Source organism: Paenibacillus sp. FSL P2-0173 (genome assembly GCF_038008045.1).
Lineage (GTDB): Bacteria > Bacillota > Bacilli > Paenibacillales > Paenibacillaceae > Paenibacillus > Paenibacillus polymyxa_B.
On sequence record NZ_JBBOYK010000007.1, the window covers coordinates 115,343 to 173,013 of the forward strand.

Genomic DNA, 57,671 nt, shown 5'->3' on the forward strand with positions numbered 1-57,671 from the left:
TGTATGTGTGAACCCGACGTGGGTAGCTTATGCAGCAGAACAGCTCGCAGGCACAGGAGTAGCTATCTGTACAGTTATCGGTTTCCCGCTGGGAGCGAGCACGTCCGCAACGAAAGCATTTGAAACGAAAGATGCTATTGCTAACGGTGCGACTGAAATCGATATGGTTATTAACATAGGCGCTTTGAAGGCACGTGATGTACAGCTCGTCGAGCAGGACATCCGTGCGGTCGTGGAGGCAGCTGCCGGTACACTGGTAAAAGTGATTATCGAAACATGCCTGCTAACAGACGAAGAGAAGGTACTGGCATGTGAGCTGTCCGTCAAAGCGGGAGCGAATTTTGTGAAAACCTCGACAGGCTTCTCAACAGGTGGAGCTACTGCGGAAGATGCGGCTTTGATGCGCAAAACGGTAGGACCTGAGATTGGTGTCAAGGCTTCAGGCGGTGTACGCAGCCTGGAAGACGTGCAAAAATTAGTAGAAGCTGGCGCAAGTCGGATCGGTGCAAGTTCCGGTGTGAAGATCATCGAGGGCGAGCAGTCTACATCTTCCTACTAAGTTTATTTTAAAGTCATGGAGGGATTCGCGATGAAGGATCAATTGATTCAGAAAGCGCTTGAGGCGCGTAAACAGGCATACGTTCCGTATTCGAATTTTCAGGTGGGTGCTGCGGTTCTCGGAAGCGATGGCACGATTTATCACGGATGTAATGTGGAAAATGCCTCCTACGGCTTATGCAATTGTGCAGAGCGGACAGCGATTTTCAAAATGGTATCCGAAGGCTGCCGTCAAATTGATTCGATTGCGATAGTAGCTGATACGGAAGGGCCTGTGTCTCCATGTGGGGCCTGTCGTCAGGTTATTTCCGAATTTGCTCATCAAGATACCAAAATTTATCTGACAAACCTTCATGGCAACACGGAAGAGTGGACGGTGGATCAATTACTGCCGGGTGCTTTTCGACCTGCGGATCTGGGGAAATAAAAAAAAGAATGCCTCTTTGGAGCGCATTCTTTTTACGGGGAATGTAAGCGCTTAATGTAATGAGGGGGAAATTAAATGAAATATGTAATCGCTCTGGTGGGACTGCTCGTTGTATTTGCACTTACTTACGTTGCCAGCAGTGACAAGCGTAAAATCAGGTATCGTCCGCTGATAGTTATGGTTGTTTTGCAAGCAGCGCTTGCTTTCGTATTGCTGAATACAGGAATTGGCGAATTTCTGGTCAAAGGCTTTGCAAAAGGTTTTAATAGTCTTTTGGCATATGCAACTGAAGGGATTAACTTTGTTTTTGGCGGAATTGCGAATGAAGGAGCAGCACCGTTCTTTATCGGTGTACTGCTGCCAATCGTGTTCATATCTGCGCTGATTGGTATATTGCAATATGTAAAAGTGTTACCTTTTATTATTAAATATATCGGGCTTGTCTTGAGCAAAGTAAACGGAATGGGTAAACTGGAATCCTACAACGCTGTAGCTTCGGCTATCTTGGGTCAATCCGAGGTGTTTATTTCCGTTAAGAAGCAAATTGGTCTGCTGCCAAAACATCGGTTGTATACACTGTGTGCGTCTGCGATGTCTACGGTGTCCATGTCGATTGTGGGAGCTTACATGCAAATGTTAAATCCCAAATATGTGGTCACAGCTTTGGTATTGAACCTATTCGGCGGCTTTATTATCGCTTCCATTATTAATCCGTACAAGATTGAGAAGGAAGACGATTTACTGGAGGTTCAGGAGGAAGAGAAGCAGTCCTTCTTCGAAATGCTCGGGGAATATATTATGGACGGTTTCAAGGTTGCTATTACGGTAGCTGCAATGCTGATCGGTTTTGTGGCGCTGATTGCCATGGTTAACGGGATTTTCTCTTGGTTGTTTGGAATCAGCTTTCAGGCGCTGCTTGGATATGTGTTTGCGCCTTTCGCTTTTGTCATGGGTATTCCGTGGAACGAAGCCGTTCAGGCGGGCAGCATTATGGCTACCAAACTCGTGTCCAACGAATTCGTGGCCATGCTTGATCTGACCAAGCAAACAGGCTTGTCGGAGCGCACGGTCGGGATCGTATCGGTATTCCTCGTATCCTTTGCTAACTTCTCATCCATCGGTATCATTTCCGGGGCTGTGAAGGGTTTGCATGAAAAACAAGGAAATGTGGTGGCCCGCTTTGGTCTGAAGCTGTTGTACGGGGCAACGCTGGTTAGCGTGCTGTCGGCAACGATTGCAGGGTTGTTTTTGTAAAAAAAACAGCGAGTTAGGAAAGGATTTTTATGATGTCTAAATTCAAACGAATTCACTTGGTGGTTATGGACTCGGTTGGTATCGGCGAAGCGCCGGATGCTGCCCAGTTTGATGATTACGATGTAGATACACTCGGTCATATTGCCCGCGAACGCGGTGGTCTAAAGATGCCGAATATGGGTAAGCTCGGTCTATCCAATATTCGTTCCATAGAAGGTGTGGAAGCGGCCGACAAGCCGCTTGCGTATTACACTAAGATGCAGGAAGCGTCCAATGGCAAGGATACGATGACGGGTCATTGGGAAATCATGGGCTTGAATATTGCTGTTCCTTTCCGTGTATTTCCTGATGGGTTCCCGGATGAGCTGATTCAGCGCATTGAGGAGCACACAGGCCGCAAAGTTATTGGCAATAAGCCGGCCAGCGGAACGGAAATCATGGATGAGCTGGGCGAAGAACACGTGAAAACTGGAGCGCTCATCATCTATACCTCGGCGGACTCTGTGCTGCAAATTGCGGCGCATGAGGAAGTTGTACCTTTGAAAGAGCTCTATGAGATTTGCGAGTTCTGCCGTAAAATCACGCTGGAAGATCCGTACATGCTGGGTCGCATTATTGCACGTCCGTTCGTAGGCGAGGCAGGGAACTTCTCTCGTACCTCCAATCGACATGATTATGCGCTCAAACCGTTTGGTCGCACCACCATGAACGAGCTGAAGGATGCAGGTCTAGATGTGATCGCCTTGGGTAAAATCTCCGACATTTATGACGGTGAGGGTGTGACGAAGGCGGTGCGTACGGTGTCCAATATGGACGGCATGGATAAGCTGGTGGCTACGCTCGATGAGGATTTCACCGGATTAAGTTTTCTGAATTTGGTGGACTTTGACGCTGTATACGGTCACCGTCGTGATCCGCAGGGATATGGTCAAGCCTTGGACGATTACGATGCGCGTCTGCCAGAGGTTTTTGCCAAAATGACCGATGACGATCTGCTAATCATCACTGCGGACCATGGGAATGACCCGACGTATCGGGGAACGGATCACACCCGCGAATATGTACCTTTGCTGGCATATTCCCCGCGTTTTACAGCTGGGGGCAAGGAGCTTGCAGTTCGTAAAACCTTTGCTGATATTGGAGCGACCGTGGCGGATAACTTTGGTGTGAAACTGCCTGAACATGGAACGAGCTTTTTGGCAGAGCTTCAGTAATCAAGGACCAGCAAGAGTACAAGCAAGATTACTAGTAACGATATAAATAACAATACAAGCATGGACAAATGGGACGGAGGAATAAAAAAACATGAGTGTACACATTGGAGCCAAACCCGGAGAAATTGCAGAAACGATTTTGCTGCCAGGAGACCCGTTACGGGCTAAGTTTATTGCTGAAACGTATCTGGAGGACGTGACCTGCTACAACGAGGTACGCGGAATGCTCGGATTCACGGGTACGTACCAAGGCAAACGCCTATCTGTACAGGGAACTGGGATGGGGCTGCCTTCCATCAGTATTTATGTCAACGAACTGATTAGCGAATATGGTGTGAAAAACCTGTTCCGCGTGGGTACATGCGGCGGAATGAAGGAGCATGTGCACGTTCGTGACGTCATTTTGGCACAGGCATCCTGTACGGATTCCGGCATGAACCGCCATATCTTTGGCGGCTACGATTACTCGCCGATTGCCAGCTTCAATCTATTGAAGGGCGCTTATGATCGCGGTGTTGCCAAAGGCTTGAACATGCATGTCGGCAATGTATTCAGCTCAGACAGCTTCTACCGTGATGACAAATCAGTGGTACAAAAGCTGATGGAATACGGCGTGCTGGGTGTAGAGATGGAAACTTCGGCTTTGTACACGCTGGCAGCCAAGTTTGGCGTAAACGCACTGACGATTCTGACGGTAAGCGATCATTTGCTGACGGGGGAAGAAACGACCGCAGAAGAACGGCAAACAACTTTTAAAGAAATGATGGAAGTTGCACTGGATACAGCAGTATCTCTGTAAACGATCATACGCACAGTGAGGAGAAATGACATATGAGAATGGTAGACTTGATTGAGAAAAAACGTGACGGAAAAGAACTGAGTACAGAGGAAATTAATTTTATTATCCAAGGCTACACTCAGGGTGAAATTCCTGATTATCAAGTCAGTGCATTGGCGATGTCCATTTTCTTCAAAGATATGACTGAACGCGAACGCGCTGATCTGACAATGGCGATGGTTCATTCGGGTGATACCATTGATCTGTCCGCGATTGAAGGTGTAAAGGTCGATAAGCATTCCACTGGCGGTGTGGGTGATACGACAACGCTGGTACTGGCTCCGCTCGTAGCGGCCTTGGACATTCCGGTAGCCAAAATGTCAGGCCGCGGCCTCGGACATACCGGAGGAACGATCGACAAGCTGGAAGCTATTGCAGGCTTCCACGTCGAAATCAGCAAGGACGAATTTGTGGATTTGGTGAATCGCAGCAAAATTGCGGTCATCGGGCAAAGCGGCAACCTGACACCTGCGGACAAAAAGCTGTATGCCTTGCGTGACGTTACAGCGACGGTCAACTCGATTCCGCTGATTGCCAGCTCGATTATGAGTAAGAAAATCGCTGCTGGCTCCGATGCCATCGTGCTTGATGTAAAAACAGGTGCAGGCGCATTTATGAAAACCGTAGATGATGCCAAAGCACTGGCACATGCCATGGTGAGCATCGGTAACAATGTGGGTCGAAAAACGATGGCAGTCATTTCCGATATGAGTCAACCGCTGGGTCTGGCCATCGGTAACTCGCTGGAAGTGAAAGAAGCGATTGATACGCTGCGTGGCGAAGGACCAAAAGATCTGGAAGAGCTGTGTATGGCTTTGGGCAGTCAGATGGTGTTTTTGGCAGGGAAAGCAGAATCCCTCGAAAACGCCGAAGAGAAGCTCAAAGAAGTCATTCGCAATGGCAAAGCACTGGAGAAATTCAAAGAGTTTATTGCAAATCAGGGCGGTGACGCTTCTGTAGTGGATCATCCTGAACGCTTGCCGCAAGCGCAATATCTTATTGAGGTGCCTGCGAAGCAGGACGGTGTGGTAGCTGAAATCGTGGCTGACGAAATCGGTACCGCAGCGATGTTGCTTGGAGCAGGACGTGCGACCAAAGAATCCGAGATTGATCTGGCTGTCGGCTTGATGCTGAACAAAAAGGTCGGGGATGCTGTTCAAAAAGGCGATTCACTGGTTACTATCCATGCGAACCGTGAAGATGTAGCCCAAGTGCTGGAGAAAATCTACGCCAACATCCGTATTGCGGATCACGCGGAAGCGCCAGTACTAATCTACGGAACAGTGACAGAGTAAGCGATAAGCCATATTTATAAAGTCGTGTTGAGTGTCTTTGATCAAGTTTGAAAAATATGACAGCCGGACTCATAATAGATATGAGTTCGGCTTTTTTTATTGTAAGGCCGAGGGTTGCACAGAGGGGGAGAGACATGTTCAGATTATACAGCGATGTCCGGGGAGCAGCCTATGAAAGACTGATTGATTATGCTATGGAACGGGCAGACACGTTTATGCTGGGCATACATAAATGGGCGACAGAGGATGAGAATGGAGTGATCGACCAGGATGTCCTGTTCAAGGAATTGTTACAGCAATTGAATCCTTTTATGCTGTCCACACACTCCTATGAGGAAATTAGGGGCATCCATTCCATTGCCTACACACAAGGAACATTTTACCGATACCAGTGTGCGCCCGAGGCAGGGGGATTATTAAAGCAGGCGGCGTCTAGTTTGTTTTCCTGGGTACATCCCCAATTACCTGAGGATTTGTGCTTCCAGAATGCGGAGGGAAGGGATTGGATCATTAACATAGCTCACGAACGAATAGGTGGACTAAACATGGCTACAGAAGAAGCGGATGAATTGGAGAAGCTTATCCCCGGTGTGTTTATTCACAAACCTGAATATCATCAGAATATAGATATTTTTCTGGACGATGCTATTCGGCATCAACCGGATCGAGTAGAGCTTATGCGGTTTGGCTTGAGGGAGATACCGGAACGGATTAGAGAATTGTATTCCCTGAAGCATCTGACTATTTTCGAGCAGGATATACGAACACTACCGCACGCTTTGTTCGAATTGGAATCGTTGGAGTCACTGACGATACAAGTAGCGGATTTGGAAGAGCTACCCGCTGACATTGCCAAGCTGACCCATCTCAAAAACCTGAGGATCAGCTGTGGATGCTATGATCGTCCGGCCCCAGATTTCAAAGTGATTCCCAAGGCGGAGCTGGCATTTCGGCATTTGCCTCCTGAAATCGGAGAGCTGCAACAACTGGAGTATCTGGATGTCCAGTATAGCGGAATCCGTACGTTGCCTCCTGAATTACAAAACCTGAAAAATCTGCGTTCCTTGGACATTGTGAATGGATTCATCGAATCGGCACCCGATTTTATATACAAAATGACCTGGCTGGATCGCTTCCTTATAGAAGATAAGCCGTTCCATCTGTGCAATCACGGTGACGACTGAAGGAAAGATAAGAAGAGGAGGAAATCAAATGGTGGAGAGGGGCGCAAGCTGTACATCAGTATCAAGAATACAGGTAAGCAACCCATACAATACAAGCTCAATAGTGCGAATGGATTAGACTTGCAAGGGTCAACGAGCGGGTTTTCCAGCCGAACGTTGCAGCCGGGAGAACGCCACGATCTGGTGTTTGTAAAGCCAGAGGGACAGGATGAAGCTGCAAATGACTCCTTGAAAGAGATGATTTTGAAAGTAAGTACGGACGATGGATCGCAAGGAAACGTTAAAACCTTCGCATATATTACACTGTAAGCTCCTTCCAGAAAGGGCACGACATGCGGTCATTAGTCTACTTATGTTACAATAGAACGGTTGAAGACTTAATGAACAGAATAGGTCAGAGCAGAAAGCAGAAAGGATGACCCGTTGTGCCCAAAAACCATGAATTCGGTAATCAAAAGATGTCACGGAGGCTGTCACTCACAGCCATTTTACTTACACTTACCTTTGTAGCACTTACTGGCTGTGGTCAGGATAAGAATGCTGAAACCATTGATACTGGAAGCAGTACAAGCGTAATCGAGAACGGAGCCGGTGGTAATCGTAGCGGTTCAGCCCAAAGTGACAAAGCAGCGAAAGAGAGCGAGAGTGCAGAAAACAGCGGTACTGATGCACAAAAATCAACTCCTTCAGCTCCATCTGCTTCATCGGATACATCTTCTTCTCCGGCAACCTCCAATCCATCGCAAAATCCATTTGAGGTAGCAGGTATTCAAGATCCTAAAGCGTTTTTGAACACGTTCAAAGCGCTGCAGAAGGCAGTTGCCGACAATGACAAGGAAAAAGTGGCCAATTATATTTTGTACCCTCTGCGTGTTAATGATAGTGAAAAGTCGCTAACGATTCCGAATAAGAAAGATTTTATGGCCAAGTATGATCAGATTTTTACGGACGCAATTCGCGAGGCGCTGGTGAATCAAAAGACAGATGATTTGTTTGTTAATTATCAGGGAGTCATGGTGGGATCGGGTGAACTGTGGTTGAGAAGAGCTACGGACAATCCGAAGCTTTTTGGAGTCTTTTCGATTAATCTTGAAACGGTTGCCAACTAAGTCGTACTTCGTGTGTAAATGACCTCTAAACGGTCGGAAACATATATAATGTTTCTGACTGCCCCCCCCCTAAAGAAAGAAAAGTCCAGATGATACATACCAAAAAAAGGTTTGACATCACTCCTAAACTCTCGTATTATATCCATATAACTCATTAAACAGGTAGGAATTAAAGAATTAATGTATGATCTCGCCATTTTGGCGGAGAACCTCTAGGAACAGCAGGCAGACACTGTCCACGTGACAGGTTTGACCTATCAGGGCTGCATCAGGGAATTCTCCGCTCTTTTTTTGATTATGTCTGTCAATAACAGGCGTAAATGAATACAAATTACATAGAATTCGGGGTGTCTTGATGAAGAGGCAATGGAAAAGTGGACTTATTCTCGGACTATCTTTGGTTTTAACGATTATGCTAAGCGCTTGCGGGGCAAGCAAGGGAGGGACGCAGGCGGATGGTAGCTCTGCTGCCGGTTCCAAGGACGTGGAGTTACTCAATGTTTCTTATGATCCGACCCGTGAGCTGTATGAGGCATATAATAAAGCATTTGCCGCCCATTGGGAGAAGGAGAAAGGGCAGAAGGTTACGATCAAGCAATCTCACGGAGGATCTGGCAAGCAAAGTCGTTCTGTGCAGGACGGACTGGACGCGGACGTGGTAACTCTGGCCCTGGGCTATGATATTGATGCGCTACAGGAAAAAGGACTCGTTAAAGAGGGGTGGCAAAGTAAATATGAGCATAACAGCGCCCCGTACACTTCAACCATCGTGTTACTGGTACGCAAAGGGAACCCGAAAGGGATTAAGGACTGGGACGATTTAATCCGTGGCGATGTGCAAGTTATTACACCGAATCCTAAAACTTCGGGTGGAGCACGTTGGAACTATCTTGCAGCCTGGGCCTATGCGCTCAAGAAGAACGATAACGATGAAGCCAAGGCCCAGCAGTTTGTACAGGAGCTGTATAAGCATGTGCCGGTACTGGATAGCGGAGCACGTGGAGCGACAACGACTTTCGTAGAGCGTGGAATTGGCGATGTACTGATCGCTTGGGAAAATGAAGCACTGCTCTCGGTGAAGGAGCTGGGTGCGGACAAATTCGATATCGTGTATCCGTCGATCAGTATTTTGGCGGAACCACCGGTAGCGGTAGTTGATAAGGTGGTAGATAAAAAAGGTACACGCGAGGTGGCGGACGCATACCTGAAATATTTGTACAGTGAAGAAGGGCAGACCATTGCTGCCGAAAATTATTATCGCCCAACACTGGAGAGCGTGACGGCAAAGTTCAAGGATCAATTTCCTAAATTGGAGCTCGTGACCTTGAAGGATGTATTCGGGACATGGAAGGAGACGCAGCAGAAGCATTTCAGCGACAAGGGCATTTTTGACCAGATTTATGTACCCGGCAGTTCATAAAATAGGTGGACTGTGTAGGGATTGGGTCGGTAGCCGCGAGTGTCATAGTGAATGGATTCAGAGAGGGATGGACAGAACATGAATCAAGTGCAAGCCACTCGAAAACGCGTACTTCCCGGGTTCGGGTTAACAATGGGTTATAGTGTGCTGTATCTCAGTCTGGTGGTGCTGGTGCCTTTATCGGCACTGCTTCTGAATTCAACTGGACTGACGTGGGAGAAATTTTGGGACGTGGCGACTGATGTTAGGGTGCTGGCTTCCTACAAGGTAAGCTTTTTGTGTGCTGCGGCTGCGGCGCTGATCGACCTGTTTCTCGGTTTATTGATAGCTTGGGTGCTGGTGCGTTATGAGTTTCCGGGAAAACGACTTTTTGATGCGGTGATTGATCTGCCCTTTGCTTTGCCTACTGCGGTAGCAGGGGTTGCTTTGACTGCTCTGTATGCACAGAACGGCTGGATCGGTTCATTGTTTGAACCGCTTGGATGGAGGATGGCGTACTCACAGACGGGGATTACGCTAGCATTGATGTTTATTGGCATTCCGTTCGTTGTACGGACAGTGCAGCCGGTGCTGGAGGAGCTGGACAAGGATGAGGAGGAGGTCGCTGCTACGCTGGGAGCTGGCAGATGGCGTATCTTCTGCAGCGTTATTGTACCGGAGCTGGTGCCACCGCTGCTGACGGGTTTTGCGCTCGCCTTTGCCCGTGGCATTGGCGAGTATGGTTCTGTCGTCTTCATCTCTGGCAATATGCCGATGAAGACGGAAATTGCTCCACTGCTCATAATGTCCAAGCTGGAGCAAAATGACTATGCAGGAGCTACGGCGGTAGCGCTGATGCTGTTGGTGATTTCATTCGTGCTGTTACTCGTGATTAACAGCATTCAGCGCTGGTCACGGCGCCGTGCAGTTTAACGTAACTGCCTAAACGCAACTGTCTAATGTGACTATCTAATGTTAACATGCAGGGCTGCGCATGATATCCACGTTCTAAGGAGGGATAGATTATGTCACAAGCGATAACTGGGCAGGAGCTTGCTTCTGCACCAGTGCCTTCATCTGCACCGCCCAACAGGGTCACGACCGAGGCCGCTTGGGTGAAGTGGACGCTGATTGGTGCTGCTTTTTTAGCTTTGCTCTGGGTGCTGGTATTGCCGCTAATCGTCGTGCTTACCGAAGCACTCAAGCAAGGATGGGGCGTATACGTCGAAGCGTTACGGGACCCGGATGCCATGTCCGCATTGCGGTTGACGCTGCTGGTGGCAGCGATAACGGTACCGCTGAATACGGTATTTGGTGTAGCTGCCGCTTGGCTGATCACGAAATTTCAATTTCGCGGCAAAGGCTTGCTGGTCACCTTAATTGATTTACCCTTTGCCATCTCTCCTGTCGTCGGAGGGCTGATGTATGTATTAGTGTTCGGCGCACAGGGCTGGCTTGGACCGTGGTTGGACGAGCATGATATTAAAATTATATTTGCTTTGCCTGGTATTATTTTAGCGACGCTGTTCATCACCTTTCCATTTGTGGCGCGAGAACTCATTCCAATGATGGAAGATCAGGGACAGCAGGAGGAAGAAGCGGCTGTCATGCTGGGCGCGCGCGGTTGGCGCATTTTCTGGAAAGTGACGCTGCCGAACATCAAGTGGGGTTTGTTGTATGGCATCATTTTGTGTAATGCGCGAGCCATGGGTGAGTTCGGTGCAGTGTCCGTCGTTTCTGGACATATCCGTGGAGAGACGAATACACTGCCGCTGCATGTAGAAATTTTGTATAACGAATATCAGTTCTCGGCATCTTTTGCGGTGGCCTCGTTGTTATTGTTACTTGCTCTGGCAACCTTGGTACTTAAAAGCTGGTTTGGACGCAAACGCGTGCATTAATTTATGATTTTGTATATGATCCCTCAGGGCCTCTCTTTGCGTCTATCGTCTGTTAACGGCGAGAAGATGGGAAGAGAGGCCCTTGTTCTAAGGTGGCTTATATGGATAATAAAATGATCATATCAAGGCACGTTGGTGTGCCCAGGAGGAGCGAAGGGAAAAATGAAACATCCGTTTCAGTCCTACCGTCAGCTATTTCCAGTGCTATCCTCACATATCCATGTAGGAAGCTGTTCCCAGGGGGCCGTATCGAGGCCGGTTTCCGCTGCCATTGAGGAATATCATCGAAGTTTGCTGCAACATGGTCATAACGGCGATCTGTCTATGGCACGTTTGGATGAGGCCAGAGGGCATTTTGCCAAGCTCATCGGGGCGGAGCCTGACGAAATTGCGGTCCTGTCCTCAGCCTCTGAGGCGATTGCTGGGGTGGCTACAGCCCTTCCTTATGTACCAGGAAAAGAAGGCATTGTGTATACGGACACCGACTTTCCGACGGTGGGACACATCTGGCAGGCACAGGAGATGTTCCATGATCACATCTGCTGTATCCCCTCCATCGAGGGAGAAGTGATGATAGAGCAGTATGAGGAGTATGTTACGGAGCAAACTGCGCTCGTTATGGTGTCACAAGTGAACTATACCAACGGATTTCAGCAGGATTTAAAATCCATTGCAGATATAGCACACCGAAATCAGGCGTTGCTGTTTGTGGATGCTTATCAGTCTGCAGGGATCGTTCCAGTGGATGTTAAGGCAATGGGCGTAGATATTTTGGTCGCGGGAGCACGCAAATATATGCTGGGAATTCCGGGCGTGGCTTTTCTTTATGTAAGCAAGGATCGAATAGACCGCTTCAAGCCCCGTCTTACAGGCTGGCTTGGGCAGGAGCTCGCTTCCCGGTTTGATATTGCTCACCCGGTTCCGGCGGCGGGAGCCCGACGCTTTGAGACGGGATTGCCTTCTTTTATTAGCATTTTTGCCGCCAATGCGGCTTTAAAGCTGCTGCTAGAGATCGGAGTCACTAATATTCAGGCCTATATGAGTGAGTTGTTGGATTTTTCCGTTGAATATGGACGGCGCAAAGGGCTACACATACGTGTACCTTACAGGGGAGGCACATTACCAAGCTTGCTCGCTGTTGAAGTAGCCGACGTGTCGGCTGTGGAGAGGAATTTGAGAAGCCAAAATATGATCGTTTCAGCACGAAAGGATGTTATCCGTGTGGCTCCTCATTTTTACAATACGGCTGAGGAAGTCCGACGGGTAATAGATGAATTGGCAGGGAGATGTTGAACGGCAAAAGCCTCTTCCGAGTGAATGGGAGCATAATATGTCCCTTTTTACACAGGAGAGGCTTTTTGGGCGTTTAGAGTTCTAATTATACGATCCGTTTGCGCAGCCAGCCGGAAATCAGATCCGTCAAAATGATCAGAACCACAATGCCGAGCAAAATAACGCCTACACGGTTCCAGTTGCGCATTTGGAGTGCAAATAGTAGCGGAGTACCGATACCACCTGCACCGACCAGACCGAGCGTGGTAGCAGAACGGATATTAATTTCAAAACGGTAAAGCGAATACGAAAGAAACTGTGGAATCACCTGTGGTAGCACGGCGAAGAAGATCACCTGCCAACGATTGGCACCGCACGCGATCAAAGCTTCCTGTGGCCCGTGATCGACACTTTCGATCGTTTCCGAGAAAAGCTTCGCCAGCATGCCGATGGAGTGAATGCCGAGGGCAAGCACACCCGCAAACGAGCCGGGTCCAACGGCTTTGATAAACAAGATGGCGACGATCATTTCGGGAAATACCCGGATGACACTAAGCACAAATTTCCCACTACCCGATAAGGGACGCAGACGGGTCATATTGCTGGACGCCCAAAAGGCGAACGGAAGGCAGACAAATGCGGATACGAAGGTTCCGAGCACTGAAATGACCAGCGTATCCAGCAACCCGCGCAGTAAATCCTCTCCCTCAGGGATGTAGACGAACGACCAGTCGGGATGAAGGAAGCCGTCCAATATAGCGACAGAGACACTTTTGGCTGTTCCCTGTAATCCTTCAAACTGCATCCCGCGAAAAGCCCAAATATAAATGATGATTAGCAGAATAGCTATCGCCCATAGGCGCAGGCGGGAGCCAATAGGTCTGCGAAGCGTAGGATCATTCATAATAATTTCCTCCGTAGCAGGTTACTGCCGTAATCAATCGCAAGGACGATGACGAGGGTCAGTAGAATAATGATGCTTGCCCGATCATATCGGAACAGCCCCAGAGAACGGTCAAGCAGCAGACCGATACCTCCAGCGCCGACCAGGCCCAGAACGGAAGCCGCGCGTACATTAACCTCAAAGGTATACAGCAAGTACGACACAAAATAAGGAAGAGCCTGCGGAACCACACCAAAGGCGATGACCTGAATGCGGCTCGCGCCAACAGCGGTCATGGCTTCCAGCGGCCCGGGATCAATGGCTTCAATCGCCTCAAAGGTCAGCTTGGCTATGATGCCAAAGGAGAAGAAGAGCAGGGCGAGCATCCCCGCAAACGGCCCGATGCCGAACACCGCCACAAAGATCGAGGCAAACAGCAAATCGGGAATCGTCCGTACTAGATTCAGGATCGTGCGCATCGGCAGCGAAATCAGTTTGCGCGGCATCACATTATAGGCACACAGTAACGCGACAGGGATCGCCAATATGGCTCCCAGTGTCGTGCCAACAATGGCGATCTGGATCGTTTCCAGCATCGGTTTCCAGATGGTAGGCAGATAGCTCCAGTCGGGTGGAAACATTTCCCCCAACAATTTGCCCATCTCCGGCAAGCCGACGATCAACTGGTACGGTGTGGCATCCGTATGAATGGAGCAGGCTACCAGCACCACGATAAAAATCATCCAGGTGGCATAACGTTTGTAACGTCCTGGCAACGGTGGCCCTGCGGGCGGCTTACTTGGCTGAGGCGGTCCAGCATGCGGTGACGGTTGCGTCGAAGAGAGCGGCTGGGCAGTAGAGTCGGGCTTCATGATCCCACTCCCAGCAGCTCATCATGCTTGATGGCCCGGCCGTAGATCTCCGCAAAGGCCTCATCCGTAGCCTCCTCCGGTGTGCCGTCAAAGACCACTTCCCCGGCGCGCAATCCGATGATCCGCGTTGCATATTCGCGCGCGAGATTAATGAAATGCAGATTGACGATGGTCGTAATCTGCATTTCACGGTTGATCCGCTGAAGGTCATCCATGACCTGGCGGGTGGTCAGCGGATCCAGCGATGCGACAGGCTCGTCCGCCAGAATGATTTTAGCCTCCTGCGCCAGAGCACGGGCGATGGATACGCGCTGCTGTTGGCCACCGGACAGCTCATCTGCCCGGCTGTAGGCTTTTTCGCGGATGTTCACGCGCTCCAGCGCTGTTAGTGCCAGTTCGATATCTTCCTTCGGAAAGAGGCCGAGAATGGTTCGCAGCGTTGAATGATAGCCGACGCGGCCGGAAAGTACATTGCGGAGCACCGTCGAACGCTTAACCAGATTGAAGCTTTGAAAGATCATGCCGATATCACGGCGAATACGCCGTAGCTCGCTGCTTCCAGCAGACGTGACAGACCTGCCACCCACGACAATGTCGCCGGACGTAATGTCATGCAGTCGGTTAATAGAACGCAGCAGGGTAGACTTACCTGCGCCGGATAAGCCGACAATGACGACCATTTCTCCCTCCTGAATCGTCAAATTAATATTGTTCAACCCTTTGGTGCCATTCGGGTATGTTTTCGATACGTTACGGAATTCGATCATATGCTCCCAACTTTCTCCCCCGATGGGGTGGAATGAAAACAACACCGCCATGAATACATGGACGGTGCTGCCCTGTCATTCGTAAAGCCTGTTTCGTAGCTGTTACTTCATTACAGTATCTTGTTTGCTCCGATTACTTAACCGCTTGACCAACGGCTTCGGCGTATTCACGCACGGAGTCGAAGTTTTTATCGTCGCCCTTTTCATAACCTACATGGGTGTAAATCTCTTTAATGATTTCGCCGCCTGCAGGATCTTTGGCGATGTCAATAAAGGCTTGGCTGATCTTGTCTCTCCACGCTTGATCCATATCAGAACGTACGCTGACGGTGTCATTTGGAATTTTAGCTGTGTAATGAATGACGCGAGTTTTTTCAAATACATCCGGGATTTCCTTCTTCACCGTGTTACGTGCATCCTGGAAAACAGCTACCGCATCAACTTGACCGTTCAGCAACGCCAGAATAGCAGCATCGTGGCCTTTGATTGTCACACCCTGCACATCCGTATCCGGGTCCACGCCAGCTTTTTTCAGCTCTGCTGCAGGGTACACGTAGCCTGCGGAGGAGGTTACATTTTGCCAGCCAACCTTCTTGCCTTTCAGATCAGCTAGACTTTGAATCGGAGAATCCTTTTTCACCACGATCATTGCTTTATAAAAGTTTACTTTTTCAGTCGTGTCCTTGCCTGTAGCATCTTCAATTCCGTAGCGTTGAGCTTGCAACAGCAAGTCGGCTGCTTTACGGTTATCGTGGGCCAGTACATAAGCATTCGGCGGAAGGAATCCTACATCTACCTGTTTGGAAGACATGGCTTCCACAATCGTATTGTAGTCAGGAGATACAGTTACTTTCACCGGGATTCCAAGCTTGTCACCCAGTAGATTTTCGAGCGGTTTGGCTTTGGCTTCGAGCGTATCTGCATTTTGAGAAGGAACGAACTGTACCTTTAACTCCTTAGGAACATAGGCTGTGCTTTCGTTTTTAGAGCCATCTGTACCCGGAGTGGACGCGCTGTTATTATTGCTTGCATTGGAGCCACAAGCGGCTAGACCCGCTGCCAGTGTGAAGGTCATGCACAAGGTCAGTGCTTTTTTGAACAAAATAATTTCCCCCTAAACATAGTGATAACGATAATAAAAAACCTGTAAATGCTGTGACAAACCAAATCTTAACAGCTAGTCCCATAGCTAGGGTAAAAACCACTCCTGACTTTGGTAAAAATGATGTAAAATTTATCGTATGTTTAAAACTATTTTCTGGATTTATGCAAAATACTTATTTTAACATTCTCTTAACAGTGCTCTGTTAGACTTGTTCAAGCTCTATGACCGAAGCTGAGGGAGAGAACAAGATTGGATATTTTGGATATTAACGAAAAGGCAGACCAGGACAATGTAAGCCTTATGAGAGTGAAATTCCGCATTATGGTTACAACCGATTTGCATGTCAGCTTGTGGAATTACGATTATTATACGGATCAGGAGACGCTGCATTACGGTCTGGCGCAAACAGCCAGCTTGATTCAAATAGCCCGGGCGGAGGTACCCAATCACCTGCTGCTGGATAACGGAGATGTGATTCAGGGGAATCCAATGGGAGATTATGCTGTACAGCGAATCCAACAGGACCCAAGCGCGGTGCATCCCGCCTATAAAGCCATGAATCTGCTTGGGTATGAGGCAGGCAATATCGGGAATCATGAATTTAATTACGGACTGGAATACTTGCAGACTTGCCTTCGAGGAGCGCAATTTCCTTATGTGAATGCCAACATTTATATAGCGGGAGAACAAGAACGAAATTACTTTACACCTTATCTATTGCTGGATAAGACGGTAGAGGATGAAGCAGGTGGTAAGCATCTGTTGAAGGTGGGAGTCATCGGCTTTGTCCCTCCGCAAATTATGCAATGGGACAAGGCGTGGCTGGAGGGGAAAATCATCGTCAAAGATATGCTGGAAACGGCAAGACGGTTTATTCCAGAAATGAAGGCGGCGGGAGCCGATCTCATCATTGCTATGCCCCATGCAGGCTTTGAGGATATTCCCGAAACGCTTGATATGGAAAATGCGGTGCTGCATCTTAGCAGGGTGGAAGGGATCGATGCCATTGTGTTTGGTCATGCACATAAAGTATTTCCCGGACCTTCGTTTATGGGGAAAACAGGTGTTGATGTAGAGCGAGGTACCATCCACGATATCCCAGCAGTGGAGTCGGGCTTTTGGGGGGATCATTTGGGTATCATTGATCTGGAGCTGACCTTTAGTGGAGGGAAGTGGCAAGTGGCTGCATCTGCTGCCGAGGTACGCCCAGTGTATGATCCGATACGCAAGGAAGCGCTGGTACAACCGGATACTGCCATTCAGCTGGCGGTAGCAGAAGAGCACGCCGGAACACTGGAGTATATTCGTGCACCTGTAGGTCAGACGACGGTGGCGGTGAACAGCTTTTTTGCTCAGGTGATGGATGATGCTTCGGTTCAGCTCGTGAATGATGCGCAAATGTGGTATGTGAAGCAGCAGATGCAAGGGAGCGAGCACGAAGGATTGCCCGTTCTGTCGGCAGCAGCTCCTTTTAAAACAGGTGGCAGATATGGCCCATCGTACTATACCCATATTCCGGCGGGGACGTTGGCGATCAAGCATATCGCCGATCTGTACAATTTTCCGAATACGTTGCATGTCGTTCGGCTGACCGGAACGGAAATTCGGGAATGGTTGGAGTGGTCTGCTGGACAATTCCGGCAAATTGATCCTTCAGCAGAACAAGAGCAAGAGCTGATTAATTCTGATTTTCCAAGCTTTAATTTCGATATCATCGACGGCATCAGGTATCAGATTGATGTAACACAGCCAGCCAGATATGATGCTGACGGGGGCCTAAAGGACCCAGATGCACACAGAATCATTCAGATGTCTTTTGATGACGAACCGATGGATATGCAGCGAAATTATCTGGTTGTTACGAATAACTATCGCGCGTTTTCCTCTGCGCTGGTCAATCCGGGTGGAGAGCGAATCATACTTGCTTCACCGGATGAGAACCGTCATGTGCTGACCGAATACGTGCGGCATATGAAGACGTTGACGCCAAAAGCTGACGGCCATTGGTCCCTCGTCCCATGGTCAGGGCGTCCGCATGTGACCTTCCTGACCTCACCGCAAGCAACGGATGCCGCTAATGCCTATTCGGAGTTGCTTTATGAAGGGTTAACGGTAGAGGGATACGCTAAGTTTGCCCTCGATTTCGGACGTTCACGGTAAAACTGCTAACTTGTTTTTGTCCTATAAGTCCACAGCATCAAAATAATAGAAAAAGACTGTCCCACAGAGGACGGTCTTTTTTCATAAAACAGTTTTAAAATCGTACAAAATTCGTGATTTTATATGTCCTGAGTCGTATTTAAAGTTATTGACCTCTCGTATAAATAGACATATACTTTGATTAAACAAATTTTGGTTTAAAAGGTAATGAAAAAGTCACCATCATTCGTTTGAGGGGGTGTCCCTTTGGAAAAAAACACCACGATCCGCGCAGAAATAGAAAAGTATATTCAAAGTGAAGGCATTTCAATGCAATGTTTTGCAGATGCTTCCAAGGTAAATCCGGGTACACTTAGCGGTATACTTAACCGGAACCCACCACGGCCGATCTCAGTCAATCAGCTGGATTTGATTACCGAGGCCATGGGATTGGAAGAAGGATCTTTGTTCGAGATGTATGTTGATGAATGTTTTATTCATTCCTTACCACACTGGAGAAGGTTGCGTCCGTTTCTCCTGCGTTGCTCAGAGTTGAACAAGCTGGAGTGTATACGCAGTGTACTTGGCTATTTGATGGACGATTTATCGAACGTTCCTGCTATTTTTGAGACCGCAGAAGCGATGTTTGAGGATGGCAGACATGAAGCTTCCATGCTTCTGTATGATTGTGTCATCGAGAGTGAAAAGTATACCCACTCTGAACGATTGGCGATCAGCTATTTCCGTATATTCCAGATTCAGATTAAGGATAACCAACGGAACTTGAAGGCTGCTGTACAATTCCATTTGTACCGTAGTCGTCTACCGGAAATTTACGCACTGGAAGGCTTACATATGCTATCTCAAGTGTTTGCTTTAAAAATGCAATGGTCCGAGATGGAAATGTATGCGGACGAGCTGAGAGAGCTGGCGCAGGCATTGTATCGCAATCGGAACCGTTTTGGAGATGAGCACCTGGAGCTGCTTAAGCCGCTCGTTTATTACTATGCTCAGGGGCATCTGCTCAAGGCCAGTTGCTATGAGTTTCAGGGTAGATATGAGGAATCCAAGCAATGGATTGAAGGTTATGCAGATTTGAGCTGGTTTGAGGGTTTAGACGAGGAAGGCTGGAAAGTGGTCAACCTACATCGTGTATATGCACAGGGCAACCGACTTTGTATTGAAATTAAAATGGGCAACACTTCTGCAATCTATGATTATATTACTTACCTGCGTGAGCATCCGGATGAGACACTGGAGGGCTTGAACACCTTGCTCGAATCAGCGAACCGGTTTGGTTATTTCGTGGATGCCGAACTGGGACTGTTTAGTCAGCAACTCAAAAGCTTTTGGCAGCTTGCACCGGAACGATGGGACACTCATTATCGCAAGCACTTTAACGCATTTCGCTTTGCATCCTTTTGTAAGGTGTATGCGGAATACTATTTCCGAAAAGGCGATTACCCCGAGGGAGTGGGACAAACACTGCATTGCTTGCAACTGTCTGTCGATAATAGCTATACAGAACATATCATTGGTTGTATGGCTTTATTTGAGCAGCATCGGAATTTTGCTACACTGGAACAGCAGCAGTTGTATCAGAGTCTGTGCTTAGGCGTACGTGCAAATGAAAAGAATCATGCCTATGATCATAGTACCGGTGGGTATTTATAATTCTAAATTTCATTCGAATTCTTCATATAACACGTTATTGCGAGGATGTTCCTGTTTCAAAAGGGGATGTTCTCGTTTTTTAGCTACTGTCGTCGCCTGTGACTTTTAGCATAGAGAGGACCGTTTTGCGCGTTGACAAGTTTCGCGAGCGGGATTAGGATAAATGCAGCACAGAAAGTGAAGGAGAGCATGTACAAATGACGATTCCCAAAACATTAACGATAGCCGGCTCCGACACAAGCGGTGGAGCGGGTATTCAGGCAGACCTGAAAACCTTTCAGGAGCTTGGCGTATATGGCATGACCGTATTGACAACCGTAGTAGCGATGGGTCCTAAAACCTGGGATCATCTTGTATATCCTGTTGCGTTGGATGTGGTAGAAGCGCAGCTGCGTACTGTATTGGAAGGTATCGGTTTTGATGCGATGAAAACAGGTATGCTTGGTTCCGTTGAAATTATCGAGCTGGTAGCCAGCCATTTGAAAAAGCATGATCTGAAGCGGATCGTAATTGACCCGGTCATGGTCTGCAAAGGCACGGATGAAGTGCTCCAGCCGGAAAATACAGAGGCGATGCTGGAATTGTTGATTCCTGGCGCTGACCTGGTAACACCGAACTTGTTCGAGGCTTCGCAACTGGCGAAGAATGGACCGATCACGACACTGGAGCAGATGCAGGAAGCGGCTGCGATTATCCATGAGCGTGGAGCTAAGCATGTACTGATCAAGGACCGTGGCAAAATTCGCGCAGGTAAAGCGATGGATCTGCTATATGACGGAATCACTTTTGACTGGTTTGAAGCCGATGTTGTAAAAACAAACTTTACCCACGGTGCAGGCTGCACCACTTCGGCAGCGGTAACGGCTGGTTTGGCTCAAGGGCTGACTGTACGTGAAGCAGTGGATCAGGCCAAGAGATTCATTACACAGGCCATTGAAGGTAGCTTCAAGCTGAATGAATTCGTCGGTCCGACTTTGCATGCGGCACATCGTTTGCAAAATCAATAAAGCATAAAGGTCTGCGATCTTAGAAAGACTTATAAATCTCCATCAGGCTGAATATATATTAGATTGTTTTAGACCATGACTTTTTTGATATATAGAGTTAGATGAGGCTCAAGAGCCGCAATACATGGTATTGCGGCTCTTGAGGTTGTATTTTTTTGGAATTATAGCTTCCAGTTTGGTCTAAGCGTACTGTATAATAGGCATCAGATTTATTATATTTAAGGAGGAACCAAAGCAATGACATTATTCAGCCAAATGGCTTACAGCCGACCAGAGCAACCTGAAATTGAACAGCGGTTTAAAACGCTGTTGCAGCAGTTTCGTGAAGCGGACAGCGTAGAACGTCAAAATGAAGTGATTCATGCGATTAACAAGCTGCGCAGTAACGTGGAAACGCAATTGCAATTGGTGGAAGTTCGGCACTCCATTAATACGGAGGACGCCTTTTACAAAGCGGAGCAAGAGTACGCTGATGATTTCATGCCGGTTATTCAGGAGTATGTAACCGATTACTACCGGGCATTGGTGGATTCTCCATTCCGAACCGAGTTGGAGAGCCAATGGGGCAGCCAGCTTTTCAGTATTGCCGAGGTAGCACTCAAGTCGTTCCACCCAGATATTATTGAGGATTTACAGCAGGAAAATAAGCTGACCTCGGAATATGCTCAATTGATTGCTTCAGCGAAGATCCCGTTCGAGGGAGAAGAACGCACATTGTCGCAGCTCCTGCCTTTTGAAATGGCTACCAACCGGGAGACGCGCAAACAGGCCTCCGAGGCTAAATATCAATTTATGAGTGAGCATGAGGACGAGCTGGACCGGATTTATGATGAACTGGTGAAGGTGCGCACTCGCATGGCACACAAGCTGGGCTATGACAACTTCGTAGAATTGGGCTATGCTCGCTTGGGACGTACAGATTACAATGCCGAAATGGTAGCCAATTTCCGCGAGCAGGTGCTGAAGCACATCGTTCCTCTGGCAACCAAGCTGAAGGAACGCCAGCGCGAACGGATCGGAGTAGATCAGCTTCGCTATTATGACGAGGGCTTCAACTTCCTGTCAGGCAATCCTACGCCTAAAGGTGACCCGGAGTGGATCATTCGTAATGGAGCACGTATGTATGAGGAACTTTCAGCGGAAACACATGAATTTTTCAGCTTTATGATCGAACGTGGATTGATGGATTTGATCAGCAAAAAGGGCAAGCAAAGTGGAGGCTATTGTACATTTTTGAGTGAATATGGCACGCCGTTTATTTTCTCAAATTTCAATGGTACATCCGGGGATATCGACGTATTGACGCATGAAGCAGGTCATGCCTTCCAGGTCTATGAAAGCCGACATTTTGAAATTCCTGAGTACCATTGGCCAACTATGGAGGCGGCTGAGATCCACTCTATGAGCATGGAGTTTTTCGCATGGCCTTGGATGAATCTGTTCTTCGAGGAAGATACGGACAAATATCACTTTGAACATCTATCCTCATCGTTGCTGTTCGTGCCTTACGGCGTAGCCGTGGACGAATTCCAGCATGCCGTATACGAACATCCAGACTGGACCCCAGCCGAACGTAAAAGCGCATGGCGCTCCATTGAACGTAAGTATAAACCGCATCTGGATTATGAAGGCAACGAGTATCTGGAGCAGGGCGGGTTTTGGCACAAACAGGGTCATATTTTTCAATCCCCGTTCTACTATATTGACTATACACTCGCGCAACTGTGCGCGTTCCAATTCTGGAAACGCATGAGTATCGACCGGACAGCTGCGTGGGAAGATTATTTGAAGCTATGCCGTGCCGGGGGAAGTCGCTCTTTTACCGGATTGGTTGAGTTGGCTGGACTAATCTCGCCGTTCCAAGATGGCTGTATCGCCTCTGTAATCGGAGAAATCGAAGCATGGCTGAACAGTGTGGATGATAAAAAGCTGTAAGCATAATTAAAAAGGGCATTTCGCTTACCTGTCAAAGCTGAAAAGCTTGCAGATGAGATCCTTTTTAGAATGAAAATAGAACAGTTGCACGAAAAAAGCCGGGAACCTCTACATGATGTAGAAGTCCCGGCTTTGCGTGATTTTAGAGCAAATATAACTCTATTCATGTTTGGTGTTAAGCGGTTTGAGATTGGCTTCAATAGAGGCACGGCGCGATTCCAAAAATGGCGGTAACGCCAGCGATTCACCCAGAAACTCCAGTTCTTCATCCGTATCAAAGCCGGGTCCATCGGTCGCCAATTCAAACAGAATGCCGTTCGGCTCACGGAAATACAAGGAACGGAAGTAAAAGCGATCTACAAAGCCTGAGTTGGAAATTTGCAGCTGATGGATACGTTCTACCCATTGTTTGAGCTCTTCCTCAGTTTCAACACGGAAGGCTACGTGATGCACACTGCCGCGTCCTGGTCGTTCTTGTGGCAGATCGTTACGCTCTTCCAGATGAACTTCGGTTCCTGTACCGCCTTCACCCGTTTCGTAGATGACCACATCCGGTTGTCCAGCAACGGGGGAAGGGTAAGAGCCTTTTTTGCGGAAGCCCATAACCTGTTCAAGAATGAGAATGGTATTCTCCGCTTTGGGAATGGTCAGATGAACCGGCCCAAGTCCTACAATGCCGTACTCGGCAGGGACAGGGCTTTTCTCCCAAGGCGTGCCGCCGCGCACTCCGTGATCATGTTCATCTGAAACGAGGAAGAAGCGTTGTCCTTCAAAATCCTCAAACGAAAGCGCCAAGCGTCCTGCTTGATCCGTAATTTCACCATGCTTTACATCCAGCTGCTCGAAGCGGTTTTTCCAGTAATCCAGTGCCTTGTCATTCGGTACCCGTAGGGAGAGCGCTGAAATGCTGTTATTCCCTGTACGAGTTTGTCCAGCATGTGGAATTTCAAAGAATGTGACTTCCGTACCCGCAGTTCCACGCTCATCTCCGTAAAAAAGGTGATACACACTAACATCATCCTGGTTCACCGTTTTCTTGATCAACCGAAGTCCCATTACCTGAGTATAAAAATCAACATTTTTAGCCGCTGCCGCTGTAATCGCCGAAACGTGATGCAATCCTAAAAGTTTCATGTCATTATCCTCCTTGGTTTTTATATGATTAGGTTTTTCTAAACAAAATAAACAGTCGAAAAACTTTTCTTTATATTTATTATCTCGATATTAAGATATATTATTTTTGATTGTTTGTCAACTTGAATTTGCACTGGCTCTAAAGACGGACAAAAATAGAAATTCGAAATAATGCAAAAGTAGATACAATAAAGCCCAATATAGCCCAATATAGATAGAATGAATTTTATTATTAAAGGAGTTTACTCAATGTATACGGATAAGGATTTAACGATTAGGCCTGTTACAGAAGAAGACCTGCCGGCTCTTTGGACGTTAACTTTTAAGGAAAAAGCACCGGAATGGAAGCAGTGGGATGCACCCTACTATGAACATAAGTCACTTTCTTTTGATGATTATTTAAAAGAGAAGGAAAAACGAATCGGACAAGATGACTTTTGGATCATTGAAGTGGAAGGCAAGGTCATAGGATCAGTGAGCTACTACTGGGAGCATCAGCCTTCACAATGGCTTGAAATGGGGATAGGTATTTATGATTCGCGGTATTGGAGCGGTGGGTATGGTACGAGGGCACTTCGACTATGGATCACACATTTGTTTAATACACTACCTCTAGTGAGAGTGGGCTTTACAACCTGGTCAGGAAACCATCGGATGATGAAGGTGGGGGAGAAGCTGGGCATAACCCTAGAAGCCATGCTTCGAAAGTGCAGATATTATAATGGAGAGTATTATGACTCGATCCGAATGGGGCTTTTACGGGAAGAGTGGGAACTGTAGATATTCATATAAAGTACCTTTCTAAGCATAAAAAGATGACCTCTGAATTGATCGAGGCCACTGAAAAACTGTTGATTTCCGAAAATACAAAGATTTTAGGGGTACAAATATGTCTCCCTGAACGCGAAACGAGCCTTAGAAGCGATTCTAGAGGCTCGTTTTTCTTTGGATATTCTCTTACTCTCAACAATGGGGGACTTTTTCAGTACCTCGATATCCCCGGGATTGTCTTTATGCTCTCTTAGGTCCAAAAATCATAAAACTGATCGCGGCTAGAACCCAGACACCAATACCGCCGTAGAGCATTATCAAGCCAAAGCCGTGCATAAGCGCCGCATGGACGACGGCTCCAGACGCATCCAGAGAGGAGAGTTCTGGCAAACTCTGCCTGAGAGATACAGTATTTCCGGCGGCTACTTTTTCGGCTACAGACCGCAATTGCACTGCACTGAGAGTCCCGGAAAGGGCACTCTTCAAATAAGACAAAATACCTGCCTGCAAGATGAATCCCATCACAGCGATATTGATGGCTAGACTGATCAATCTAGCACTCATATCTATACCGGAAGCCATGCCTGCACGGGCACTTGGAACAGAGCCGGTGGTCGTGTTGGTCACAGGCGTGTTCGTTAAGCCAAGCCCAATACCAGCCAACAAGGAGCCAGGGAGCATGGTCAACCAACTGGCGTGATCGCTGCCGCTGCCATATTTCATCAAAATGAAGCCCATACCGAGGATGAACAGACCTGATGGAATGACTATGCGCGGCTGGTAGCGGAGCGAAAAACGCTCTGCCAGAGGTGGAATTACCAAGGTGGGCAGCGCATAAGCCAAGAGAGACAGCCCGGCGGCTACGATGCCGTAACCCAGGCCACTCTGGAAATAGATCGGCAGATAGATCATGAACGGCCAGAAACTGAAGTTCATGCCGATGGAGCCAAGGAGAGCGCCGGAGAAATTACGTATCTTGAATACGGAAAAGTCAAACATCGGATGGGCGCTGAGCTTTTCCGCAAATAGAAAAATAATGAAACTTATTGCTACTGCAACAAGGATGCTGATGGATGCTCTGCTGGTAAAGCCGAGTTCCGGCCCTTGCGTGATAAAGTATGCAAGGCCAAAAACTGTCAATGAAAGCGTGACGATGCCGATAATGTCCAGCTTTTTCACCTGCGGATCTCTGGACTCCTCTATGCCACCAAAAACAAGAATCAAAGTGAGGATGGTCAACGGAACGTGGACCAGGAAAACCCAATGCCAGTTCAACACGGCCACGATTATGCCGCCGATGATAGGTCCAAAACCGAGGCCGATACCGAACACGATCCCCCATATGCCAAAGGCTTTGCTGCGTTCTTGTCCTTCCTGAAACCGATGTGAAAGAATTGCTATCTGGCAAATCTGCATCGCACCAGCACCCACCCCTTGAAGAAACCGACTGATGATCAGAACCGATGTGCTTTGCGCCAAGCCACAAATCAAGGATGTAATACCGAACAAGACGAGGCTGATAATAAAAATACGCCTCCTTCCATACCGGTCAGCCAGCGTTCCAACAGCCATCAGAACTGTGGCACATGCAATGGTATAAGCGTTCATAATCCATTGCATATCCTTAAGATCGCCATGCAATACTTTCTCCAGAGTTGGCAGTATCACTGGCACACTGGAAATTTCGAGGCCGAACATCAATGCGGACAAACATATAGCAGCCAATGCAATTATATTTTTGCGGGAGAGGGAGAGGCTCACTGAGAGGTCCCCCCAGACTTTTGTTCACGGTCTGGACATCCGGCAGCGCAACTATAATATTGCGCCTCATTAAGCGTAACTCGTATACCAGCACCAACCAGCCTTTTTTCGACAATTGTACGATCAATAGCCTCTTCAATATGTACTTCTAAATCTGCTACTGTTCCTACCTTATTAAAAACGTATTTGCTCAAGGGCAGCCATCCTCTCTATCTTTTCATGTTTGGTTCACCTTATCGATATGAGTTTTATTATATAATCTAAATCATTCATTTTACATAACGCAATCAATCCATTATGATGATTATACAAAGTAATTAAATGAATTTCTCATAAAAACGTTAAATTTAAAGGAGGGAATTCAAAGTGGATCATGTAGACAAACAAATCCTCTTTTATCTTCAAAGTCAGGCGAGAATTTCAATGACAGAGCTAGGGAAATGCGTGGGTTTATCCCAACCTGCTGTAACAGAACGAGTTAAAAGAATGGAAGAAAAAGGGATTATCAAGGGGTATCGCACTATCATCTCTCCTGAAAAAATAGGAAAGGATACGGCAGCCTATATATTGTTTCGGACTAGAGATTGCCATGCATTTCTTGATTTTGTTCATACATCTCCACATGTTGCCGAGTGCCATCGTATAAGCGGAGAACACAGTTATTTATTAAAAGTAGTGACCAGCTCGACGCGCACCCTCGAAGAGTTTAGCAACCAGTGCGATAAGTATGGAACCTACACGAGCCTGCTTGTCATGTCGTCACCGATCGATCATAGACTTCTCATTCATTCTCTGGAAGAAGCAAGTGGAGCTGCTCATTCAGAAAAAGATTAAGGATGAAAAAAAGACAACCCCGGATATCCCGAGGCCACTGAAAAAGTCCTAAACTCTAAAGCGAGACAGTTCCTCCATAACAGAGGTTACTGTCTCGCTTTTTCGGTATAATTAAAATATCCAAATAAAGGCGGGTGGTTCCGGTGTTTCCGAAACAGCAAAGCATGGTCCTAAGTCCATATATTGAACTATACAATCTGTTGATTCCCAAAGACCATCTGTTACGGAAGAATGGACGAATTGGTGGACTTTAGCTTTATTTATGAGGAACTGAACGAAACCTATTGTCACGACAAGACGAGTTCGAGTTTAACAAAGATGCGGGAATGTACGTATGCAAAGCTGGACATCTGGCGATCCGCAGAGCGCGTGAAGGCAAAAAAGTATAAAAAGCCATGAGCATTTGAAGAAGTTACGTTTCAAGAAAGCGAAAGCTTTAAAGCCAAGGCCAAAGAACGATACAAAATTGAGGCGAAGAATAGTGAACTGAAGCACAGACACGGGTACGATGTAGCGTCCTCCTCGGGTCTGATAGGTATGGAAATCCAGAGGGCTATGGCGATATTCACTGTCAATTTAAAACGAATATTGAAACTGATGGAGTAAGCAAGGGCCACATGAGGCGGAGAGCAAGAGAAAAGACGACGGTTCATTCTGTGAATTCAGAATAAACCGTCGTCTTTTTGATTCGTGTTCTTGTTTTTTTCACGAAAGGCTGGTTTTTCGGTGGCCTCGAATTGATCAGGAGTCATCTTTTTATTATTCACACTGGTATTATGGACTTTCTCGGTAAATCTACTCTGATTCTCGAAGCCGCTCCACAATACTTTGTTTGTCGTTCATAGAATAGACCGCTACTGGAATAAGTATCCCAAGCAATAACAGTAAAGGCAATAAGGCTAGAAGTGGCCAGATTATAAAGTGATAGCTCAAAAGCCATAGCAAGTTGCAAAAAGGTTTCACAATCAAAATAGAAAATAGTACTGCCAATAGAGTAGAGGTTAGGCTAGTAGCCCAAACATAATATAACCCTTCATAAATCAGCATTCCCCGCAGTTGTTTTTTAGTCATGCCTATGCTCTGCAGCATAGCAAATTCATTGCGTCGGGTCAGTATGCTGGTTAAAATCGCATTTATAAAATTTAAAATACCAATTAGGCCAATAATCAAGCTAAGCAGGCCGCCGATCATTATAATAGTAGTTTGCATACCTGATAAAGCGTCCCTTGATGTGATTTTGGATTCGTAGTTCATCATCGGTTCGATGGTTTCAGTGTAGCGCTTCAAAAAGTTCTGCATGGACGCTTCCTGAGATGAGGATACATTAAAGGCATAACTCATTACAACGGGCTGTTTTACAAGTGACTTGTATATATCCGCAGGGAGGTAGAAGTTATAGCCAGTATAAAGGCGATTCGAATTGGTAGATTTGATACCCACATGGCCAAGCACTGTAAAATTATGCGTTATATACTCTCTATCCAGTGGAGCATCTGCTGTTCCCACATAACTATGCAGAGTAACGTTTTCTCCCACTTTATGATGAATGCTTTCCATGTAAGGCTTGTCGTTGTCGTTCAGTTCGACTCCCTCCAGGATATACTTACCAGAAGCCAGTTTCTTAAGATCAAGCTCACCATCAATCAATTGCAGCCGATGTAGTGGTAAATCTTCCAGTCCATACACTTCTACAAGGAAGTTGCCGCGAGCGTCAGTGTTTTGGGTATCATCTATGATTCCTTTTGTATTCTCAGCAGTGAGAGCTGTTAGATCACCGTACAATCGGCCGCCTTCTTCATAGCCCGGTTGTGCCTGTACAGCCTTAATAAAACTTTCAGTGGTCTCATTTTCATGGCCGCTGAAACTACTGGGAACCTGGAAATATTCAGCATGAGCAATGAGAAAATCGGTATCATTAAATTTGGATAAAAATTTATCCATATCAAAGCTCTGAGATAGTGTGAATACTGTATTCAGAAGAACCAAACTTAAAGAAAGACTCATAACCACTAAAACGGTGCGTTTTTTATTGCGTCCCAAATTGGAACGAGCCATGAGGTGGATTTTTGCACCTCCGGTTGATTTTTTCAGCTTACCATTGCTCTTATTTACTCTACCTGTATATCTGACTGCTTCTACCGGCGATACGGATGACGCAACTCTGCCGGGTTTGAAAGTGCTAATCATTACAGTAATGAGAGCGAACAGAGCAGATCCGACAAAAATCCATGGGTTAGGGGATACCGATATCTCGGTACCGTTAAACACACTCATATTTATGATAAAAGGCACGAGCGATTTACCGATAAAAAAACCTGCTATTAATCCTACCGGGGTTCCTAACACTGATAGAATCAGCGCTTGTCTGCGAATAATCCGGCGGATCTGCTTGCCGCTTGTGCCGATCGTCTTTAAAAGACCATAAAAACGAATATCTCGCATTACCGATATTTGAAAAATGTTATAGATGATCAAATAACCGGTAAACATGATCAGTAACAAGGCAGAAGTTAACGCTATGATTGTCTCTGTATCCATACTGAAATTGGTCGAGATGTATGACCAATTTACATTATTCGCGATATAGTTCGGTGCATCTTCGTCAAGCGAATACCCGCTTTCGGTAATCACTTTACTGAGCTTTCCCCGCAAATCAAGGCTATTGTCGAACATCATATATGCACTAATGGTTCCTGTATAGAAGTGATCCTTTTTATAGTTGCTTTGTAATTCCTGAGCATGAGCATCGACATAGGCTTTAGAAGCGAATATTTGTCCTACGTTAACCACAGGATCGCTTTTCCACCAGCCGGATAGGATAAAATTACGCTGTACTTCTTTACCTCGTATGTCAAGCTTTAGTCTCAAAGGTGCTCCAACCTCCAGTGGAACACCCAATAGCTGCAACGTCTTGGAGTCTGCGATTACTTCATTTTCCACCGCAGGCTTACGCCCCTCTTTAAGCTCAATAAAACCAAGCTTCATCCCTACATCGTCGTAATACCAGAACTCCGTATGGCGTTTTAGAAATTTATCGTTCATAACTCGATCGCTTAATATACGGTTATAAGCTATTTCCTTGATCAATGGATGATTCTTGACATGATTAAATTCGTCATCCGTTATATACTTAAGTACGGCATGTCCATCTCCACCGACCTGTCGCATGGTCGCCCGTTGTAAGTTTTCCACAGCGCCAATCCCCATAGTGAACAGTGTTGTAAATAGCAATGAGGTTAGTGCAATGGCAACAATGGCAATAATGTTACGGGTTTTGTTCACTTTGAAACTCTTATCAGCCAGATTGCGGATTACTTTTTTGTTCTTTACCTTGATCATTTGGCATCACCGCCGACAATTTTACCGTCCTCAATACGGATGATCCGGTCTGCCATTTGCGCAATTTCCTCGTTGTGGGTAATCATCACTATCGTTTGGCGGAACTGCTGGCTGGATACTTTGATCAATCCCATCACATCCAGACTCGTTTTACTGTCCAGATTTCCGGTGGGTTCATCTGCCAAGATAATGGCGGGCTTGGCTGCCAGTGCTCTGGCAATAGCTACACGTTGCTGTTGTCCACCGGAAAGATTGTTTGGCAGGTTATTCATTTTGTGGTCAAGGCCCAAGGTATGTACAATTTTATCTATGTGGGTTTTGTCTGGCTCTTTACCGTCCAGTTCAATAGGAAGCACAATATTTTCGTAGACATTCAAGACAGGTACCAAGTTGTAATTTTGAAACACAAAGCCAATCTTTCGTCTGCGAAAAATAGTCAATTCTTCGTCTTTTAATGTAGAAATATCTTTGCCGTCAATCGTAACGTTTCCACTTGTTGGACGATCAAGTCCACCCAGCATATGGAGAAGGGTAGATTTGCCGCTCCCGGACGTACCGACAATAGCGACAAATTCTCCGCTTTCCACCTCCAGATTCACACCATCTAAGGCATAAACAGCAGTATCTCCGTTTCCATAATGTTTTTTTAATGCCTGAGTTTTCAATAGACCCATATACGTTCTCCTCCACAAAAAAATGTCTGTATCGTAGTCATCTACAGTACAGACATTAACACACTGATCTTTCTACAATCTTTCTGAAATCTAACGGTATTGAAAGAATTAAGTATCCATAGAAAGAAAAATAGAGAAGGTAGAACCACGGCCGTAGCGTGATCGTACCTTGATGTAACCCCCCTCCGCAGCGATGATTTCTCTAGCTAAAAACAGTCCAATACCTACACCCTCCTGCGAGTTAACAGTAGGGGAGCGATAAAAGCGGGTAAAGATTTTACCTTGTTCTTCTTCTGCAATGCCTATACCACTGTCGGTAATATCAATTCGACAAAACAAATCGTATGCCATTACTTTTATATTCATGCTTCCGCCTGTCTCTGTATATTTTATGGCGTTATCCATAATGTTATAGACAGCTTCACTCGTCCACTTTAGGTCAAAATAAGCATGGGTAACTGTGTCCTCCATAACAACTGAAATCCCTTTGGCGTCAGCTTTTGGCATCATTTGCTCCAGTGCAGCATCAAGGAGCTTTTGAACAGATTCTCGCCTTGGCGATACCGTGATAATCCCCGTTTCAAGCCGCGATGTTTTCAACAATGCCTGGATCAGAAAGTTAAGCTTTTCGGCCTGTGCAGATAGAGCTTTCACACAAGTGGAGGTATCCTGTGATAGTTCGTATTCGCTAAGTAGTTGGGAATAAAGCAGGATGTTGGCCAATGGTGTTTTCGTTTGGTGTGAAATATCGGAAATCAGCTCATTTATTTTATTCTTTTCGGCAAGCAGATTTTTGGAGGACACGGAACAAATGGAAAGAAATCTCACAAATTTAGCTTCTATTGAAGAAAGAACGGATTCATCAAAGACATCCTCTGAGAAGCTGCCATTTATCGCGGCATCCAGCATGTTCTCAATAGTTTTCATTGTTTTATGGATGCTCCTGCGATAAAGCATAATAGCACACACAGCGGTGCATACAGCAACAACGGCAATTCCAATACATATATATAGGAGTGTTGTCATTTCAACGCCCATGTGTAGCCCAGCCCGTAAACCGTTTTAATATATTGTGGGGAGGAAGGATGATCCTCGAGCTTGTCACGTAGCCTTTTTACTGTAACAGACAAGGCGTTTTCACCTACATACTCAGCTCCATCAGTCCAGATGCTGTCTACTAAATGATCGCGAGATACAGTATTGCCTCGATTATCGAATAGGATGCGCAACAATTTTTGTTCAGTTTTACTTAGTTCAATGGGCGTACCATTCTTAGTAAATTCCATCCTCTCGAATGAAAAGGAAAAATTGTCGAGCTGAATGGAGTCTGCAAGCGAGTATCTGGATTTCTTTAGCTGAACGCCAACTCTTGCTCTCAGTACCATAAGACTGAAAGGCTTGGTTATATAATCGTCAGCACCCAGCTCAAAACCAGTGACGACATCTGTTTCCATATCATTCGCAGTCAGAACGATGACTGGTAAAGTTGTTCTTTTTCGTATATGGGTTAACAGATCGAGTCCACTTCCATCCGGCAAATTTACATCAAGAATCACTAGGTCAAAGGCGGTAACGTTCAATTGTTCTTTTGCAGTAGCTATGTCATACATTTGCGTAAATACGTTGTTAGGTTCTTTAAGGGCAAGAACAATACCGTTACTCAAGGCGATATCGTCCTCGATGATTAATATGTGATTCATCATTCTCCTCCTATTTTTTTACTAACCAAAGTTAATGAACTCGGTTTCCAGAACTGCTCACCATAAACATAAAAAAGGGCTCCCAAACTCTCTATTTCCAGTTTACCGGATTTTACTCTTATTTGCTCCTTGGGTTGTCCAGGTGGGGTGTCGAGAAAGTTCTCTGCAGCTTTTTTGTCCAGCTTTAAAACCTCATCACATTGACAGATACGGTATGACTGATATAATTTATGCTAGTTGATTTTGATAATCATTATCATTATTGGAGGGGAGGACAGGGCCGAAGCTTGGTACAGGTTGTTGGAGAACAGGCTCCCTTGGTTAGAACATGAAATTGCGTTATTTAATACTGGCTTTTCTGGTACTGGCCTTCGCCTCGGTTTTTATCGGTGTTCATGATGTAACTCCACTTGATGTGTTCCACTTAACCAACGATCAGGCGCAGGTACTCCTGATTAGCAGATTCCCACGATTGATCAGTATCATTATCGCAGGGGCGAGTATGAGTATCTGTGGGCTCATTATGCAGCAGCTTACCCGGAACCGATTTGTATCTCCCACCACTGCAGGGACGATGGATGCGGCACGATTGGGTGTGCTGATGGCTATTATGGTGTTTGGAGCAGCAGGATTTTGGACGAAGATGCTGACGGCTTTCGGATTTGCTCTAGGGGGAACACTGATTTTCATGAAAATACTGGATAAAATCCGTTTCAAGGACCCGGTATTTATCCCGCTTGTCGGTTTGATGTTTGGAGGCATTTTAAATTCGGTAACGACCTTTTTTGCTTACAAATACAATCTGATCCAGGGCATTTCTTCGTGGATGCAGGGAGACTTTTCTCTAATCATGAGTGGTCGCTACGAGATGCTATATCTTAGTATTCCTTTGGTTGCGTTGGCGTACATATATGCGAATCGTTTTACAATTGCAGGCATGGGTGAGGATTTTGCGGCCAACTTGGGTGTACATTACAAGCGCACCGTCAATGTCGGTTTGGTGATCGTGGCTTTGGTTTCTTCTGTTGTCATCTTAACGGTCGGAACGATTCCCTTTTTGGGGCTGGTTGTACCCAATCTGGTCAGCATGTATATGGGGGATAATCTGAAAAAAAGCCTGGCCCATACAGCGATCTTGGGCGCCGTCTTTGTGCTGTTTTGCGATATTTTGGGACGGGTGATCATTTATCCGTATGAAATTTCTGTAGGGCTTACGGTTGGTGTGATCGGGAGCGCGTTGTTTTTGTATTTGCTGCTGAGGAGAAGGGCTTATGAATCCTAAATTAAAAATCGGAATATTAGCCGCTGCCGCGCTTGTGTTGATTGCTGCTTTCGTGTTTATAGATCTTCCACATACCTGGCATTACGCGCTGCCACGACGATTGAAAAAGATCGCAGCCTTCATTCTGACAGGTGGCTCCATTGCTTTTGCAACAGTTATTTTCCAGACGGTTACGAATAATAAGATTTTGACTCCCGGTATTATTGGACTGGATTCACTGTATATGCTGATTCAGACGACGATTATTTTTGCATTTGGTTCCGTCCCTTTCATTTCGACCAGCAAAGAATTGAACTTTTTGCTGTCGGTAGGGCTGATGGTGCTGTTCGCAGGACTGCTATACAAATTAATTTTCCGCAAAGATGGACGCGGGATTTATGTACTTTTGCTGATCGGTCTGGTGTTCGGCACACTATTCAACAGTCTGTCTACCTTTATGGAGGTACTGATTGATCCGAATGAATTTGCGAAAATCCAGGACAAGAGCTTTGCCAGCTTCAGTAATGTAAACACTGAGCTGCTGTGGCTTTCTGTATTCATTCTTGTGCTCGTATTTGCTTATGCGTGGAGATTCATCAAGTATCTGGACGTGCTGTCGCTCGGACGAGAGCATGCGATTAATTTAGGTCTCCCTTATGGTTTTATTATCAAAAGGCTGCTAATTATCGTAGCGATTCTTATCTCCATATCCACGGCACTGGTCGGGCCGATTACGTTTCTCGGATTAATTGTGGCCAATGTGACTTATCAGGTGATGAAAACCTATCAGCATCGTTATATTATTCCGGCCTCTATTTGTGTCAGTGTCATTGCGTTGGCAGGATGCCAACTGCTGGCAGAAAGAGTATTCGACTTATCGACAACGGTCAGTGTCATTATTAACTTTATCGGGGGGGTGTACTTCCTGTACCTTTTGCTGCGGGAGAATAAGTCATGGTAGAAGTCAGAAACGTATCCAAACGCTACGGGAATAAAAATGTGGTGGATCAGGTATCCGTCACTGTACCTAAAGGTACGATTACCTCCTTTATTGGACCTAACGGCGCTGGAAAAAGCACCTTGTTGTCGATGATCAGTCGCCTGACTAACAGTGATGAGGGAGAAATCTTCATCGACGGGCAGGCCGTGAGCCTGACAAAAAGTGAGGAGCTAGCCCGGAAGATATCTATTTTAAAACAGACGAACGATGTCAATATCCGCTTAACCGTGAAGGAGCTGGTTAGCTTCGGCCGTTTTCCGTATTCCAAGGGCAGATTGAACAGCGAGGATCGCAAAATGGTGGAGCAGTCTATGGCCTACATGGGACTGGAGGACATGAAAGATAAGCATATTGATTTGCTTAGTGGGGGACAGCGACAGCGGGCTTTTATTGCCATGATTTTGGCTCAGGACACAGAATACATCCTGCTGGATGAGCCGCTGAACAATCTGGATATGAAGCATTCGGTTCAGATTATGAAGACGTTGCGCGGTTTGGTGGATGATCTCGGCAAAACGATTCTGGTCGTGTTGCACGACATTAATTTTGCATCCTGCTATTCAGACTATATTGTAGGGATGAAGGATGGCAGGTTGCTAAAACAAGGAACGGCTGACGAGATGATTGATAGTCAGGTATTAAAGGATTTGTACGATATGGATATTCCGATTCAACAGATCGGTGACCATAAAATTTGCGTTTATTTCACTTAGGGGGAATGTTAAATGAAGAAAAATATGATGTTTTTAACGCTAATGCTTGCATTGGTACTGATTGTGTCAGCCTGTGGCAAAGCAGCTCCGGCAACACCGGAAGCGACTGGAAACGGCTCCTCTGCTGCAACAACGGAATCCAAAACCATCTCGGTCAAACACGCACTGGATGAAAACCCGGTCCAAGTCAAAGTTAATCCAAAAAATGTCGTTGTCTTTGATTTTGGTTCATTGGATACGCTGGATAAGCTGGGCGTTGACGTTGCGGCAGTAGCGCAGCAGGATCTTCCTACGTATTTGAGCAAATATAAAGATTCCAAATATGCAAGTGCAGGCACGCTGTTTGAACCGGATTACGAGAAAATCAGTGATCTGTCTCCTGAACTCATCATCATCGGCGGCAGACAAGCTGATGCATATAAAGAGTTGAGTAAAATTGCACCGACCATTTCGATGGCTGTAGACACCAAGGATTATATCAATTCCTTTAAGAAAAACGTTGAAACATTGGGAAAAATCTTCGATAAAGAGGATGCTGCCAAGCAGGAGCTGGCTGCGATTGATAGCTCCATCAAGGCCGTACATGACAAGGCTGTAGCGAGCAAAGCTAAAGGACTGATCGTGCTGACGAATGAAGGAAGCCTGAGCGCATATGGCTCACAATCCCGCTTCGGTATCATTCATGATGCTTTTGGCGTAACCCCTGTAGATCCGGGCATTAAAGTATCCACGCATGGACAAAAGGTTTCTTTTGAATATGTACAGCAAAAAAATCCGGATTATATTTTTGTTGTTGACCGTGGGGCTGTGGTGGTCGAGGAAGGCAAGGAACAGGTTACAGGTAAACAAACCATTGAGAATGAACTGGTGAAGAAAACCAATGCATTTAAAAACGGTCATATTGTATACCTTGATCCTAACTACTGGTACCTGTCAGGTAATGGTCTGGAATCCGTATCTGAAATGATCAAGGAAATGGATGCTGCACTGTAATGAATACATTCACATCATGGGGGACTGTGTAGGATGAAAGGTCATGTAGATGAAATTCCATTAGATGGGTACCTTGTGCACGTCTATACACCTCCCGTCTCCGTGAGTCATAATGAGCTGTATCCTGTGCTGTATGTGCAGGATGGCAGCTCTTTATTTCTAAGCGGGTTGGATGAGCTGGAAAGAGGTTTTTCTACGGGAGAGTTGCCCCGTGTCGTGCTGGTAGGTATTCAGCCCGTAAATCGGCTGGATGATTATACGCCTTGGAAGGCAGCTGCTTTAGTAGAAGGAAGACCTGCTTTTGGCGGTGGCGGAGATGCCTATCTGGCGTTTGTGGTTACAAAAGTAATGCCGTACGTCGAGGGGAGATATCCGGTAAAAACCGGACCGGAGCATACGGGAATCATCGGCGCCTCATTGGGCGGATTAATTTCCATGTATGCCGTCTTCAAGTATAAGGACATATTCGGACGCGTCGGTTCCATCTCAGGCTCGTATTGGTATCCGGGTATGATTGGTTATATGCAATCTGCATCTTGTGCAACTGTGAGGGATGGGATACATCGCTTTTATATATCTGTCGGGACCCGTGAAGGTGAAGGGAAGACGAATGTACAAAAAGATATGGTTCCGCTGACCCTCCAGGCACACGAGGTGCTGCGGACACAGGGACTGGATGCAAAAGATGTGCTCCTTGAGTTGGATCAGGATGCGGTGCATCGTGTGGATTGTTTTCAGCGTCAATTTCCTAAGGCTGTCCGATGGCTGTTCGGATAGCATGAATGGAATACGAATTTCATACAACAACCTCAAAGGATTGGAGAGCGTGGAGTCTCTATGCCTTTGGGATTGTTTTTTTTGTATATTTTTTTTCGTATAATAGAATCAATTTCATAATACCTTCAGTAGCTTTAATAAAGAGTACATATAGATCAAAATGGTTTAATTTGTCTATATGAGGTATACATTTCGTTAGTTTAATCATTTATGAAATTGATTCAATAGAGGAATATTAAAAATTTAAAGTTATACGTTATTGGAAGTGAGGGGAGCATAAATGAAAAAAAACCGCCTGGGATCATCGGATTTGCTGGTAGGTGAAATTGGTCTGGGATGTATGTCGGTCGGTACGGAGGAGCAGCAAGGTGTTTACTTGATTCATGAAGCGCTAGACAGGGGCGTAAACCTGTTGGATACGGCAGATTTGTACCAGCACGGACGCAATGAAGAAATCGTAGGTGCAGCGATCCGTGGACGGCGACAGGAGGTCATCCTGGCGACCAAGGTTGGCAATCGGCGTCTACCGGGGCAGGAGGGCTGGGGATGGGACCCATCCAAGAAATATATTCTGTCTGCTGTTAAAGAGAGCCTACGCCGCCTTGGAACGGACTACATCGACCTGTATCAGTTGCACGGAGGGACGATTGACGATCCGATGGACGAAACCATTGAGGCTTTTGAGCAATTGCAGCGGGAGGGAGTCATCCGTTATTATGGTATTTCCTCAATTCGCCCTCATGTCATCCGTGAATATGTCAAACGCTCGAATATCGTTAGTGTTATGAATCAGTATAGTTTGCTGGATCGGCGTGCAGAGGAAGAGGTACTGTCTTTGCTTCAGGAACGGGGAATTAGCGTGATTGCACGTGGGCCAGTGGCCAGTGGTGTATTGGCTGACGAAGGGGAAGGGAAGATAGCCAAGGGATATCTGGACTACAATGAAGCAGAGTTGCTGGACGTGCGTAAGCAATTAAAGGCATTTGGAGGGGCGGATCGTAGTATGGTTCAGACAGCGATCCGTTATAGCCTGTCTCATCCGACTGTCGCTGCTGTGATCCCGGGTGCAAGCTCTTTGGGACAATTGGAGCATAATATTTCTGCTGCGGATATTGCACCGCTAACCAGGCAAGAGCGGCAGACGCTACAGCAAATCAGCCGAGCCAATCGGTATGATGCGCAATATCGCTAATCCGAGCAAGTATAGGACAAGTGTCAAACATGTACCCGTCCCAGTTGCAATTTATAAAAGAATCATTACAATATAGGAATAAGCCTCGGTTTATAATTCATATGTGAATATGGAGACGTTATAAATACACTCTAGGAGGGACCAACGAATGGAACGCATCGAATCTCAGCAGCAATATCAGGATTTAATTAATGGTGACGGTCTGACTGTCGTGAAATTTGATACAACCTGGTGTCCGGATTGCAAGACACTGGATAAATTTATGGACGGCATTATTGAGGAAAACGCAGATAAGCGTTTCTTTGCGCTTGATGCGGAGAAATTCCAGCCGATTGCCGAAGAAAATCAAGTGCGCGGCATTCCGAGTCTGCTCGTGTTCCGTAATGGAGAAAAAATTGCTCATTTGCACAGCAAATACGCTAAAACGCCAGCTCAAATCTCGGAATATTTGACTACGCTGGAATCCAAACAATAATCAGAACGCATGATAGGGATAGTTCCAGACTATCTTTCCTTTCAGCAAAATAGTAAAAGGGATATCCAAGGCTGATCATTCAGACCCTATGGATATCCCTTTTTTTATTTATTGATACCAAACGATGGCTTATAAAATAATGAAAAAGAACACAGCCGCCAGCACGAAGCGGTAAATGGCGAACGTAGTCAGGCTCAAGCGTTTGAGCAGACCGAGGAATGTTTTGATCGCCAGCATCCCGACGATAAAGGCAGTAATAAAGCCGGCCGCGAACACTGGGAAATCACTCATAGACAGATGATCCATACTTTTGATCATATCAATACCCGATGCACCCAGCATGACCGGAACAGATACGAGGAATGTAAATTCCGCGGCTGCCGTATGGCTTACACGTGCGAATAGGCCCCCAGACATGGTTGAGCCTGAACGGGAGAATCCTGGCCATAGGGCTAGGACTTGGAACAAACCGATCGTAAAAGCTTGTTTGTAAGTGATCTCATCCAGCGTATGTGATCTAATAGGCGGATGAAATTTTTCAGCCGCGATCATGAGTAGGCCCCCGATCACCAAACTGTATAAAACCGTTTCAGGACCAAACAGGTATTGCTTGATTACATCACGGAACAGTACGCCAATTAGCCCCGCTGGGATCATGGCTAAAATAATATGTAACAGGTTTAGACGTGGCTGACTCGAGATTTTGCGTCTGAAATCAAACAGGCTCAGGAATCTGCGCCAGTATAATACGACGACTGCCAGCACAGCACCTAATTGTACGATAACCTCAAACGTTTTGACCGTATCATTCTCTGTGTTTAATCCTAGAAGATCAGCCGTGAGGATCATGTGACCCGTCGAAGAGACCGGCAAAAACTCTGTCAGTCCTTCAATAATTCCCATAATAATAGAAGATAAAATATCCACTTTACTAGCTCCTCCTTACACGCGTGCAGGGCAAACGACCTAAGTCGTTTGCCCTGGGAATATGTCATTTCAGTAGGAGTGAACACAAGTGTCAAGTGCAAAGATAAACGCTCAGGTCACACGGTTCACTCCCGGGAAGAAGTGTCCGATTCTGCTTCCAATTCAGATGCGGGGGATGTGTGGTGTAAAATAATCTCCACCCGACGAATACGATTTTTACCCATTTCACGAATGATAAATTTCACATTCTCTTCTATGAATTCCTTGCCCTGTCTAGGTTCCGGAACCCGGCTATACACCCACCCTCCGACAGTATCCACGTCTTCATCGTCCAATGTCAAGCCCGTCAGATCACTCAGATCGGAAAGCATCACTTTACCATCCATCAAATAACTGTTCTCCGTCAGTTTCTCGATTTCCTTCCGTTCATCCTTATCAAATTCGTCCCGAATTTCGCCAACAATCTCCTCCAAAATGTCCTCAATGGTAATGAGGCCGGAGGTTCCACCGTATTCATCGACCAGGAGAGCGATATGAACCTGCTCCTTCTGCATACGTTTCAGCAGTGTGTTGACGGGGATAACTTCCGGAACGGTCAAGATCGGTTGAATCAGACTGTCGAAAACAAGCTCTGGATTGCGATCATACTCAAGGAATAGCTGTTTGGTATTAATCATACCAATGATCTGATCCTTGCTGTCTGTCGCCACCGGAAAACGGGTATACTGCTCTTCGTGAATAGTCAGCATGTTTTCTTGTAGCGAGCGATTCGTAAACAAGCATACCATATCTGTACGTGGTACCATAATTTCTTTGGCAACGGTCTCGTCAAAAGCAAAGATACGATTTACGTAGCCATATTCGGTGTTATTGATCTTACCACTTTCCACGCTTTCGGACAAAATGATCTGAATTTCTTCCTGAGAGTGCGCTTCTTCATGCTCACTAGCCGGTTGAAGACCAAACAGACGAACCAGACGATTGGCCGAGCCGTTAAGGAGCCAAATAAACGGATACATAATCCGATTAAACCACACGATGACTGGGGAGGTTAACAGACTGACAGCTTCCGCTTTGCGGATCGCCAATGTTTTGGGAGCCAGTTCGCCGATCACCACGTGCAGGTAAGTTACAATGACGAATGAAATAATAAAGGCCAGGATATGTGAAAAATCCCCATTGATGTTGAGCTGTTGAAAGAGAGGCTCCAGCAATTTGACTACGGTCGGTTCACCGAGCCAGCCGAGTCCCAACGCTGTAATCGTAATACCAAGCTGACAGGCGGACAGGTAGCCGTCCAGATTATTGACGACTTTTTGTAGCGCCAGTGCGTTTTTACGGTTCTCCACGACCAGCTGATCGACCCGGCTGGAACGGATTTTAATAATCGCAAACTCGGTAGCCACGAAAAAAGCACTAAATAAAATCAACACCGCAAACAAAAATAGACTGACACCTATACCCATATAATTTTCACTCATCCCTTTTTCGTTCAATTTTTTAAGGAACTCCATTTTAAGTTCACTTGAACTTATTTTAAGAACTTAAAAGGAAATATACAAGGTTCATATGGAATCATAGCAGGTCACCTACCTCCAATTTACACGGAAAATAAGGCATAATAGAACCCGCACGGATCATTGCTTCACTTTACAAGCCTAGTTTGAGGGCGTATGATGAGTTCAAATGAACTTGAAATGTAATAAAGGGAGGAAAGCAGATGGAGTCTTTTACCCTTACTCGTCGTGATATGGCCCATTTGCTGCTGGCCATGGAAGGTCGCCGCGAATTGCAGCCTTTGGCCGTTCTACAGGACGCCTGGAGGCGCACTCATAGCCATCTCGCCCGTTCCGGGAGCACGATGCCGACATTTTTATACACCGACGTGACACCTGTGCTAGATAAAATCATCAAGGGTAAGCACAGCGCAGCCTTTTCGCTGCAGGAGATCGTTTCCCTGGGTCAACTGGTCGAATACAGTCATGTCTCACTGGCATCTATGCAAAATTGGGTCAAACGCGACTTCAAGGAATTTCTCGGCGCTCCGAAGATCGGCAAAAAATACTCGGTCAACCAGGCAGCTATATTGCTCATTGTGGAAGATTTAAAATCATGTCTTGATTTTGAATCCATTCGTCAGCTATTTCATATCCTGTTCCAACAACCCGAAGATGATACGGACGATCTGATTCAGCCGGTCGATTTGTACGCCGCCTATTCAACTTTGTTTGAGGAGCTGGATGCGAACGGAGACCAACTGCTCGATGTTGCTGGAGCAGGCTATGCAAAGGACAACGGAAATTCCGTTACAGGACAGCAGCGCCAGGAAGCTGCGACAGAGGAGCTGCTGGTTCAGGCGGCCGATCAATACATCAGCCGTTTACAGCATTTGACCCCTAACCAGTGTGAAGCAGTGCGTAATACTTTGCTGGTGGCAGCGGTAGCGGTGCAAAATAGTTATTTTTTGTCCATGGCACGTCGGTATGTGAATGCGACGTTGTTTCTGGACTTCCAGGGGTAAATCAGGATTGGCACTAGAAGCCAATCCTATTTTTTTGCTCTTTTTAGAGGATTGTCTACCCTTTTGGAGACTGAAAAAGTATACAAAAGAGGTATATACACTAAAACGCTGTCAAAGATACAATAAACATATATAATCCAGCAATTGGAAAAACTTAGAATATCTCTTCCAAAGCATCTGGATACACACACAGGAGGTAATGGCATGTCCGATGTCTCCATCATCATTTGTACCCGCAACCGGATCGAAGACCTGACACGCTGTATACAATCTATTGCAGTACAGCAGCAATTGGAGCATACGGCTGTAGAACTGCTGATTGTTGATGACGGCGATATTTCCGACCAACAGATCGAGCAGTACCGTCACATGGTATCCGGATTGCCTCAAAGCGTTTTGAAATATTATAAAAAAAGTCGTCCCGGCGTTTGGTTGTCCCGCTATGAGGCCTTGTCTCTTGTGCGGTATGATATTGTGCTGTATTTTGACGATGATGCAGAACTGGACGATAAACTCTATATCCGGCGCTTGCTCGATACCTATGATCAGGATGAAACGATTGTGGGTGTTGGAGGGATTGCAAAGGGATTACATTCGAGCCGGGCAGGAAAGCTGCTGGGCGTTTTGACATTTCAGATGTCTTCATCCCTCGGCAAGCTCTCGCCTAGTAGTCTGGCAGGTTCTTTGCTGCGTTGGGGCGAAGCGACTGAGGTTTTCGATACAGAATTTTTCCATGGCTGCAATATGTCATTTCGGAGGGATGCGCTTCGGGACATGAAGCCGTATCCGTGGATGACCAGTTATGCCGTTGCTGACGATTTGTACATGTGCCAGTTGGCGAGCCGTTACGGCAAATTGGTTATCAATCCTGACTTAACCATCATTCATCATGAATCTCCAAGCTCGCGCGATAAGGCGGGCAAAGTAGCCAAGGCTACAGCGATTAACCACTATTATTTTCTTGCCTTGAAAAAGGCTGGAGTGATTCAGTATGGAGCCCTTTTATGGACCTTATCCTACTTGATGCTCAAAGAAATGCTGCGCCGCAATTTTAATGCCGCAGATGGATACAAGCAGGGGGTGTTGTTCATTCTGAACCCGCGCAAGCAAAAATATAACGAATATTTAGGCCCGGCGGTTCAGTAAACTGTTTTTTTAACACACTGACAGGATAAAGGGGGAGTATGATGTTAAGCTTGTCCATTGCTCTGTGCACCCGAAATCGGGTTGATGATCTGACCCGATGCATTAATTCAATTGCCATTGGGGGAGCACCGGAGGCATGTGAAACCGAGCTATGGATTATTGACGACGGAGAACTGCCGAAGCATGTGCTGGAACGTTATGAGCGTCAGTTGGGCAGAGCGGGAATTACCTACCGATATCATCGCAAGGAGCAGCCGGGATTATGGTTATCTCGTGTAAAGACAGCTGAACTTGCGCAGGGTGACATCATTTTGTTCCTTGACGATGACGTTGAGCTGCCGAGCAACTATTTGAATGAGTTGATGCGTACCTATGAGGCTTACCCGCAGGCCGCTGGTGTTGGCGGTATTGCACAGGGAATGAGTAACAGCTTCATGGGAACGATTCGATGCTTGCTGTCATTCCAGCAGTCTTTGTCCAAAGGGAGGTTGTCCCTCAGCGGTCAGTCCGGCTCGATGTATAACTGGCATAAGGCCAAGAAGACGTTTAGAACCCAGTTTTTTCATGGCTGCAATATGTCATTTCGCCGTGAGGCGATTCGCAGTCTGGAGCCGGTACCTTGGTTGCAAAGCTATAGCGTAGGCGAGGATTTATTACTTTCACGCATCGCAATGAAAAGCGGTCCGTTATACATTAACCCGGCGCTTACGCTGCTTCATCACGAATCGCCGTCCTCGCGCGACAATATGGAGCAGGTTACTTATATGCGGGTGATGAATCATATTCATCTCCTGCGTGAAGAGGGATCTGGGCCGATTGGTTATGCAGCACTATACTGGACGACGTTGTATCAGATTTTGAGAGAAAAGCCCAAGAAAAATCATACTGCCATTCAAGGCTATAGAAGAGCGTTGAAAGCAATCTTTTCAAGTCCAAAGGAGCCTGTTGGCGGGGGACAGTTGCCTGAACGCAATTCCAAAAAAACGGTAGGCTGATGGAGGTGCGTCAAAAGACGCAATGTGAGCATAGAGACGAGAGGCTTAATAAGGAACAGGAGTTGGACGTAACATGAGCACATGGACAGCAGCAAGGAAAGTATTCACGGGTGACAGTCTCGCCAAAACGATCATGCGCACGAGCTTTAACAATTTTTTTGTGCTAATCGTCACGACCCTGACTTCCATCCTGACCGCACGTATGCTCGGAGTAGAGGGGAAAGGAGAACTGGCGGCAGTTCTGTTCTGGCCTACGTTGATCGGCAGTGTGTTGAGCTTCGGATTACCAACGTCGTTAATTTATAACATCAAGAAGAAAACAGGCACGACGGAAGAACTGCTGGCGTTGTCGCTCTGGATTCAGTTGCCTGCCAGCTTGTTGGCGGGAGCGGTGGCCTGGATATGCATGCCGCTGTGGCTGAATGGTTATGGTGCGGATATCATCCAGCTGTCCCAGCTTTATTGTGCGGCAGCCATACCGCTGGCAGTGCTTACAGCGCTGACGACAGCATTGTCGCAAGGGCTGGATCGATTTAGCGTATATAACGGTCTGTTGTTTTACTACCCGTTACTGAATTTCATCGGTCTGGTGACACTGTGGCTGATGGGCCTGCTCAATGTGCAGCTGGCAGGAGCAGTGAATTTTGCCGCGAGTTTCCTTGCGCTAGTATGGGCGTTCCTCCGTTTGCGCAAGTATATGAATTTGCGTGCTTTCCGTCCATTTACCAGCCGCCAAGTGCTTCGTCCTTATTATAGCTATGGAGCGAGGGTTTACGGGATGGAGCTGATGGGGACGCTGTCCACACAAACGGACAAAATCGTTATTGTGGCGCTGCTATCACCCAAAGCGTTCGGTCTGTACTCTGTCGTCTACGCCTTGTCTCGTGTGTTCAATGTGGTGCAAAATGCCGTCACTAACGTTACTTTTCCTAAGGTGACGGGGATGGAGCACAGCAAGATTGTCGAAACAGTAGGTCGTGCTTTTCGCATCTCTATGGCTGCGATGCTAATCGTCATTGTGCCTGCTCTCTTCATTGGACGATACATGCTGGGTTTGCTGTACGGCCCCGCTTTTCTGGAAGCATCGCTAACGTTCTACCTGCTGTCACTGGAATGTATCATTGGTGGCGGCTCATGGATTCTGGCTTCGGCCTTTAACGCGCTGGGACGTCCGGGACTGGTATTGTTCCGGCAAATTGTAGCCTATGCGATCACCGTCGGTCTATTTTTTATTTGTACACCGATCTTTGGTCTGGACGGCATTGCGATTGCTTTGCTTGTAGGCGCTTGTGTACGATTGGCGTTCTCACTGTTCTCATTCCCGATGTTTTTCAATGTTCCGCTATCACGGATCATTTTTGATAAAAGTGACATTACATTTGTCATTCAGACTATACAAAAGAAGCGCAGGAAGGGAGAACTGAAAGATGCCGAATTTGCATCCCATGGCTAAACTGAAAAATAAGCTGAGCGTCATTCTCGACGTAGTCCCCCAAGGTTCGAATATCATTTATGTCGATTATCCCGTCTATAATAACGGTGGGGATGTACTCATCATGAAAGGCACCGAAGCGTTCTTCAAGGATAATGGCATCCGTGTCCGTGCCCGTTATAGCGCTATGGATATTCCCGATCGGCTTCAAATTCCGGGTGACTGGATTATCGTGTGCCACGGCGGCGGCAACTTCGGCGATCTCTATTCAAATCACCAAAATTTGCGAGAACGCATCGTTCGCGATTTCCCTAACCACCGAATTGTAATTATGCCGCAGACGATCCACTTTCAATCTGAACAGAAGGCTAATGAAGTCGCTGCCTTGTTCAATGCTCATCCGGATCTACATATGTTTGTGCGGGATACACGCTCTTATCAGTGGGCTAAGGACAAGCTGAACCAGTGCAGTATCACACTATGCCCTGATATGGCGCACCAGCTCTGGCCATTGAAGCCGACTACGGAAACAGTGAAGGATGTATTGTATTTCCTGCGGACTGATATTGAAACGGTGGGTGGACAAAAGAAGTTCGATGACGAGGCAGATGCCGCTCACCGGCTGGACTGGGATACTTTGTTCACTCCGCTGGAAGTGAAGGGAATTGTCTATTTCCAGAAGTTTTATCGACTGGATAAGAAAATCGGTGGACCGTTGCCTACACGTACGTTCTGGTACAAGTACACAGACCATCTCATGAACAAAGCGGTTACGCTGTTCAGCTCTTACCGCGAGGTTCGCACTTCACGGCTGCACGGTCACATTCTGGCCTGTCTGCTTGATATGCCGCACGTTGTCATTGACAATTCCTACGGCAAGAACTCGCAATATTATAATACCTGGACACAGCCGAATCCAAAGGCGCAGCTGTTTAGTGAAGCTCCAAGTGCGTTGGAGCATCCATCTTAATAGTAAGAAAAGATACGTATGATTAATTTCAAAGGTATGATAACGGCAAAAAATCTCCTGACCACTTCATTGGTTAAGGAGGTTTTTCGTTTTGTGCTATATAGAGCATAAGTATAATTGTTAATTAGATAAACCATTAAGGCAATGAATATTTAATGACTTAAATACCGCTTCATTTTGACAATTCATTTCATGAATAGATATAATTTATGGGATAAAACTTGTAGGAATATTGGGAACTCCCCTAACTTTTGCAGAATAACATGAAAGTATATTTATTTTAATGAATCGAGGCTGACGAATGAGTAATCAATCGATGGACATGCTTCTCACGAAGGATATCGTGCGTGAAGGGGAGTCTATTTTGCGTACGAAGGTGGATCCGGTATGCTTGCCACTGTCTGAAGAGGATCTTCAACAGATGCAATGGATGCTGGATTATCTGAAAAATAGCCAAAATGAAGAGCTGGCTACCCGCTATGAACTGCGCCCGGGTGTGGGATTATCTGCGAACCAGGTAGGTTTGAACAAAAGAATGTGCGCTATTTATTATGAAGATGGGGACAAAACGGTAGAGTATGCGTTGTTTAATCCGAAGCTGGTCAGCCACTCCACGTCCATGATTTATTTGGAACAAGGTGAGGGGTGCTTGTCTGTAGATCGGTACGTAGCCGGATATGTACCTCGTTATGAAAAAATTCGTATTAAGGCCAATTTGCCAGACGGAACACAGGAGCTATTGACTTTCAAAGGTTATGCAGCGATTGTAGTACAGCATGAAATGGACCATTTGGACGGTATTATGTTCTATGACCGTATCAATCCGGAAGATCCGCACAAGCTGCCGCAGGGAGTGCATATCGAACCTTTTGTACGTAAATAGCTCATGATCCGTAAAGTGTGGTGACTCCGTTCGCCACATTTTTTTAATTTTGCAAAAAAATATGGATATAGAGGTTACGAAGCTTTAAACTGGAAACATGTAGCTCGTGATAGAGGATGTGAAAATACACAAAAATGTAAGCGCTTATCTTATGGGAGGGATGACATGAATCGTGGAGTACGGCTTCTGATGAATAATATGCGTATGCGGAATAAGCTGCTGTTCTCCTATGTACTGATTGTCATGATCCCGGTGCTGGTGGTAGGCGGCTGCGTTACTTTTTATTTGCGAGAGCAGGCATTGAATAGTGCAATTGCCCAGACAGTAAACAATGTGGAAAAGATCAAGAGCCAGACGGCAAATTTACTGCGTGTGCCAACGGATATTTCAAATGGGCTCATGTTCGATAAGAGGCTGAGGGAGATGGCGAACAGACGGTATCCGGGTATGGTAGAGCTGATGAATGCGTATCATCAATACAAGGATTTTAATGAGTATACTCAGCAATATAGAGAGGTTGCTACCATCCGGTTCTATTCGTACAATCCGACGCTTGTCAATAATCTGGAGTTTATTCCAGTGGACTCTAACATTGAGCGGCAGCAGTGGTTCCAAACGGCTTTGAAGGGGACGGCGATTAACTGGTTTTACATTCAGGATAAGGAAGATAACCCGGTTAATCGCCTGAGCCTGGTACGGCAAATTCCATTTCCCGAATATAATACCAAGGGAGTTCTGATGATATCGCTGAGTCAGACCGAGTTGAATGATATGCTGAGCAAGGAGCCCTTTGAAACATTGATTGCAGATCGTAATGGTATTGTGGTCGCAGCTACTCGTCCGCAGTCGGTGGGTCAGACGTTGGGAGATTTACATTTGGGCTTTGATGTTCAGCGTGCGGGTAAGGGAATATATGAAGCGAAAATCAACGGAAAGTCCTCCAACATCATCGTGGATGAGCTGCTGCCCGCCTCCAGTGTGAGCGGATTTACGATTATTTCAGTGTTTTCGACGGAGCATATTGTACAGGGAGCCAACCGAATTAGCTTGATTGGTGCTCTATGTGTTCTTGCGGTGCTGGTTATGGCACTGATTCTGATCACCATCATTTCCTGGCTGATTACCAAACGCCTACAGCGGTTGAGCTATGAACTGGGTAAGGTAGCCGCGGGCGATTTTCATGTGGTATCGAGTGTGGAGGGAAGGGACGAGATCGGGGATTTATCCCGCCGTTTCAACTATATGGTGAACAGTATTCGCCAACTCATGGCGCAGGTCTATGAGACGAGTGAGCATAACAACAGACTGGAATTGGCACAAAAGGATATCAAGCTAAAAATGATGGCTAGCCAAATTAATCCGCATTTTCTGTTTAATGCGTTAGAATCCATTCGAATGAAAGCACATCTGAATGGGGAAGCGGAAATTGCAACGACGGTGCGTTTGCTTGGCAGGCTGATGCGCCGGAATCTGGAGATTGGCAGTGGTAAAACGACGGTACTACAGGAGCTGGATATGGTGCGATCCTATTTACAAATTCAGCAGTTCAGATTTGGAAATCGTTTGATTTATGAAGTGAATTTGGAAGAAAGCGCGACGGACCTGTCGATTCCTCCCTTAATCATACAACCGCTGGTGGAAAATGCAGTCATTCATGGCCTGGAAAATAAGGAAGAGCCAGTTACCGTGAAGGTAGATATTGCAATAGAACGAAGAGAGCTAAAAATTAAAGTAGAAGATGATGGGATTGGCATGGAAGCTGGGCAACTGACCCGTCTGCTAGCTCGGATCAGGGGGACGGAAGAGCCGGAAGGAAGCAGTATTGGCCTGCGTAATGTACATCAACGTCTAACATTGATGTACGGCGAACGTTATGGACTGCATATTGAAAGCGCATTACAAGAAGGAACAACCGTATACTTTTCCATACCAAGGGGGGAAGAGTCGAATGTATAAAGCAATGATTGTAGATGATGAGCCTGCGATTCGTGAAGGATTGTCCTCCATTATTGACTGGGGGAATTGTGGCTTCCGTATTGTCGATACGGCAGGGAACGGACGCGAGGCTCTGGATAAGTTCGGAGAGCATCGACCGGAGCTGGTCATTGTAGATATTCGTATGCCCGGGATGAGTGGGCTGGAGGTCATACGAAGCATACGTGAAAAGAACGGAGAGCCGTTTCACTTTCTCATATTAAGCGGATATGCAGACTTTGATTATGCACGGCAAGCCATGGGCTTCGGGGTGGATGGCTACCTACTGAAGCCAGTTGATGAGGAAGAAATGACGACAGAGTTGAAACGGGTACGGCAAAACATTGAGGACGAGAAAGAAGATGGCAAATGGGGAAGTCCGCCTTCCCATGAGCGTAATTGGATCGAAGCACTATTGTTTCCGGTTCATCAAGAGCATGCTCGTAATGCTGTGGAAAGCAGCGATTCTCTTCACAGAGCATCCAAGCAAGCTGAACATCAAAGCGGTAACGGAAAACATGGACAACAGCCCGTGTTACCAGCGTTGGACTGGAGTAGCTATCAGGTTATTCTGCTGGATTTACGTATACCTGACTGGGATCGGCAAGCTCGGCTGGCGGCAGCAAAGCAGCGGCTAACAGAATTGTGCCATGAGCAGGGCAGAGGTATCGTGTTTGAGGCTGGAATATATATGGGTCTTTTGCTTCCCGCCACGTTAAAAACGGAGAAAGATGCTGTTCAGTTACTGGCTGCTTGGCGACAGGAGCTAAAGCCGTGGGCAAAGGAAATTTATGTGGCTGCCGGTGATCCTGTAGCCATTCTTAACGACATTCCTAGGTCTTTTGAGCAGGCACTACGATTGTTAGAACGTACGTTTTTGTTCCGGGCAGAAAGAGCCATGCTTTCCGGAGACCTACACGAATTGGAGACAGTCGAGACTGAAAGGAGTGGAGCGTCTGATAGTGCCACAGATGATCCCATACGTTATGCAGAAAAGCTGTACTATGCGCTAGATATGGCTAATAGTGAAGCTGCAACCCGTGTCATTAAGGAAATGGAAGGGCAATTTCCACGGATTTATCGCACAGAATCTGCAATCAAGGCGGCGTTCGCCCAAACATTCACACTGGCGTTGAACAAGTATGCAGCCGGACAGGATCACAGCCGAACCGTGCTAGAGGAGCACTCCAGCTTTATAACCGATGTATATGCTTATTCCACATTGGGCGAGCTGGTGGATCACTCGCTGGAGCATGTGTTGCAATGGATTGGCCAGACTGATCCTAGTGGCAAGGACATCATCATGAAACAAATGATTGACTTTATACATAGTCATTATGATGAAAATTTGCGACTGGAGTTACTGGCAGATATGTTCAATTATAATAGTGGCTATTTGGGCAAACTGTTCAAAAGTCATACGGGTGAGGCCTTTAATGCCTACCTGGATAAGGTGAGGATTGAGCGAGCAAGGGAATTGCTTGCACAAGGAATTAAGGTACACCAGGTGGCGGAACACGTGGGATATGCGAATGCAGATTATTTTCATAGTAAATTTAAAAAGTATGTTGGAATGTCACCTTCCTCCTACCGTAATCGGGTTCAAAAGAACGGAGGAACAGATGGCTGTTGATAGAATCCCTAGGTTTAGCGCAATGAGTCTCTCTTGCAGATGTCGGAGGTACAACCTCCGAACGAAGAGAGGCTCTTTTTTTATGGTGGATAAATGGATAGATCAATCGAAAATGTCACATTCATTATGGAGTTTAGGGCGTTTTCATCAAATGGACACCATTTTGACACGGCTTTGACACGATGTTCACATTTTCGATTCTATTTCATTTAAATTTATTCTATATAATGGGGATAATCTGAAGCCGGATCATGACAACCATGGTGAAGGTAGTTGAGTGAGTCATTTTCTAAAAAGTGACCGCTGCATATGTAAGAATGTGAATACTATCACTAATGTAGAAGACTTCAGATTACAGACACTATAAACCAATGTTAAGAGAAGTGCAGGGGGAGGAGCAACATCATGGACGTATTGGATTTGGCACGGTTGCAGTTTGCAACTACAACGATTCTTCACTTTGTTTATGTGCCGATCTCCATTGGATTGTCGTTATTGGTGGCAATTATGGAGACTATGTATGTTATCAAAAAAAATGACTTGTACAAAAAAATGGCTCAATTCTGGGGAACGTTTCTGCTGATTAACTTTGCATTGGGCGTAGTCACCGGGATTTTGCAAGAATTCCAGTTCGGGATGAATTGGTCGGACTTTTCCCGTTTTGTCGGTGATGTATTCGGTACGCCGCTGGCGATTGAAGCGCTGCTTGCATTTTTCCTGGAATCGACCTTTATCGGATTATGGGTATTCGGTTGGGAAAGATTGTCCAAAACGGTCCATTTAATCTGTATGTGGCTGGTATCTATCGGTACGATGTTATCGGCGTTGTGGATTCTAGCTGCTAATTCATTCATGCAGCGTCCAGTAGGATATGAGATTCAAAATGGACGTGCAGAAATGAAAGATTTTGCTGCTCTGTTAACGAATGAACAACTGTTATGGGAATTTCCGCATACGTTGTTTGCTGCTTTTGCAACGGGGGCATTTCTTATCGCGGGTATCAGTGCATGGAAGCTGATGCACAAAAAGAATATGGACTTTTTTAAACCTTCTTTTAAATTGAGCATTATTGTTGCCTTAATCAGTGCCATTGCTATTCCTTTGTTTGGTCATGGTCAGGCTCAATATTTAGTGAAAACACAACCGATGAAGATGGCTGCCAGTGAGGGCTTATGGGAGAACAGCGGTGACCCCGCTCCTTGGACAGTTATCGCGGGTATTGATCCTGAAAAGAAGGAAAATACCTTTGAAATTAAAGTTCCTTTTGCTCTGAGTTTTCTATCTTATAGTAAATTTTCCGGCTCTGTGCCTGGTATGAATGAGCTTCAAGCAGAATATGAAAAAACCTATGGTCCGGGCGATTATATCCCGCCAGTACGTACCACGTTCTGGAGCTTCCGTATTATGATTGCGGCGGGATGTGGCATGATTGCACTCGCTTTATACGGTGCTTACCTGACGTTCCGTAAAAAGCTGGAAGGTTCACATCGCTGGTTCTTCCGTCTTATGATATGGGGGATATCCCTTCCATTCATTGGGAATACTGCTGGTTGGATCATGACCGAAATAGGTCGCCAACCGTGGACTGTATTTGGTTTGCTTCAAACAAAAGATTCTGTTTCGCCTACGGTTGTGGCAGGAGAAGTGCTGTTCTCGTTCATCTCATTTACCACATTGTATTTAATTTTAACAGGTGTGCTGGCATTTCTGTTTTACCGTACGGCTCGCAAAGGTCCAGATATCGAGCCACATCAGCAAACGGTAATTCATGATCCATTTGCCCAAGGGGGTGACAATAATGACGCTAAATGATTTATGGTTCTTATTGATCGCAGTGTTGTTTACCGGTTTCTTTTTTCTGGAGGGCTTTGATTTTGGCGTGGGGATGGCCACGGGATTGGTACCGCGCAATGACCAACAAAAACGTTTGATGATCAATACGATTGGTCCATTTTGGGATGCCAACGAAGTGTGGCTGATTACAGCAGCAGGTGCGATGTTTGCCGCTTTCCCGCATTTTTATGCAACTATGTTCAGCGGATATTATCTGGTATTTGTCTTTATTTTGCTAGGTTTGATCTTGCGTGGAGTTTCTTTTGAGTTCCGCGGCAAGGCTGAAGGGAAATGGTGGACAGGAACGTGGGATGCCTGCATTCTGATTGGTAGCTTTCTACCGCCGATGCTGTTCGGTATGGCTTTTGCGGCTTTGGTGAAAGGTGTACCTATTCAGCAAAACATGGATTTGAAAGCTGGATTTTCCGATGTGTTCAATGGATACACCGTATGGATTGGACTGACAGTGGTCGGAATGTGCCTAATGCATGGGCTGACGTTCATTTCCCTGCGGACGATTGGAGAAGTACGGGATCGTGCTCGCGTGATTGCGTCCAAATTTCTTCCGGTATTGGGCATTTTACTCGCTGGCATGGTGGTATGGACTTATTTTGCAACGGATTTATTTGCACGTCGCGGTCCCTTTATGTATGCTGCGGTAGCAGTGGGAATTGTCGCCTATGTGCTGACGTGGTACTTCCTGAAGCAGCGCCGCGAAGGATGGGCCTTCGGGATGACAGGGGCATTGATTTTGCTGACCTTCGTTTCGTTATTCGTTGGTTTGTTCCCAAGATTTATGGTGAGCTCGATTAACAGTGCTTTTGATTTGACGATTTATAATGCAAGCTCCAGTCATTACACACTGAAAGCCATGACGATTGTTGCAGCAACGCTTTTACCCTTTGTGCTGGCTTATCAGGCGTGGAGCTATTTTGTTTTCCATAAGCGTCTCAGTGAGAAGGATCATTTGGAATACTAATGGATAAGGCATGGTTAGAATTAAAGGGCATTCGGCCAGTAATGCTGCTACTGGCTGCCCTTTCCCTGCTCCAGGGGGCTGCTGTGATTGCACAAGCAGTCTTCTTGGCAAAGGCTGTTACGATTTTATTTAATAAAAATCCGCTGGTGATGGCTTGGCCGTCGCTGGCGTTGTTTTTCGCTGCTTTTGCAATGAGGCATACGATGATCTGGCTGCAACGTCGGACAGCCGGCCGTTTTGCCGAAGCTTCAGGCGCTTCCTTACGGGAGCGTCTGCTTGCACGTTTGTTCGAACGGGGGCCGGGTTTTGCAGCGCAGGAAGGCAGCGGCAAGTTGGTGACGCTAGCATTGGACGGCATGGATCGTTTTCGCACGTATTTGGAACTGTCCATTCCTCGAATGATTGACATGATGGCTGTAACTATACTTGTGCTTGTGTATGTTTTCACATTGGATGTCATTTCAGGTGTAATTTTGACGACTACGATGCCGATTCTGGTGGGCTTCTTTATTTTGCTCGGCTTGGCAGCGCGGAAGCAGGCAGACAAGCAATGGCGTTCCTATCGTTTGTTATCTCACCATTTCACGGATTCGCTACGTGGACTTCAGACACTAAGGTTTTTGGGTCGTAGCCAAGAGCATGGGGAAACGGTTGGGAAGGTCAGCGACCAATACCGCACAGCAACGATGCGCACGCTGCGGGTAGCGTTTCTTTCCTCATTTGCCCTCGATTTTTTTAGTATGCTATCGGTCGCTTTTGTCGCGGTAGGCTTGGGGCTGCGCCTGATTAGTAGCTCGGTGGGTCTGGAGGCAGCGCTTGCGGTGCTTATTCTGGCACCAGAATATTTTATGCCCATACGCCAGTTGGGATCAGACTATCATGCTTCACTGGATGGTAAGGAGGCTTGGGGAGCAATACGCTCCATTCTCAGTACAGAAGATGATGCGAACGAGCCGAATAAACAGGCAGCTAGCGATAAAAGATTGGACATCACGGGACAGGATAGTCTCGAGCTATCTGATGTGTGCCTCCTTAATGAAGACGGTTCGGCTCGGCTCGAACATGTGTCTGCAAATGTTGAACCGCTCATGAACATGATCGGTATCGTTGGAGCTAGCGGTGCAGGTAAAACGACGCTGCTCAGTCTGCTTGGCGGCTTTGCTGATCCCACTTCGGGTGAGCTGCTCCTGAATGGATGCGGATTGGCTGGGGTTGCCAAAGCTGAATGGCAACGGCATATTGCCTATATTCCACAGCATCCATACCTGTTTAGCGCTTCTCTGGCAGATAATATCCGCTTTTATGAACCGGAGGCATCCAACCAGCAGGTAGAGTGGGCGATTGACGCGGTTGGACTGCGTGAACTGGTAGACGGTCTTCCGGGTGGATTGAATGAGCCCATTGGTGAAGCAGGTCGGACACTGAGCGGAGGGCAGGCGCAACGGATTGCATTGGCGCGGGCATTGCTCAGTAATCGTCCGGTCGTTTTATTGGATGAGCCTACGGCCCATCTGGATATTGAGACAGAATGGGAGCTAAAACAGACGATTTTATCGGTTTTGAAACATAAGAGAATGTTTCTTGCCACCCACCGGCTTCATTGGATGCCAGAAATGGACTGTGTCTGGATGATGGATCAAGGTCGTCTGGAAGAAGTAGGCTCCCATCAGCAATTGATTGCCCGTAAGGGAGCATATTACCGATTGCTGACGGGGATATCGGAAGGAGGGAACGGACGATATGAGAGTAACGGACAATAGCAGACAAGGCTGGTTTGTGACGTATCTGAGACAATATTTTTGGGCCTTTCTGGTAGCTGCTCTTTTGGGCGCGCTGGCCATTGGATGTGCGGGCGCGTTGCTCTTTACGTCCGGTCATCTGATTACCCGTTCGGCCTTAAAACCGGAAAATATATTAATGGTGTACGTTCCAATTGTGCTTGTGCGAACATTTGGCTTTAGTAAAGCGGTTATTCAGTACCTGGAGCGCTTGGTAGGGCATGATGCCGCACTGCGTCTGGTGTCCCGTATGCGGGTACGCTTATATCGGGCAGTAGAACCGCAGGCGCTGATGATTCGCAGCAAATTCCGTACAGGGGATCTATTAGGATTGCTGGCAGAGGATATTGAGCAGCTTCAAAACATCTATCTGAAGCTAGTTCTGCCTGCGCTATCGGCTTTGTTGATTTATGCAGCAGGCATCTTGGCGCTCGGACGGATGGACGGAACCTTTGCCTTGCTCATGGCGCTATATGGCGGATTTTTGCTTTTTATTGCCCCAGCTATCTCACTATGGACCTCACTCGCCAAACGCCGAATGTTCAAGCAGGAACGGAGTAAAGCCTATCAGGAGCTGACGGATGCTCTGTTCGGCATGAGTGACCTGGTGCTGAGCGGACGGACTGGGCATTTCCTGAGTACCTTTACACAACGGCACAATAGGGCTGCCGTGATGGAGAATTCACTTCGCCGGAGCGAGTGGCGTTCTCATTGGATCGCACAATGCGTTGTAGGCGGCGGGATTGTGATTATGACTGTGTGGGCCGGGGGACTGGTAGCACAGAATCGTATAGAAGCCACATGGCTGGCATCCTTTGCCCTTGTGGCTTTTCCATTGCTGGATGCCTTCGTTCGCGCTGGAGAAGCGGTGGTTCATGCACCGGAGTATCAGGATTCACTTCGACGGTTAAAGGATTCGGAGAAAGACACACCTACACCGGGAGCAGGCGGAACAGCAGACATTCTAGAGGAACAGGCTACCGCTATGCGATTGGGCCTCGGAGGAGACCTGCTGCTGAACAACGTAAGCTACCGCTATGCGGCAACGCAGGAATGGAGCGTGCGTAATATCTCCCTACACGTACCGCAGGGGGGCAAGGTTGCATTGCTTGGCCGCAGTGGTGCGGGCAAGTCCACGCTGCT

51 protein-coding genes and 1 pseudogene (2 of these 52 running past the window's edge) are annotated in these 57,671 nt (G+C 46.6%); 39 read left to right on the forward strand and 13 right to left on the reverse strand.

Annotated elements, in window-relative coordinates; all coding sequences use genetic code 11:
- The 13 genes from deoC to MKX30_RS25645 form a co-directional block, all read left to right on the forward strand.
- Nucleotides 1-559, forward strand: partial view of a deoxyribose-phosphate aldolase gene (gene deoC, locus MKX30_RS25585; protein WP_341063836.1) — the 3' portion only. It extends 104 nt beyond the left edge of the window; the window shows 559 of its 663 coding nt (coding positions 105-663); the start codon falls outside the window, past its left edge; the stop codon is at nucleotides 557-559.
- Nucleotides 560-589: 30 nt separating this feature from the next.
- Entirely contained in the window at nucleotides 590-985 is a 396-nt protein-coding gene (locus MKX30_RS25590; protein ID WP_023990384.1) for a cytidine deaminase, read from the forward strand.
- 75 nt (nucleotides 986-1,060) lie between these two features.
- Nucleotides 1,061-2,239, forward strand: a complete 1,179-nt coding sequence (locus MKX30_RS25595; protein ID WP_023990383.1) for a NupC/NupG family nucleoside CNT transporter — start codon at nucleotides 1,061-1,063, stop codon at nucleotides 2,237-2,239.
- 29 nt (nucleotides 2,240-2,268) lie between these two features.
- A complete protein-coding gene (gene deoB, locus MKX30_RS25600) occupies nucleotides 2,269-3,453 on the forward strand; it encodes a phosphopentomutase (protein WP_177235832.1) in 1,185 nt (394 codons plus the stop codon).
- Nucleotides 3,454-3,544: 91 nt separating this feature from the next.
- Complete coding sequence (gene deoD / locus MKX30_RS25605; protein WP_023990381.1) at nucleotides 3,545-4,252, forward strand: purine-nucleoside phosphorylase; 708 nt, start codon at nucleotides 3,545-3,547, stop codon at nucleotides 4,250-4,252.
- 32 nt (nucleotides 4,253-4,284) lie between these two features.
- Nucleotides 4,285-5,586, forward strand: a complete 1,302-nt coding sequence (locus MKX30_RS25610) for a pyrimidine-nucleoside phosphorylase (RefSeq protein WP_025722513.1) — start codon at nucleotides 4,285-4,287, stop codon at nucleotides 5,584-5,586.
- A gap of 134 nt (nucleotides 5,587-5,720) precedes the next feature.
- Nucleotides 5,721-6,770 (forward strand): leucine-rich repeat domain-containing protein, encoded by a 1,050-nt coding sequence (locus tag MKX30_RS25615; RefSeq protein WP_076264974.1) that lies wholly within the window; start codon nucleotides 5,721-5,723, stop codon nucleotides 6,768-6,770.
- A 120-nt stretch (nucleotides 6,771-6,890) separates the two neighbouring features.
- Nucleotides 6,891-7,079, forward strand: a complete 189-nt coding sequence (locus tag MKX30_RS25620; RefSeq protein WP_254349014.1) for a hypothetical protein — start codon at nucleotides 6,891-6,893, stop codon at nucleotides 7,077-7,079.
- Between the two features lie 116 nt (nucleotides 7,080-7,195).
- Nucleotides 7,196-7,879 (forward strand): hypothetical protein, encoded by a 684-nt coding sequence (locus tag MKX30_RS25625; RefSeq protein WP_025722514.1) that lies wholly within the window; start codon nucleotides 7,196-7,198, stop codon nucleotides 7,877-7,879.
- Between the two features lie 355 nt (nucleotides 7,880-8,234).
- Entirely contained in the window at nucleotides 8,235-9,299 is a 1,065-nt protein-coding gene (locus tag MKX30_RS25630; protein WP_279835115.1) for a sulfate ABC transporter substrate-binding protein, read from the forward strand.
- Between the two features lie 78 nt (nucleotides 9,300-9,377).
- The gene (gene cysT, locus MKX30_RS25635; RefSeq protein WP_071558217.1) at nucleotides 9,378-10,211 is read left to right on the forward strand and encodes a sulfate ABC transporter permease subunit CysT; all 834 of its coding nucleotides are present in this window, start codon (nucleotides 9,378-9,380) and stop codon (nucleotides 10,209-10,211) included.
- A 92-nt stretch (nucleotides 10,212-10,303) separates the two neighbouring features.
- The gene (gene cysW, locus MKX30_RS25640; RefSeq protein WP_013312030.1) at nucleotides 10,304-11,179 is read left to right on the forward strand and encodes a sulfate ABC transporter permease subunit CysW; all 876 of its coding nucleotides are present in this window, start codon (nucleotides 10,304-10,306) and stop codon (nucleotides 11,177-11,179) included.
- Between the two features lie 162 nt (nucleotides 11,180-11,341).
- Nucleotides 11,342-12,472 (forward strand): aminotransferase class V-fold PLP-dependent enzyme, encoded by a 1,131-nt coding sequence (locus tag MKX30_RS25645; protein WP_341063838.1) that lies wholly within the window; start codon nucleotides 11,342-11,344, stop codon nucleotides 12,470-12,472.
- Between the two features lie 85 nt (nucleotides 12,473-12,557).
- On the opposite strand, the gene phnE (MKX30_RS25650) is transcribed toward MKX30_RS25645, so the two are convergent.
- The 4 genes from phnE (MKX30_RS25650) to MKX30_RS25665 form a co-directional block, all read right to left on the reverse strand.
- Complete coding sequence (gene phnE, locus MKX30_RS25650) at nucleotides 12,558-13,355, reverse strand: phosphonate ABC transporter, permease protein PhnE (protein ID WP_013312028.1); 798 nt, start codon at nucleotides 13,353-13,355, stop codon at nucleotides 12,558-12,560.
- Nucleotides 13,352-14,206 carry a phosphonate ABC transporter, permease protein PhnE gene (phnE, locus tag MKX30_RS25655; RefSeq protein ID WP_028541790.1) on the reverse strand — a complete coding sequence of 285 codons (855 nt, stop codon included), beginning with the start codon at nucleotides 14,204-14,206 and terminating at the stop codon, nucleotides 13,352-13,354. Before phnE (MKX30_RS25655) ends, phnE (MKX30_RS25650) begins: the two co-directional genes overlap by 4 nt.
- The gene (gene phnC, locus MKX30_RS25660) at nucleotides 14,203-14,973 is read right to left on the reverse strand and encodes a phosphonate ABC transporter ATP-binding protein (protein WP_341063867.1); all 771 of its coding nucleotides are present in this window, start codon (nucleotides 14,971-14,973) and stop codon (nucleotides 14,203-14,205) included. Before phnC ends, phnE (MKX30_RS25655) begins: the two co-directional genes overlap by 4 nt.
- Before the next feature lie 133 nt (nucleotides 14,974-15,106).
- Nucleotides 15,107-16,075, reverse strand: coding sequence for a phosphate/phosphite/phosphonate ABC transporter substrate-binding protein (locus MKX30_RS25665; RefSeq protein ID WP_025722520.1), 969 nt, complete (start codon nucleotides 16,073-16,075; stop codon nucleotides 15,107-15,109).
- Between the two features lie 252 nt (nucleotides 16,076-16,327).
- Between MKX30_RS25665 and MKX30_RS25670 the strand changes: the two genes are divergently transcribed.
- The 4 genes from MKX30_RS25670 (at nucleotide 16,328) to MKX30_RS25685 (ending at nucleotide 22,833) form a co-directional block, all read left to right on the forward strand.
- Entirely contained in the window at nucleotides 16,328-18,238 is a 1,911-nt protein-coding gene (locus tag MKX30_RS25670) for a bifunctional 2',3'-cyclic-nucleotide 2'-phosphodiesterase/3'-nucleotidase (RefSeq protein WP_341063839.1), read from the forward strand.
- A 246-nt stretch (nucleotides 18,239-18,484) separates the two neighbouring features.
- Nucleotides 18,485-19,891 (forward strand): hypothetical protein, encoded by a 1,407-nt coding sequence (locus tag MKX30_RS25675; protein ID WP_023990369.1) that lies wholly within the window; start codon nucleotides 18,485-18,487, stop codon nucleotides 19,889-19,891.
- Nucleotides 19,892-20,088: 197 nt separating this feature from the next.
- Nucleotides 20,089-20,898, forward strand: a complete 810-nt coding sequence (gene thiD / locus MKX30_RS25680) for a bifunctional hydroxymethylpyrimidine kinase/phosphomethylpyrimidine kinase (protein ID WP_013312022.1) — start codon at nucleotides 20,089-20,091, stop codon at nucleotides 20,896-20,898.
- A 237-nt stretch (nucleotides 20,899-21,135) separates the two neighbouring features.
- The gene (locus MKX30_RS25685) at nucleotides 21,136-22,833 is read left to right on the forward strand and encodes a M3 family oligoendopeptidase (protein WP_053326125.1); all 1,698 of its coding nucleotides are present in this window, start codon (nucleotides 21,136-21,138) and stop codon (nucleotides 22,831-22,833) included.
- Nucleotides 22,834-22,992: 159 nt separating this feature from the next.
- Here MKX30_RS25685 and MKX30_RS25690 read toward each other — a convergent pair whose 3' ends face one another.
- Nucleotides 22,993-23,967: a ring-cleaving dioxygenase gene (locus tag MKX30_RS25690; RefSeq protein WP_341063840.1), complete on the reverse strand. Its 975-nt coding sequence runs from the start codon at nucleotides 23,965-23,967 to the stop codon at nucleotides 22,993-22,995.
- Nucleotides 23,968-24,216: 249 nt separating this feature from the next.
- Between MKX30_RS25690 and MKX30_RS25695 the strand changes: the two genes are divergently transcribed.
- Nucleotides 24,217-24,747, forward strand: a complete 531-nt coding sequence (locus MKX30_RS25695) for a GNAT family N-acetyltransferase (RefSeq protein ID WP_341063841.1) — start codon at nucleotides 24,217-24,219, stop codon at nucleotides 24,745-24,747.
- Between the two features lie 231 nt (nucleotides 24,748-24,978).
- On the opposite strand, the gene MKX30_RS25700 is transcribed toward MKX30_RS25695, so the two are convergent.
- Together MKX30_RS25700 and MKX30_RS25705 are read right to left on the reverse strand one after the other, a co-directional pair.
- Entirely contained in the window at nucleotides 24,979-26,499 is a 1,521-nt protein-coding gene (locus MKX30_RS25700; RefSeq protein WP_028541798.1) for an MFS transporter, read from the reverse strand.
- Nucleotides 26,496-26,693, reverse strand: coding sequence for a hypothetical protein (locus tag MKX30_RS25705; RefSeq protein ID WP_023990363.1), 198 nt, complete (start codon nucleotides 26,691-26,693; stop codon nucleotides 26,496-26,498). The genes MKX30_RS25700 and MKX30_RS25705 overlap by 4 nt, the downstream gene beginning before the upstream one ends.
- A gap of 172 nt (nucleotides 26,694-26,865) precedes the next feature.
- Here MKX30_RS25705 and MKX30_RS25710 point away from each other — a divergent pair, with 172 nt between their 5' ends.
- A complete protein-coding gene (locus MKX30_RS25710; protein WP_023990362.1) occupies nucleotides 26,866-27,333 on the forward strand; it encodes an Lrp/AsnC family transcriptional regulator in 468 nt (155 codons plus the stop codon).
- Nucleotides 27,334-27,623: 290 nt separating this feature from the next.
- Nucleotides 27,624-27,939 (forward strand): annotated as a pseudogene (locus tag MKX30_RS25715) (transposase); the annotation flags it as partial.
- Between the two features lie 189 nt (nucleotides 27,940-28,128).
- On the opposite strand, the gene MKX30_RS25720 reads toward MKX30_RS25715, so the two are convergent.
- The 4 genes from MKX30_RS25720 to MKX30_RS25735 all read right to left on the reverse strand — a co-directional run bounded on the left by MKX30_RS25720 (nucleotide 28,129) and on the right by MKX30_RS25735 (nucleotide 33,046).
- Nucleotides 28,129-30,672 carry an ABC transporter permease gene (locus MKX30_RS25720; RefSeq protein ID WP_341063843.1) on the reverse strand — a complete coding sequence of 848 codons (2,544 nt, stop codon included), beginning with the start codon at nucleotides 30,670-30,672 and terminating at the stop codon, nucleotides 28,129-28,131.
- Nucleotides 30,669-31,346: an ABC transporter ATP-binding protein gene (locus MKX30_RS25725; protein ID WP_023990360.1), complete on the reverse strand. Its 678-nt coding sequence runs from the start codon at nucleotides 31,344-31,346 to the stop codon at nucleotides 30,669-30,671. Before MKX30_RS25725 ends, MKX30_RS25720 begins: the two co-directional genes overlap by 4 nt.
- A 108-nt stretch (nucleotides 31,347-31,454) precedes the next feature.
- On the reverse strand, nucleotides 31,455-32,372 hold the full coding sequence (locus MKX30_RS25730) for a sensor histidine kinase (RefSeq protein WP_028541800.1): 918 nt from the start codon (nucleotides 32,370-32,372) through the stop codon (nucleotides 31,455-31,457).
- Nucleotides 32,369-33,046, reverse strand: coding sequence for a response regulator transcription factor (locus MKX30_RS25735; protein ID WP_028541801.1), 678 nt, complete (start codon nucleotides 33,044-33,046; stop codon nucleotides 32,369-32,371). Before MKX30_RS25735 ends, MKX30_RS25730 begins: the two co-directional genes overlap by 4 nt.
- A gap of 328 nt (nucleotides 33,047-33,374) precedes the next feature.
- Between MKX30_RS25735 and MKX30_RS25740 the strand changes: the two genes are divergently transcribed.
- From MKX30_RS25740 to MKX30_RS25770, 7 genes are all read left to right on the forward strand, one after another.
- On the forward strand, nucleotides 33,375-34,328 hold the full coding sequence (locus MKX30_RS25740) for an ABC transporter permease (protein WP_023990357.1): 954 nt from the start codon (nucleotides 33,375-33,377) through the stop codon (nucleotides 34,326-34,328).
- Entirely contained in the window at nucleotides 34,318-35,268 is a 951-nt protein-coding gene (locus tag MKX30_RS25745; RefSeq protein ID WP_053326122.1) for an iron chelate uptake ABC transporter family permease subunit, read from the forward strand. Before MKX30_RS25740 ends, MKX30_RS25745 begins: the two co-directional genes overlap by 11 nt.
- A complete protein-coding gene (locus tag MKX30_RS25750) occupies nucleotides 35,262-36,020 on the forward strand; it encodes an iron ABC transporter ATP-binding protein (protein WP_053326121.1) in 759 nt (252 codons plus the stop codon). Before MKX30_RS25745 ends, MKX30_RS25750 begins: the two co-directional genes overlap by 7 nt.
- A 12-nt stretch (nucleotides 36,021-36,032) precedes the next feature.
- The gene (locus tag MKX30_RS25755) at nucleotides 36,033-37,013 is read left to right on the forward strand and encodes a siderophore ABC transporter substrate-binding protein (protein ID WP_028541805.1); all 981 of its coding nucleotides are present in this window, start codon (nucleotides 36,033-36,035) and stop codon (nucleotides 37,011-37,013) included.
- Nucleotides 37,014-37,046: 33 nt separating this feature from the next.
- A complete protein-coding gene (locus tag MKX30_RS25760; protein ID WP_053326120.1) occupies nucleotides 37,047-37,790 on the forward strand; it encodes an alpha/beta hydrolase in 744 nt (247 codons plus the stop codon).
- Between the two features lie 280 nt (nucleotides 37,791-38,070).
- Complete coding sequence (locus MKX30_RS25765) at nucleotides 38,071-38,982, forward strand: aldo/keto reductase (protein WP_053326119.1); 912 nt, start codon at nucleotides 38,071-38,073, stop codon at nucleotides 38,980-38,982.
- A gap of 148 nt (nucleotides 38,983-39,130) precedes the next feature.
- Nucleotides 39,131-39,457, forward strand: a complete 327-nt coding sequence (locus tag MKX30_RS25770; protein WP_013312008.1) for a thioredoxin family protein — start codon at nucleotides 39,131-39,133, stop codon at nucleotides 39,455-39,457.
- Between the two features lie 129 nt (nucleotides 39,458-39,586).
- On the opposite strand, the gene bacA is transcribed toward MKX30_RS25770, so the two are convergent.
- Nucleotides 39,587-40,384, reverse strand: a complete 798-nt coding sequence (gene bacA / locus MKX30_RS25775) for an undecaprenyl-diphosphate phosphatase (protein ID WP_013312007.1) — start codon at nucleotides 40,382-40,384, stop codon at nucleotides 39,587-39,589.
- A gap of 125 nt (nucleotides 40,385-40,509) precedes the next feature.
- Entirely contained in the window at nucleotides 40,510-41,880 is a 1,371-nt protein-coding gene (locus MKX30_RS25780) for a hemolysin family protein (RefSeq protein WP_028541809.1), read from the reverse strand.
- A 224-nt stretch (nucleotides 41,881-42,104) separates the two neighbouring features.
- On the opposite strand from MKX30_RS25780, the gene MKX30_RS25785 reads away from it, so the two are divergent.
- The 12 genes from MKX30_RS25785 to cydC form a co-directional block, all read left to right on the forward strand.
- A complete protein-coding gene (locus tag MKX30_RS25785; RefSeq protein ID WP_028541810.1) occupies nucleotides 42,105-42,905 on the forward strand; it encodes a DUF1836 domain-containing protein in 801 nt (266 codons plus the stop codon).
- A gap of 204 nt (nucleotides 42,906-43,109) precedes the next feature.
- Nucleotides 43,110-44,051: a glycosyltransferase family 2 protein gene (locus MKX30_RS25790; protein WP_028541811.1), complete on the forward strand. Its 942-nt coding sequence runs from the start codon at nucleotides 43,110-43,112 to the stop codon at nucleotides 44,049-44,051.
- A 41-nt stretch (nucleotides 44,052-44,092) separates the two neighbouring features.
- Nucleotides 44,093-45,046, forward strand: a complete 954-nt coding sequence (locus MKX30_RS25795; RefSeq protein WP_023990347.1) for a glycosyltransferase family 2 protein — start codon at nucleotides 44,093-44,095, stop codon at nucleotides 45,044-45,046.
- A gap of 73 nt (nucleotides 45,047-45,119) precedes the next feature.
- Entirely contained in the window at nucleotides 45,120-46,499 is a 1,380-nt protein-coding gene (locus MKX30_RS25800; protein ID WP_028541812.1) for a lipopolysaccharide biosynthesis protein, read from the forward strand.
- Entirely contained in the window at nucleotides 46,474-47,448 is a 975-nt protein-coding gene (locus tag MKX30_RS25805; protein WP_341063845.1) for a polysaccharide pyruvyl transferase family protein, read from the forward strand. Before MKX30_RS25800 ends, MKX30_RS25805 begins: the two co-directional genes overlap by 26 nt.
- Before the next feature lie 301 nt (nucleotides 47,449-47,749).
- Entirely contained in the window at nucleotides 47,750-48,331 is a 582-nt protein-coding gene (gene def / locus MKX30_RS25810) for a peptide deformylase (RefSeq protein WP_028541815.1), read from the forward strand.
- A 165-nt stretch (nucleotides 48,332-48,496) separates the two neighbouring features.
- The gene (locus MKX30_RS25815) at nucleotides 48,497-50,287 is read left to right on the forward strand and encodes a sensor histidine kinase (RefSeq protein ID WP_023990341.1); all 1,791 of its coding nucleotides are present in this window, start codon (nucleotides 48,497-48,499) and stop codon (nucleotides 50,285-50,287) included.
- The gene (locus MKX30_RS25820) at nucleotides 50,280-51,938 is read left to right on the forward strand and encodes a response regulator transcription factor (protein WP_341063846.1); all 1,659 of its coding nucleotides are present in this window, start codon (nucleotides 50,280-50,282) and stop codon (nucleotides 51,936-51,938) included. Before MKX30_RS25815 ends, MKX30_RS25820 begins: the two co-directional genes overlap by 8 nt.
- A gap of 405 nt (nucleotides 51,939-52,343) precedes the next feature.
- Complete coding sequence (locus tag MKX30_RS25825; RefSeq protein ID WP_068938261.1) at nucleotides 52,344-53,750, forward strand: cytochrome ubiquinol oxidase subunit I; 1,407 nt, start codon at nucleotides 52,344-52,346, stop codon at nucleotides 53,748-53,750.
- Complete coding sequence (cydB, locus tag MKX30_RS25830) at nucleotides 53,737-54,750, forward strand: cytochrome d ubiquinol oxidase subunit II (protein ID WP_068938260.1); 1,014 nt, start codon at nucleotides 53,737-53,739, stop codon at nucleotides 54,748-54,750. Before MKX30_RS25825 ends, cydB begins: the two co-directional genes overlap by 14 nt.
- Complete coding sequence (gene cydD / locus MKX30_RS25835) at nucleotides 54,750-56,510, forward strand: thiol reductant ABC exporter subunit CydD (protein WP_341063847.1); 1,761 nt, start codon at nucleotides 54,750-54,752, stop codon at nucleotides 56,508-56,510. The genes cydB and cydD overlap by 1 nt, the downstream gene beginning before the upstream one ends.
- Nucleotides 56,491-57,671, forward strand: partial view of a thiol reductant ABC exporter subunit CydC gene (cydC, locus tag MKX30_RS25840; protein ID WP_341063848.1) — the 5' portion only. 586 nt of this gene lie beyond the right edge of the window; 1,181 of the gene's 1,767 nt are visible here — the first part of the coding sequence; the start codon lies at nucleotides 56,491-56,493; its stop codon lies beyond the right edge, outside the window. The genes cydD and cydC overlap by 20 nt, the downstream gene beginning before the upstream one ends.

Coding starts and splice junctions, on each gene's coding strand:
- MKX30_RS25590 (WP_023990384.1), top strand. CDS start 590: ATGAAGGATCAATTGATTCAGAAAGCGCTTGAGGCGCGTAAACAGGCA.
- MKX30_RS25595 (WP_023990383.1), top strand. CDS start 1,061: ATGAAATATGTAATCGCTCTGGTGGGACTGCTCGTTGTATTTGCACTT.
- deoB (WP_177235832.1), top strand. CDS start 2,269: ATGATGTCTAAATTCAAACGAATTCACTTGGTGGTTATGGACTCGGTT.
- deoD (WP_023990381.1), top strand. CDS start 3,545: ATGAGTGTACACATTGGAGCCAAACCCGGAGAAATTGCAGAAACGATT.
- MKX30_RS25610 (WP_025722513.1), top strand. CDS start 4,285: ATGAGAATGGTAGACTTGATTGAGAAAAAACGTGACGGAAAAGAACTG.
- MKX30_RS25615 (WP_076264974.1), top strand. CDS start 5,721: ATGTTCAGATTATACAGCGATGTCCGGGGAGCAGCCTATGAAAGACTG.
- MKX30_RS25630 (WP_279835115.1), top strand. CDS start 8,235: ATGAAGAGGCAATGGAAAAGTGGACTTATTCTCGGACTATCTTTGGTT.
- cysT (WP_071558217.1), top strand. CDS start 9,378: ATGAATCAAGTGCAAGCCACTCGAAAACGCGTACTTCCCGGGTTCGGG.
- cysW (WP_013312030.1), top strand. CDS start 10,304: ATGTCACAAGCGATAACTGGGCAGGAGCTTGCTTCTGCACCAGTGCCT.
- MKX30_RS25645 (WP_341063838.1), top strand. CDS start 11,342: ATGAAACATCCGTTTCAGTCCTACCGTCAGCTATTTCCAGTGCTATCC.
- phnE (WP_013312028.1), bottom strand. CDS start 13,355: ATGAATGATCCTACGCTTCGCAGACCTATTGGCTCCCGCCTGCGCCTA.
- phnE (WP_028541790.1), bottom strand. CDS start 14,206: ATGAAGCCCGACTCTACTGCCCAGCCGCTCTCTTCGACGCAACCGTCA.
- phnC (WP_341063867.1), bottom strand. CDS start 14,973: ATGATCGAATTCCGTAACGTATCGAAAACATACCCGAATGGCACCAAA.
- thiD (WP_013312022.1), top strand. CDS start 20,089: ATGACGATTCCCAAAACATTAACGATAGCCGGCTCCGACACAAGCGGT.
- MKX30_RS25685 (WP_053326125.1), top strand. CDS start 21,136: ATGACATTATTCAGCCAAATGGCTTACAGCCGACCAGAGCAACCTGAA.
- MKX30_RS25690 (WP_341063840.1), bottom strand. CDS start 23,967: ATGAAACTTTTAGGATTGCATCACGTTTCGGCGATTACAGCGGCAGCG.
- MKX30_RS25695 (WP_341063841.1), top strand. CDS start 24,217: ATGTATACGGATAAGGATTTAACGATTAGGCCTGTTACAGAAGAAGAC.
- MKX30_RS25720 (WP_341063843.1), bottom strand. CDS start 30,672: ATGATCAAGGTAAAGAACAAAAAAGTAATCCGCAATCTGGCTGATAAG.
- MKX30_RS25725 (WP_023990360.1), bottom strand. CDS start 31,346: ATGGGTCTATTGAAAACTCAGGCATTAAAAAAACATTATGGAAACGGA.
- MKX30_RS25730 (WP_028541800.1), bottom strand. CDS start 32,372: ATGACAACACTCCTATATATATGTATTGGAATTGCCGTTGTTGCTGTA.
- MKX30_RS25735 (WP_028541801.1), bottom strand. CDS start 33,046: ATGAATCACATATTAATCATCGAGGACGATATCGCCTTGAGTAACGGT.
- MKX30_RS25740 (WP_023990357.1), top strand. CDS start 33,375: ATGAAATTGCGTTATTTAATACTGGCTTTTCTGGTACTGGCCTTCGCC.
- MKX30_RS25745 (WP_053326122.1), top strand. CDS start 34,318: ATGAATCCTAAATTAAAAATCGGAATATTAGCCGCTGCCGCGCTTGTG.
- MKX30_RS25750 (WP_053326121.1), top strand. CDS start 35,262: ATGGTAGAAGTCAGAAACGTATCCAAACGCTACGGGAATAAAAATGTG.
- MKX30_RS25755 (WP_028541805.1), top strand. CDS start 36,033: ATGAAGAAAAATATGATGTTTTTAACGCTAATGCTTGCATTGGTACTG.
- MKX30_RS25760 (WP_053326120.1), top strand. CDS start 37,047: ATGAAAGGTCATGTAGATGAAATTCCATTAGATGGGTACCTTGTGCAC.
- MKX30_RS25765 (WP_053326119.1), top strand. CDS start 38,071: ATGAAAAAAAACCGCCTGGGATCATCGGATTTGCTGGTAGGTGAAATT.
- MKX30_RS25770 (WP_013312008.1), top strand. CDS start 39,131: ATGGAACGCATCGAATCTCAGCAGCAATATCAGGATTTAATTAATGGT.
- MKX30_RS25785 (WP_028541810.1), top strand. CDS start 42,105: ATGGAGTCTTTTACCCTTACTCGTCGTGATATGGCCCATTTGCTGCTG.
- MKX30_RS25790 (WP_028541811.1), top strand. CDS start 43,110: ATGTCCGATGTCTCCATCATCATTTGTACCCGCAACCGGATCGAAGAC.
- MKX30_RS25795 (WP_023990347.1), top strand. CDS start 44,093: ATGTTAAGCTTGTCCATTGCTCTGTGCACCCGAAATCGGGTTGATGAT.
- MKX30_RS25800 (WP_028541812.1), top strand. CDS start 45,120: ATGAGCACATGGACAGCAGCAAGGAAAGTATTCACGGGTGACAGTCTC.
- MKX30_RS25805 (WP_341063845.1), top strand. CDS start 46,474: ATGCCGAATTTGCATCCCATGGCTAAACTGAAAAATAAGCTGAGCGTC.
- def (WP_028541815.1), top strand. CDS start 47,750: ATGAGTAATCAATCGATGGACATGCTTCTCACGAAGGATATCGTGCGT.
- MKX30_RS25815 (WP_023990341.1), top strand. CDS start 48,497: ATGAATCGTGGAGTACGGCTTCTGATGAATAATATGCGTATGCGGAAT.
- MKX30_RS25820 (WP_341063846.1), top strand. CDS start 50,280: ATGTATAAAGCAATGATTGTAGATGATGAGCCTGCGATTCGTGAAGGA.
- MKX30_RS25825 (WP_068938261.1), top strand. CDS start 52,344: ATGGACGTATTGGATTTGGCACGGTTGCAGTTTGCAACTACAACGATT.
- cydB (WP_068938260.1), top strand. CDS start 53,737: ATGACGCTAAATGATTTATGGTTCTTATTGATCGCAGTGTTGTTTACC.
- cydD (WP_341063847.1), top strand. CDS start 54,750: ATGGATAAGGCATGGTTAGAATTAAAGGGCATTCGGCCAGTAATGCTG.